The organism is Xenorhabdus lircayensis (genome assembly GCF_016306625.1).
Classification (GTDB): domain Bacteria; phylum Pseudomonadota; class Gammaproteobacteria; order Enterobacterales; family Enterobacteriaceae; genus Xenorhabdus; species Xenorhabdus lircayensis.
Genome location: NZ_JACOII010000033.1, coordinates 1 through 57,671 on the forward strand (window position 1 = coordinate 1; position 57,671 = coordinate 57,671).

Consider the following 57,671-nt stretch of genomic DNA (forward strand, 5'->3'; position numbering starts at 1 on the left):
AACCATTTAATACATGACCTGTTTTTTTGTATGAACCACAGTGTATTTATATGTACTTTTCCAAATATCCTCAGCCAATACTTACGCTACCTCCACCAATAACAATACCGCCACAATCAACGGCATCTCCCGTTCTAGCGGCAGGTTTTCCTTCAATAAACACAGATCCGGAACCTTCAGCTATCATCCGGGAATGTGATGAGTGGGACTCCAGAATATCCCCTTGTCTGGCTATATAGACACCGTCTACCTTAACACTGCTGGCACCGGTAATTACAGGTGTTTCCGGGCAATCACCATGTTTTGTACCCATATCACCGATTCTGATGGCATTTCCCATATTGTTTCTCTCCCGAATTAATTTTAATACATATATTGATTGTTATTACATATTAAGAAGAAATTTATTAGCCCTATACCAACCGGGAGTTTCGTCATCAGTAAGTCTGACTAAAATGGATTCATCAAACTCATCAATATCGAAATTTTCTTCTCTGATCACTTTCTTAAGAATTCCCTCGATAGAACGAGTGTCTGTAATTTTCTCAGAAAGTAGATAATCATAGAAAAAAGCTAAAAATGGCATTGCGTTGACGATACTGATACTTTTTCTTATTTCTGCCAACTCAGATAACAAAATTGAATAAAGTTTTTGTAAATACTTCTCTTTTTGCTTTATCTCTATCAATTCATACTGTTCTTCGCTGATTTTGAAAATTTTATATTTCCCTTTGGCATTATCAGGAAAAGGTTCTCTGATTTTGGCAAAGTCATCCGTGCGTTCTTCTTCAAGATAAAGCGTTGTGATGCGTGAGATTGGCCCCAAAAAGCAATGCACTTCCCAGTCACTTAATACGCCGAGAAAATCCCAGATATTGCGCGGATCATAAAAGCGAAAAAATACCGGCTTTTCCTGCTGCGGAAGCAGCACTTGCAGGTATTTCCTTAAATGCTGGCGAAGGGTTTTCATATCCGCCGGGCTGTGAATAAAAATCCCCCAGGGTGTTTTGCGGCATTCCAGCCAGATTTTGACTTTTTCATCCACCTGTACCAGATAAGGCGCGATTTTAACCAGTTCTGGCTGGAGGGGTTCTCCATAAAGACAGGCGGAAGGCGGGTCATAACGCTCCAGCATCAAAAACAGATCGGCTTCTGCTGCCCCATCAATAATGGCGTAAAGTTTTTCCTGACTCATTCCTGTTTCTCCTTGTCTTCCATCGGGCAGTGAGCGACAAACATCGAACCTTCACTTGCTGCGGCCAACAGGATGGCTGGATTGGCAGGTGCCAGTAAATCACCGGGGCTGCCGCCGGAGTTCAGGTTGATCGCAGCACCTTTGATATCAATGCCGCCGGCGTGAAGCACAACAAAATTTCCACCAACATTCAGAGTAATTTTGCTGCCGCTTTGCAGGGTCAGATCGCCCTGTGCATCCACACTAACCAAGCCCTGAATTTTTTCAGCCAGATCGCCTTTAAGCTGTAATGAGCAGTCGCCGTCAACCTGCTCAATATAGTTGCCGGTGGTTTTGTGCTCCTGCTGACCTTCTACGGTCACTTTGCGGTTATTGGCTATTACCAGTTCATCGTCATGGCCGATGCTGGTCGTACGGTCATAGTTGATTCGTTCTCCCCGTGAATTGAGTACCTGAATGGCGAGATTTTTCTGAGCATGGATAAACACTTCTTCGAGATCTTTCTCATCCTCAAAACGCAATTCGTTAAACCCTTCGCCTTTATGGGTTTTCGAGCGGATCGACATTTGGGTTTTCGCCATCGGCAGGCGATTTGGTGTGATATTAAGGGCGTTGTAGGCTCGACCAACAATGATAGGTTGATCCGGGTCGCCATGAACAAAATCTACCAACACTTCATGCCCAATACGGGGAATGGCAATCATTCCCATTAGTTGTCCAGCCCACGCCTGACTGACCCGTACCCAGCAAGAACTTTGGTCATTGAATTCACCATATCTGTCCCAGTCAAACTGAATACGAACGCGCCCGTATTCGTCACAGAAGATTTCTTCTCCTTCTGGCCCAACAACAGTGGCAATGTGTGGGCCTTCCATTTTGGGTTTTGGGTAAGGTGAAGGGCGGTAAGAATTTTTTCGGGTGGTAAAGGTAAATTGATTAGACAGCCATGTGCCGCTATCGCCGGATTGAGTTTCATCTGCCTGTGGTTGCCGCCCGGAATGAGTAATCTGGATGAGTTGCCATTGGTCGTTGAAAGTTTCTCTGGGGTGATCTGTCAGGTTAAACAATTGCCCCGGCCACATCGCAAAACTGTCACCATGACCATTGCCAAGCTGAGTATCCCGGCGCAGGTATTCCAGACGATACTGGCTTGCCCGTTGGCCTAAATCATCGTCCTTAAAGCGGCTGGGGAAATCGTAATAATGATAGCTGTTCAGGATCCGCTGATTATCAAGATTGCGACCTTCATACCAGAATTCACGGTTCCAGCGGGGGTTCTTGAACGTTCTGTCTTTAGTGGTGATATTGGCAACACCAACACGCTCTGACCAGCTAATTTGGTGAATACAGGTTGTTTCCCCCGTTACATCAGCTTCGGGACGATAAGGGACGGTGATCACCTGATTAAGGGACAGGCAGGAATCGTGAAATACGATGCGTTGCTCGTGCTGCTCCTGATCGAAAACGAAATAGTAAAAAATACCCTCATCAGCCAGTAAGCGTTGAATAAAGGCCAAATCACTTTCATCATACTGAACACAAAATTCCCGTGGTGGATGTTTATAACCCAAAGCAAAGAAAAAACTACGTACACCGTTTTCCCTGAGCAGGCTTTCCACAATATCCACAACGGACTGATTTTGGAAAATCCGGCTATTGACCCGCAATGATGCACGCCATAACGGGGGTTGAAGGGTGATATGGTAGTGACTACTGTGCCGTCCGGTTGAAAGCAGTGAAAAATGGGTTATCATCCCGGTGATTTGGCGTTCAACCTGCCCGTTGCGATGCACGGCAAAAACGGCGTTTCCGTCAAGGACATCGGCAAAGTTAATTTCCGGGGTTTTACAGGTCAGCGTGGCTTCCAGCCGAAAGGGAGAAGATAGTGATTCATGTAGGGAAAAATCGACGACAGCAAAAGTTTGTTCGGGTAAGTTTTCCGTAATCAGTGTAATTCTTAACCCTGAGCGATCAAATAGTTGATTGATTTTATCTATTACCCTGCTCATTTGTGCTCTCCATGATATTTGGGTGTATCAATTTATTGGTTCACTATAACTATATGAATTAAAGAAACATTTCCATTTAGCTGATCTTAATATCTGTTTCATTACTGTCTGTTTGAGTAAGGATTATTTGAGAAAATGATTTTTTAGGTGGTTTATTATAATGCTGTTTATTTAATTCACTATCAGGGAATGGCGCTGGAATTGATTTTATATGCGGGATGTTATTATCCACTTTCATATCACCATCGAATTTTTTAAAAACTTTATTAATTTTATTAAATTCAGTAAAATCATTCCATGTTATTTCAGGTATAAGTCCAGCACTGCGCAGTGCCTTCCAGGTGAAATCAATACAGCTATTCGAAGCTCCATTATAATAAAGGTCAAAATCAGGATTATTTTCATCTTTTGCTAATTCGCCGTATTTTTTTAATTTATTATAGTGTTCTTCTGCAATTTCCATGGTACGGCTATATCGTGGATTCTCATAATGCTTAGTATCATAGATAGTTACCTCTCCTGGGCCTATGATGCCTGATTTAATAGGGGCAAATCCATAGGCATTATTAACTTTACCATCTGAAATTTCATACCACATATGTCCAGCCGCCGATGTTACTCTCTCACCATTTTTAACGTGAGGAGTTCCATTATTATCATTAAGAGGTGTGCCCGGATGCGCTGCATAAATGATAACAATATACCTTTTGTTTAAAGATTCAATTAAAGTCTCTACAAATTCGGGCCTTGCCTGTGGAGGTGCACACGTAGCACATGGTTTCCCTGCAGCATAATTTATGTTTTGATCAGGATAAGCACTGGCATTGATACGTTTTTCTTTATTTTCTTTGGAAAGAGCATTGTCGTTAGCAATCCCTATTAATAACTCTTCCGTCTTGTTTTTTGGCATCATTTTTTAAATCCTTTTATTTTATTGCATGTTGTCGAATATAGATAGAATAACTTAAATCATCCATCTTTAATTCTGACAGATCAGCTAGGACTTCTACTTTCAAGCGATATTGTCCATATTGATATGGGGATCCAAAATCCACTAAGTCAAATAAATTATTACCTGACCACCCAGAAGAAGAAGTTACTTTTGTGTGAGTTTTTTCATATACTATGCTTTCTGTTAAATCATCATTTATTTTATAAATTTTTATATCAAAAATAGGTTTTCCTTTAAGGTCATGTATAGGTCCACTCCCTCTAAATATGTCACTAACATAGAATCCCAAATTAGAACCTCTTCTTTTTTTAATATTCAAACTAATTTGAGGTGATGGAGTATTAGCAGGAATGAGATAGAGAAGTTTAGGTTTGGGTTGAGGAACCTTCCAAAACACCAAATCTACTTTTTCCCCTTTTTCGTACAGCTTAATAGGAGTTTCAACTGAGTAGTAATCACCAACTGTAGTTGGTCTGGGATTTAAGAAAAAGTAAGGATCTTCTGTGGGGGGACGCATCCATTGAATTAGCATTACGATACCCGCCCCCAAAAAAGCAGCTAAAATCAATAACATCGTTTTTTTCACCATATTTGCTCTTTCCATTCATCAGAAGCAAAGAAAATTTAGGATTCCGTGCCACAGTTAAATTAATAGTTACGATCTCATTACCTCTGAGAAGCTAAACCGACTAAAACCTGTTTCCTTAACAATCGCAACGACTTACCGTAAGTACATATACTGAATAAGTATATAACAGAATAATTTATCTATTCAAGTGTAAATAGAGACACCTCAAAAGAATTGTGATTAACTTCGCTTACTAAATAAAATCAATTATCTAATCTAAATTTCACGTAATACAACAGATTAAAAACACACTAACGCGCTACGCTTGTCTTCTCAGGTTTGTCTGGCTAATAAATTAACCAGACAAACCTGAGATGTAGAAAAACACTATGCCAGCCAGAAAAGACATTTCTATAGCATCCCCATTAAAAAAATTAAGGATAAAACGGTTCACCCTGTTCACCTCTAAATATTTTTATTTATATTCATAGTGTTAAATGGTGATGACTCGAAATTAAACTCATCACCACTCTTCACCCAACCGTTCACCTCTAAATCAGAAAAAGGTGAACAGGGATGAAGACTTGTGAATAGTTTAAAAATAACCATTCACCCTATAATACTTTGATATATCTGGTTTAAATTATAAGGTGAATAGTAGTGAACACTTTTTTATATTTTTCTGAAAAATGCAGCAGATAAAGCAGCAACCAGTCATGTTTATGATGAGGCCGAAACCGGCCGATTTTCAGGTCAAATACCCCATTACGGAACCCGATTAAATGGCGCTCTGGTGCGTTCATCATGGGAAGCTGTAATTTCAGGGCATCCACGGCAGAACCAATACCATGCGGTGAGTACGGCATTTTTTCTTCCATAAAAGCTGCCACCATTTCCCGCTGTAAATCGCGGTTACTGACCGGACACCAGACAATACCATCATAGTGATGAACGGTTTCCGAAGCGCCATCCAGTGCCAAATCGCCATTATAACGTGCCAGTAACACTTCTCCGCGCTGACTGGCTCCCATCTGACATAAGGTCAGTTTTGACGATTTGGCATCATTGGGCTGAATGACCGCTTTTTTCGTTATAGGTGCCGGTTGATAAAGCCCCTGAGCAAACGCCAGCTTTGCCGTTTCTACACCGTGTCGTTGGCGGTAGTCGTCCCAATCGGCTTTATGCTCTGTCGGTGGCAATGTGATCCAACCATTCACCGCTAGAGCGGCTTTTTCTGCCGAGATCTTGCCAGTATTCACTTTCAGTTTACCTTTCTTATCCAGTTCACCGGGGTAATGCCAGTCGTTATCGGCGGCAATAATAATTTTCGTATCCGGCAAGCATTCTCTGACTGATTGAGCAACGGAAAACAAATTGCCTTCATCCAGCGCCGCCAGAACAGCGCTTTTGCAGAATTGGTTAACCGTGAGTGCCGTGGCGTAACCTTCGGTAATGATGACCGTATTGGGACGTTCTTCCAGCGCTGATAGAGCAATAAACGCGCCTTTTTTCTGGCTGCCAGTGAGTAATTTTTTCTTACCATCCGGTTTGATGATCTGCGCGCCTGTTATTTTTTTGTCCAGTGTTGCGAGTCGCAACACTGCTGAATTATCAGGCAGTAACCGCTGATTAGGGCAATGCAGCCCTTTTGCAGTCAAATAGGGAGATTGTCCGGCAACTGTCTGCGCCATCAGAGCCGCCACGCTGTCGGCAATCGGTTGTATTGGATAAAGGTTTTCTTTGGCGGGCTTGGGTTCAGGCAGAGGTAATGCCAGTACATCCGCAACAATTTTAGCCGCTTCAGTAATAGAAATTCCTTTGGTTTTTGCTACCAAATCCAGCCCATCACCATAGTTCAGCGTATCACACTGGCGGCAATGCCAGTTGCCGTGATGGTGATCATCGATAAAGTGAAAACGGTCGGTGCCACCGCAGATCGGGCAAGCGCCATGTTTACCTTTTGCCGGGATATCGATACCACACGCAGGCAGCAGATTTTCCCAATGATACATGGCGGATTTTTTCACGGTCTGGATCAGGTCGAGCGGTTTTTGGCTGCGGGTTTTATCTGAAAGTGTAAATTTAGGGTGAGTTTGGGTATGCTGTATATCAGCCATCATCGTTACTCCGTATAACGGTTGTTGGTCAGACGCCTCAGATGTGTTGTCGCACACTGGGGCGTTGCTCTTTTATATTACGTGTCTTATGTCATGTTCTTTTCTGTACTATGCCGCCCGTGATCCTGCGATCCGCTGTGCAATCCAGTTATCAATTTCTGATTCAATAAACGCGATAGAGCGGGAGCCGAGTTTGATTTGTTTCGGGAATTCCCCATCGCTAATCAGCTTGTAAATCCACGCCTTGCTATAACCCGTTCTGCGTTGAACTTCGGGCAAACGAATAAGATTTTCTTTCGGTGCTGTCATTGTCATATTATTTATCTCCTGTTACCGAGTCCTTGAGCGCTCATCGTGGACGTTGTTTGATGACAGGCGGATTATTTAAAAAGCAAGATTAAATGAACAGCGTTAATTGTTTACTCCCTTTGTAAAATTTATCGGTTTATAGGGAGTATCAGCCCTCCAATTGTATGCTGTATGAAAATCAGTCACTGTTGAAGCCTCCAACACAGTCTAAAAAACATCCATCATCCATGTTCTGTATAAAAAAATAACTTTGTTGGCACTGCCAACACAGAATAAAAAATCACCACACATCTTAAGTTGTATGAAAAACAGGCTTTTGTGCCCCGGGCACAGGTGTGTGAAAAATCACCGCATCTTTACGCCCTTTTGTCAAATTTTCCGATCAAGACATTTTCACCGCGTTCCAGCATCTCCATATGATCCGCATACCATTGCAGCATTTCCCTGCGCCCCTCCAGATATTGGGCGTGGTTGTAGGTTCCCCGGATGCTGTTCTTATCAACATGGGCAAGCTGAGTTTCAATCCAAGCCGTGTTATAACCTTGTTCATGCAGGATAGTACTCATGGTATGACGGAAGCCGTGGCCGGTTGCCCTGCCATCATAGCCAATACGTTTTATAACCTGATTAATGGCGGCCTCGCTCATCGTTTTCCCCGCATCATTACGTCCGGGGAAAACGTATTTCCCACGCCCTGTAATAGAGTGCAGTTTGATAAGAATGGCTTTAACCTGATTGGATAGCGGGACGATGTGAGGGCGGCGCATTTTCATTCGCTCAGCAGGTATCTGCCAGATATCCTTATCGAAATCGAATTCAGTCCATTCTGATTCTCTTAATTCGATGGTACGCACACCAGTAAGCATCAGTAAACGTGTCGCGGACTGAGTCACTTCGCTTCCGGTATAGCCCGCCAAGGCGATGAGGAATTCATTCATTTGGTCGGCTAAAAGGTGTGGGAAGTGTTTTTGCTTCGGTGCTTTAAGTGCGCTGGCAAGATCAGTAACGGGATTGAACTCAGCCCGTCCTGTAATAACTGCATAGGTGAAAATTTGCCGACAAGCCTGTCTGGTTTTTTTCAATTTATCCAAAACACCGCGTTGCTCCATTTTTCGGAGCACAGCCAGCATTTCGGCGGGTTTAATCTCGGTAACAGCCCGTTTACCAATATACGGGAAGATATCTTTTTTCAGATATTCCAGAATGTCTTCGGCATACCCTTTTGACCAGTTGGGACGTTTGTGCTCATGCCATTCAATGGCGATGGATTCAAAACTATTGCTGACCGCAAACGCTTTGGCTGCCTTTTCAGCTTTCTTTTCTTCTATCGGATCATGACCATCCGATAGCGTCCGCCGTGCTTCGTTTCTCTTGGTTCTTGCTTCTGCGAGGGAGATATCAGGGTATACCCCTAATGCGAGTAATTTTTCTTTGCCTGCGATCCGGTACTTCAACCGCCAATAGCGAGCGCCATTAGGGTTAACCAATAGGTATAGTCCGCCACCATCTGCAAGTTTATAAGGTTTTTCTTTCGGCTTTGCAGTGTCCACCTGTCGGGCTGTTAGCTTCATCTGGGGGTATCTCACTTCATTGAACCTGAACGTACCCCTAAATATACCCCCATAAGATCGTGGATTTCAACCTACCTGACTGGACTACAGAAGAACGGGAAAAGGCTAACAATGCGTATTTACTGGGGTTTTGTGGACTTGAAAGGACGTTAAGATATGGATGGATGGTACGCCCTACAGGATTCGAACCTGTGACCTACGGCTTAGAAGGCCGTTGCTCTATCCAACTGAGCTAAGGGCGCATTATGGTATGTAGAATAAGAAACATCATTAATGCGTTGATGTAGCACCGGATTATACGGGCATAATGGAATGAGTCAATGGCCTTTTCGCTCATATGTTCATTTTATGGTTACCAATAAAACTGACAGGCGGTTCATGTTCTGACAAAATAGCCCCTATTCCTATACTTGATGATGGAATCTTAAATACATGTCAGCAAAAATTATTGATGGGAAAACGATTGCGCAGACAATCAGAAGCGAAGTTGCAGAAAAAGTCAGGCAGCGTGTGGCTGCTGGAAAACGAGCTCCAGGTCTTGCCGTCGTTTTAGTGGGAGAAAACCCTGCTTCTCAGATTTATGTCGCGAGCAAACGTCGTGCCTGTGAAGAGGTTGGTTTTATGTCCCGCTCTTATGACCTGCCTGATACGACCAGCGAAGCCGAATTACTCTCCCTGATAGATAACCTGAACACCGATACAGAAATCGATGGTATTTTAGTTCAACTTCCCTTACCTGCCGGTATTGATAATGTCAAAGTACTGGAACGTATTCATCCCGATAAAGATGTGGATGGTTTCCATCCCTATAATATCGGTCGCCTGTGCCAACGCGCCCCAAAATTACGCCCTTGTACTCCCCGTGGAATTGTAACGCTGCTTGAACGCTGCAATATCAATACTTATGGGCTAAATGCAGTTATCATCGGTGCTTCCAATATCGTTGGGCGCCCCATGAGCCTTGAGTTGCTGTTGGCAGGCTGTACTACTACGGTAACGCATCGCTTTACCAAAAATTTACGCCAGCATGTTGAACAGGCTGATTTATTGGTCGTTGCTGTCGGTAAGCCGAATTTTATTCCCGGCGAGTGGATTAAACCGGGCGCGATTGTGATTGATGTTGGCATCAATCGGCTGGAAAATGGCAAGGTCATTGGAGATGTGGATTTCGATAACGCCTCCGAACGCGCCAGTTGGATTTCTCCTGTGCCGGGTGGTGTCGGCCCAATGACCGTCGCGACATTGATTCAAAATACCTTGCAGGCTTGCGAGGAATACCATGATGTAAATAGAACTGAAGGATACTGATGGACATTTTTAATTTAGATGGACACCCTTGCGTTGAGCTGTGTGACTTGCTGAAATTCCAAGGATGGTGTGAAAGCGGTGCAGCGGCGAAGACTGTGATTGCAGAAAGCTTAGTTCAAGTCGATGAGCTAGTGGAAACTCGCAAACGCTGCAAAATCGTTGCAGGGAAAATTGTCAGCTTTAATGGCGAATCCGTTCGTGTTGAAGCATAACTCGGTGGGTAAACACTACCGCTAATGCCTTCCAGAAAATCAGCACATTAAATGTATAATGTGCTGATTTTTTTATTTTATAAATAGTAATTAATTATTTTATCAGCCAGTATAAGGTGAATCATAATTATAATAAAATATTATGAAAATAATGAGGGCAGTATTATAGGCAGATATTATCACCATCTCGATTTACAGCGTAATTTAATACAAAAAATCAAGAGAAACCCAATAACCAATCCAAAAATGCAGGGCCAAGAATCAACCCAAAAGAAATATTAAATTGGGAAAATTTAAGTGTAGAACTCCAACAATTACCCAATGGAATTCAATACTTTCTTGATATCCCTAAACATGAATTACCTATAAGACTAAATATTATCGGCCATGTTAACCAACATCACAATATCTATTCTATTGCTCAAAATAGCCGTAATCGTTTAACTCCAAAACAGTTATTTTATAGTATTCAAAAATTGTTAGAAAAATATAATATTAATAGTATAAGGCTTTGTTGTTGCCATCTAGGAAAAACAGGCTTCGCTCAAGAATTTGCCAACCTCACCAATAGGCCTGTTAAAGCCTCAATGGGGCAATTACGTATAACTCAACCTTATTTCGCTAAAAAATACCTAAATAATCGTTCTATAATTGTTAAAAATCCCCAGATAACAATACGAGTAGATCATAATAGACGCCATGATATCGATGTTTCTAACAGTCAATTTATCTGGTTTTATCCGCAAAATATGTGACCTTAACGGTATCTTGATAAACTATCATGCCAGAAATGTTTTGGTTTTCTAATAAGTTGCTATACTGAGAAGCTTACGTACAACTGAAAAGGAGTTAATTATGTTAAGTAATAGAGCTGCAAAAAGGTTGTTGGGTATGTCTTATAAGTTAAGTAATTCTAAACGCAAAGTAACTATTTCTCTTCTTAATCTTGCTTCCAGTGATAACACACATCAAGTACCAGAACATCTAAGTAATTCTTCTTTTGTTGCCATGAAACGAGACACATCTTCTGGAAAAGTCACGTATCATGCGGGAACTGTTTTCTATCCTGAGTATCTAAATATTCAGCGATAAATCTGCCTGTTTTCATTCCGCTCATGTATTACAACTACATGTATTACAATTAAAATTATCGTTGTGAAAACGTAAATGTGATAAAAACTGAACCGCCCACAAAGGGCGGTTCAAAAGTGATTATTTACGACGCCACGTTGTTCCCTGTGAGCCATCTTCCAGCTCAATGCCCATTTCATTTAACTGGTCACGCGCCGTATCGGCCAATGCCCACTCTTTGTTTTTACGGGCATCGTTACGTTGTTTGATTAACGCTTCGATTTGAGCAACATCATCGTCATTCGCCTGTGCTCCCCCCTGCAAGAAGTGTTCTGGATCCTGCTCCAAAAGGCCAAGAACACCTGCCAATTTACGCAGTTCAGCCGCCAGACCATTCGCCGAAGTCATGTCTTCTGCTTTCAGGCGGTTGATCTCACGCACTATGTCAAACAGGACTGAATACGCTTCTGGTGTGTTGAAATCATCGTTCATCGCTTCCGTGAAACGTGCTTCAAACGCCTCTCCACCAGCAGGCAGTGCGGATTTATCTGTACCACGCAGTGAAGTATACAGACGCTCAAGAGCAGTACGCGCTTGTTTCAGGTTCTCTTCCGTGTAATTCAACTGGCTGCGATAGTGACCGGACAGCAAGAAATAACGCACGGTTTCAGCATCGTAATACTCCAACACATCGCGAATGGTAAAGAAGTTGTCCAGTGATTTAGACATCTTCTCTTTATCCACCATGACCATGCCGGAGTGCATCCAGTAATTAACGTAAGGGCCATCATGGGCGCAAGTAGATTGTGCAATCTCATTTTCATGGTGTGGGAACATCAAATCAGAACCACCACCATGAATATCAAAATGATGGCCAAACGCCTTGCCGTTCATGGCAGAACATTCAATATGCCAACCTGGACGACCTGCGCCCCACGGAGATTCCCAGCTAGGCTCTCCTGGCTTGGACATTTTCCACAACACAAAATCCATTGGATTGCGTTTTACATCCGTCACTTCAACACGAGCACCCGCCTGTAACTGTTCTAAATCCTGACGAGAAAGTAGGCCGTAATCAGGATTGGTGTCAATGGAAAACATCACGTCGCCATTAGCTGCAACATAAGCGTGTCCACGCTTAATCAGCTCTTTGGTAATTTCAATGATTTCTGGCATATGTTGTGTTGCACGGGGCTCTGAATTCGGGCGCAGAATATTCAGGGTATCAAAGTCGTTGTGCATTTCTGCCAACATACGTGCGGTCAAATCGTCACAGCTTTCATTATTTTCAATTGCACGTTTGATGATTTTGTCATCCACATCAGTGACGTTGCGGACATACGTCAGATCGTATCCCAGATAACGCAGATAACGAGCAATAACATCAAATGAAACAAACGTTCTGCCGTGACCAATATGACACAAATCATAAATGGTAATGCCACACACGTACATGCCCACTTTTCCTTCATGAATTGGCTTAAATTCTTCTTTTTGACGGCTGAGAGTATTGAAAATTTTTAGCATCAGTGGGTTTTCCGTAAAATTGATGTACGTGTAATAAAGTCAAATGAATTTATTGATTATAGGCTTCTTTATCAGTGATATAAATATACCCTTCACTTTTCAAATTACTGCTTTGTTGACGACAACTTGAAATCCATTGGAGATAAACTAGGGTATAAAAAGCCAGATAAGGTATTTCACCTTGATATGCAATGCTTTGCAAGTACCGCAAGCCGCCTTGTTCTGATACGGCTTCAGGGTACTGACTCAAAATCTCAGATATGATATAACAGCGTTTTTCCGAACCCCTAGAATACAGGGGCAATCAAAACTATTATTAGGATTTCTACTATGGTGACTTTCCACACCAACTTTGGCGATATCGTGATCAACACTTTCGCGGATAAAGCGCCGGTAACTGTTGAGAACTTTTTGAATTACTGCTCTGAAGGTTTTTATGACAATACGATTTTTCATCGTGTTATCAATGGATTCATGATTCAAGGCGGCGGCTTTGAACCTGGTATGAAACAGAAAACAACTCAGGATACTATCAAGAACGAAGCCAATAATGGTCTGAAAAACAGCCGTGGCACTCTCGCAATGGCACGTACCAATGATCCACACTCTGCAACCGCCCAGTTCTTCATTAACGTTGTTGATAACGATTTTCTGAACTTCCGTTCAGAACGTCCAGACGGATGGGGCTATTGCGTATTCGCCGAAGTGGTTGAAGGTATGGACGTGGTTGATAAAATCAAGGGCGTTTCCACTGGCCGCAGCGGTATGCACCAAGATGTACCACATGAAGATGTGATCATTGAACGTGTTACTGTTAGCGAATAGTTAATCGTTATATGAGCACGCTGTTTATTGCAGATTTGCATCTCAGTGAGCAAGAACCGGCAATTACTGCCGGTTTTCTGCGTTTTTTACGTGAGAATGCGATTCATGCTGAGAGTCTTTATATCCTCGGTGATTTTTTTGATTACTGGATTGGTGATGATGATCCCAACCCACTGCACACTAAAATTGCCCAAGCACTCAATGTACTGAAACAAAAAGGTATTCCCTGTTATTTCATTCATGGTAATCGCGATTTTATGCTGGGTTCACGCTTTGCAAGAGAAAGTGGCCTGATCTTATTACCACAGGAAAAAGTGCTGGAGTTGTATGGTAAGCGTATTTTGATCCTGCATGGCGATACACTATGCACAGATGACATCGGTTATCAGCAGTATCGTAAGAGAGTACATACTCCGTGGATACAACGGTTATTCCTACTTCTTCCTTTGTTTATCCGATTGAAAATCGCTGCCAAAATGCGTGCGGGTAGCCAATGCGCCAACAGCCAAAAATCCGAATCAATCATGGATGTCAATCAACAAGCGGTTATCGAACACTTCGAAAGACATCAGACCGATTGGATGATTCACGGACATACTCACCGTCCGGCAATACATGATATTCAAGTTGGTGATAAAACCCTGCATCGCGGTGTGTTAGGAGCATGGCATGATCACGGTTCGATGTTCAAAGTGACAGAAACGTCCATTGAGCTAATATCTTTCCCTTTTTGAGCCTGCTTAACTATTTTGGAAAATCGACGAATCAAACAACGCAAACGTTTTCCTTGCGGAATTCGCGTGATATGATCCCCTGACTTAAACATCATCTTTGTTCTGGTAGACACACCAATACAGGAGCATCTGATTTATGACGGCCAGCCCTGATCCCGTAACAGCTATGACTTCTACAACAGCTATTCCCACTACAACAATGCAACACCACGCCAAAATCGCCATTGTCATGGGTTCAAAAAGTGACTGGGCGACAATGCAACACACCGCTGATATTTTGATCTCTCTTGTCATTCCTTTCCATGTCGAAATTGTTTCGGCACACCGAACGCCCGATAAGCTTTTTCATTTTGCCGAGCAAGCCAAAGAAAATGGGTTTGATGTGATTATCGCTGGTGCAGGTGGTGCGGCACATTTACCGGGGATGTTGGCCGCCAAGACCTTAGTCCCTGTGTTTGGGGTTCCAGTACAAAGTGCTGCGCTTAGTGGTGTTGATAGCCTGTATTCTATCGTCCAAATGCCAAAGGGTATTCCTGTTGGTACGCTGGCTATTGGCAAGGCAGGAGCTGCAAACGCAGCATTACTGGCTGCCCAAGTGTTAGCCTTGCATGATAATGTCCTGTTTCAACGTCTGTCAGATTGGCGCCAAGCACAAACACAGGATGTTTTGGATAATCCTGATCCGCGGGAGGATGCATGAAACCTGTTTGTGTATTGGGGAATGGTCAGTTGGGTCGGATGCTACGTCAGGCGGGTGAGCCATTGGGGATCGCTGTTTACCCCGTAGGGTTAGATGCAGAGCCGGAAGCGGTGCCTTATCAGAGCAGCGTTATCACCGCAGAAATTGAGCGTTGGCCTGAAACCGTATTAACTCGCGAGCTGGCTCATCACAAGGCTTTTATCAATCGCGATATTTTCCCACAACTGGCAGATCGCTTGCCACAAAAACAGCTTATGGATACGTTGGGTTTGGCAACAGCACCGTGGAAACTGCTTTCCGACCCCAGCCAATGGCCACAACTGTTTGCTGAATTGGGGGATTTCATCATCGTTAAACGTCGGACGGGCGGCTACGATGGACGTGGTCAATGGCGTATCCGGCCGGGCGATGAAGCAAACTTACCACCTGAGATTTACGGTGAATGTATCGTAGAACAGGGCATCCCGTTTTCAGGGGAAGTGTCGCTGATTGGCGCCCGTAATGCCCAAGGTGAATCGGTATTTTATACACTCACTCATAATCTGCATCAGGAAGGCATTTTACGTACCAGTATTGCTTTGCCCAATACAAATAAGCAATTGCAGCAACAAGCAGAAAAAATGCTGTCCGCCATCATGGATCACCTGAATTATATCGGTGTGATGGCAATGGAATGCTTTATTGTTGGCGAAAATTTGTTGATCAACGAACTGGCACCACGGGTTCACAATAGCGGTCACTGGACACAGAACGGCGCTTCTATCAGCCAGTTTGAACTTCACTTACGGGCGATTTTGGGCCTGCCCATGCCTCAACCAGAAATATTTGCGCCATCCGTTATGATCAATTTGATCGGTACAGAGATAAACCCTGCATGGCTCAGTTTACCGCTGGTTCGTTTACATTGGTATGAGAAGGAAGTTCACCCAGTACGTAAGGTAGGGCATCTGAATCTAGTTCATTCTGACAATGATATATTGAGAACCGCATTACAAACGTTGATCCCATTATTACCGGAAGAATATCAAAGCGGTCTGGAATGGGCCCAAGATAAATTAAATTGATCGGTTATATTAGATAGCCAGCTCAAGGAAGTGGTAATAATTTAAAACAAACTACCACTTCCCATTCCAACTCTATGGGCAATTATTATGTTTTTGGTAGCGTTCGGGATAGGGTATCCACAATTGTTCTTGTCATTTGATCTATCTCATAATTGAGAAAATCACCTACCTTAACTTTGCTGAAGTTGGTCATCCTTAATGTTTCTGGGATCAGGTTTAAGGCAATCGTCTTGTTTTCTTCTTCAATGCCATTGATGGTTAAACTACAACCTTGAAGTCCGATAAAACCCTTCAAGAAAAAATATTTAATGTTGTCTTGAGGGATCCGGATAACTAACCGATAAGTTTCACCGGTTGCGGTAAATTCCACTACTTCTGCCATCCCCTCTACATGCCCATAAAGACTGTGCCCACCATTTTCTTTATTCATCTGGTGTGAACGTTCAACGTTGACTTCATCTCCAATGGAGAGAAATTTCAATGTCGTGGCATCAGCAGTAAAATCAGAAATATCAAAATACACTCTATCCCCATTAAATTGGGTAACGGTCAGGCATGTGCCATCAATCGCGACGCTGGCTCCAACAGCAACCCAAAAGATAATTAAATATTCCATTCCTATAATTTATCTCGATTTAAAATAATCATCACTCTTTAATTATAAGAATGTATTTCAATACAAAAAACACCTCAAATTCATTATACCAGTGTATCTTACCCCCCTATTTTCACTTTATCTGAGCATCCGAACAACTGGATTAAATTATCACTAATCCACGGTCTAAATTCTGATATTTAATATAACCCTAAATATAAAAACAAATAAATTTAACTCACCAGTGAAATTAAATCCATCATTAACAAATCCCTGGTATTAAAATCAACAATTTTTTAAAAAAAAGCAAAAAATAATGAAGCATCGGCTATTTAATCTGGCTAATGCATCATAAAACATGAATAAAAATAATAATTATTTGACATGAGAGCACAATTAAATAAATGTTACTCTCTTACAGTCAATTACCGATGAGATAACAAGGAGACACTACGTGCCACCGCTAAGGAAACAAGGAATCAACAATGCCTTAAGGTCTATTACCGCAACGACTACTGGTTTATCGGCCATTCCACTCTTCTTTCTTTTCTCAGCACCTGCGCAAGCCGATGGTTTTGTCAATTTTCAATCAATTGATACCAGTCTTTATTTGCAATTCGAAAACAAAGTCGCTCCCCAAAAAACCTTTTCTCCCATTATAGAAGCGTTTGGTGATTACAAGATTGGCGATATGTATGTCTACAGTATTTGGCAAAATTCGCTGCAACATGACTATAAAGGCGATAAAAACACCTATTACTATAAATTTGTGCCAAGACTCAGTGCCAGCAAAATCACGGGGTATGATCTTTCCTATGGCCCATTAAAAGATGTGCTGTTTGCTCAGTGGATTGCTAAAACCGAAAACGTAAAATACGACTATTTCCCCGGTATCAGCCTCGATTGGCAAGTGGATGGATTCAGTTGGTTGCGCACTATCTTTTACTTTGAGAATAATGCAAAAGGAAGCTGGAACGATCAGCGTATCCACATTGATTATGGTATTCCGTTCAGTAATCAATTGGGGGATTTCCGCATTGCAGGCACTTTCGATTATACACTGGGATTACGTGATAACCCTGAGATGATCGATTTCAAACCCGAATTACATTATGACTTGGGGAAAAAATTGGGATATCAACCCGGCCATCTGTGGACAGGGGTTGTCGTGAATCCGGTCAAAAATAAGTACAAAATAAAAGATACACCGTACTACCGCACGAATCAATTTAGCTATGGGGTGTTTATTCGATACAGCTTTTTCTAATAAACACATAAAATAGTGCCGTTTTTAATGGTTTATATCCTTGATGGGGTCACAATGTCCATTCAACACGACAAATTCGGGCGTACTTATCAGTGGCTTTTACTGATACTTTTAGGCATGGTTTATTTTTTATCCACAGCAACAACCTTTACGTCATTGGGTGTTGTCCTACCCAGTATGATTAATGAACTGGGCTGGAGCTGGACTAATGCCGGTTTAGGGTTCACGCTGCTTGGCCTGACTTGCGGGCTATCCAGTTTTCTGCCAACCGTGTTCATTCGCAAGGTTGGCGTTCGCTTCACTCTGTTCATTGGCCTGCTGATTTTTCTGGCCGGTTTCTACAATCTTTATCACACGCACGCTATTTCATCTTATTTTATTGGTACGGCTTTAATTGGCGTCGGTTTTACCTTTTTGGCGACAGTTCCGGGCACTTATGTGATTTCACGCTTATATGAAAAACAGTCCCTTGCTTTTGGCTTCTATTTCACGATCGGTGGACTAGGAGGCGTAATTGGCCCTTGGATCTATTTTCTGGCCACCCGTGTTTGGGGAACATGGCGGATGCACTGGATGATTTCCGCCATTGTGCTCACCATTTTCGTTATCCTGACGATTATTACCCTTCAAGAAGGAAAGCGGGAAATTGCCCATGCCAAAGCGGTGAACCAACAACATAACAACCAAGATACATCCAGCATTTATCGCACCAAGCAGCGCTGGACTGCACATCAAGCACTGCGTACATGGCAATTCTATGTGATTGCAGCCACTTACACCGCGTTTTTATGGTGTGGTATTACGGTCAATAGCTTTGCCGTTGCCCATATTATCGAAAATGGTTTCAGCGAAACCATCGCCGCAGGGTTACTGAGCACGATGGCCTTCATCAATGCGTTTTCCAGATTGGCCGGAGGCGCAGTCGGGGAATGGGTGGATCCGAAAAAATTACTGATTGGCAGCCTGACTATTATCATTATTGGCTTAATTGCGCTGAGTATCGCTTCCTCATGGCCGTTCTTGATTGCGTTCACGCTGTTTGTCGGCATGGGTTACGGAATGACTTTCCTCGCTTCCAGTGTGTTGCTGGCTAACTATTTTGGCCGCAAACCTTATCTGGAACTGTTTTCGATCATGAACTTGATCTCCACGCTGGCCTGTTTGGCTCCCTTTTTTACTGGTGCCATTAAAGATTATTCAGGCAGCTTTACTTCAGCATTCATGATTATTGCTATCCCCGTATTTGTTGTGCTTGTCGTGACATTAATGATGAAACCGCCTACTCAGAAAATGAGAAAGCATTCGGCCGAAAACACTCAATTTACTGAATAGGATAAAAATGAACTAAAACAACGTACAAACAAGGAAATAGTGATGTCAAAGAAAGAGTTCGGTGTATTTCTACCCATCGCCAAAGGTGGGTGGATCATCTCCAAAAACACGCCACCACTGGATTCATCTTATAAACAAAACCGTGAGGCTGCCATTCTGGCTGACCAGATTGGCCTTGATTTCATTATGTCTATGGGTAAATGGAGCGGGTTTGGTGGTGAAACAGATCATTGGGGCAGCTCGCTCGAATCCGTCACGATGATGGCCGGCATTGCTGAAGTCACTCACCACGCAAAACTGATCGCAACTGTTCATGCTGGGTTACACAATCCGGCAGTCACGGCCAAAATGATCGCTACGCTGGATCATATTAGTCGGGGGCGTGCTGGCCTGAATATTGTTTCCGGTTCATTCCGAGATGAGTTTGAGCAAATGGGTGAATGGGATGGCAGCCTGGATCATGACCAGCGCTATGCCATGACTGAAGAGTGGACTCAGCTGATCAAACGACTTTGGTGTGAAAAACAAGTTGATCATGAAGGCACTTACTTTCATTTAAAACAGTGCGTTTCTGAACCTAAGCCTCTTTCATTTCCTCGACCTTACCTAGTTTGTGCAGGCCAGTCCGATCAAGGGCTGCGTTTCAGTGTACGCTATACCGATGTTTGTTTTATCAGTGGTAAGGATGAGGCTGAAACCCGCAACATCAGTTTAACCGCCAAACGTATCGCTGCTGAGTACAATACAACAACCAAAACATTCTGCATGTGTACTGTCATTTGCGCTGAAACAGATGCCTATGCTGAAACTCTCGCCCAATTCTACCGTCAAAGTTTGGATGTAGAAGCCGTCAAAAATATGATGCACAGTTTCGGCGTCGATATGGATGGAAAAAGCAATGCGATGGTTGGGCGCTCCCAAAATGCCTTTATGACCCATACCGCCATCGGTACGCCAGATACTTGCTACAAACAACTGGCAGATTTAATGCGCACTTGTGAATTGGATGGCGTGATGTTGATCTTCCCCGATTATATAAAGGGATTAACGGTTTTTGGTGATCAGATCCTGCCCAAATTAAGAGAAGAATTTGTCGGATAAAATCAAGCCGTCACCTTAAATAATGGGGAGCACCTTGTGCAATGCCTCCCCATTTCGGCTAGGTTTTATTTTACTCTGGCAAACGTCGGTACTGCCCTTTGCCACGCAATAACCGAATTCCCAACCAACCACCACATAATGAAAGCAGTAAGCTACTGATGATGGGAAGCAGAAGCCACATCTGCCATTGTGGTTGCCACGGAAAATCAAAGACCTGAGTCTGCAACAACCAAAGTGCGATTTCTGCACCAAATGCCGCCGCCAAACCCGCCATAAAACCAAGCAACGCAAATTCACTCCACAATGTGCGACGCAGTAGTTTTTTGCTCGCGCCCAATATGCGGTATACCACCAATTCAAGCTGACGCTGGCTCATACCGACCTGAATTTGTGCCAATAACAGCAATCCACCACAAATCATCACCAAAACAACCATGATTTCCAACGCTTTGCTGACTTGCTGCAAAATACCTTGTACCTGCTTAATTATCGAACCAATATCCAACATGCTGATGGTCGGGAAATGGCGATTAATTTCCGTCAGCAGCCGCCCATCGCCTTCATAATGAAAGCTGGTCAGCCACATTCCAGGCTGATTTTCCAACGTCTCTTTAGCAAAGATAAAAATGAAGTTCGGGTTCACACTCTCCCAATCCACTTTACGAATACTGCTTACCGTGGCATGGAACGTTCGAGTATTACCCGTAAATGTCAGTTGATCACCCACGTTAATTTGCAATCGTTCCGCCACTCCCTGTTCCATGGAAACTTCATTCGGCTTCGGCGGCCATGTTCCCTCAATGAGGGTATTAAAAGGTGGCAGGTCTGTTTTCCATGTTAAGTTCAGTTCACGACGCACCGTCGTACTATTGGGGTGTCTTTCATCAGCCCATACAATCGCCGATTGTCCATTCACTTCCGTCAAGCGCGCCAGCACAATTGGATAAAATTCGGTGGGTTTCACCTGATATTTAGCCAGCAAGTCATTAACTTGAGCAGTTTGCGGTTGAGTGATGTTTATCAGGAAATAATTCGGGCTATCGGGCGGCAATTGCTGCTGCCATCGACTCAATAAATCGCCCCTTACCATAACAAGCAAGGCCAATAGCATGAATGACAGAGAAAATGCCGCCAATTGTGTCATGGTTTGAAATGGACGACATAGCAAGCGATTAACTGCCAAACGCAAACTTAACTGACGAAATGTCACGCGGCGCAGCAACCATAAACCGCCCCATCCCAATAGTGCCAACAACAGAGCGACAATCGGCACTCCCGCCAGCAATGACCATAACAGCGGTTTCGTGCCTGCCAGTAATACCAATCCCCCTGTCACAATCAATGCCACCGCAGGCAGGTAGTAACGCAATGGCCAAATAGCCGCAGTTACGTCACTTCTCAATACCCGTGAAGGCTGAGTAGCCATTAATTGACGATAGGGACGAATTCCCACCAGCAAAGCAATACCGAAGAGGGAACCCATCGCCCATACCCACGGCCACATACCCGCTGTCGGTAACATTTTAGGCAACATCCCGGCTAAAATCCGAATCAATGCAGATTCAAAAACCAAGCCTAAAATAGAACCTACTACAATGGCGGCAAACAATATCACCAACCATTGTCCAATAATCCACTGACGCAAAGCCCAGCGCCCTGCTCCCAACGTTTTCAGGATAGCAATCAGATTGTGTCGGCTGCGGCAATAGTGCGCCATGGAAACGGCCATCGCAGCCACAGCAAGCAACAGTGTCAGCAAAGCCGACAACAGTAAAAATTGCTGGGCACGCTCAATAGATTGCGCCAGTACGCTATTATCCTGTTTCAGTGTCAGCCAACGTTGATCAACTTTTAATTGTGGATCAATGAATTGCTGGAATGATTGGATCGCTGTTGGAGAACCCGCGAACATATAGCGATAAGTCAAACGGCTGCCCGGTTGGATCGCCCCCGTTGCCTTAGCATCATCAATGTTGATTAAAATTCGGGGAGAAATCTGGAATGGATTGAAACCGCTATCAGGTTCTTGCAGCAATTCACCACTAATCTTTAACGTGGTATCTCCCACGTCAAGACTATCCCCAACCTTGACTCCCAATAAAGTCAGCAACCGCGGAGCCACCAGCACAGAACCTTTTTCCGGTTTTAATCCTCGTGGGTTGGTTTCCAGTTCTCCATACAACGGATAACGATCATCTACCGCTTTCACTTGAGCTAATTGAGGAATATCTCCCGCATAAGTCATGGTCGAAAATGAGATCTGGCGACTCAATGCCAACCCGTGTTCCTGTGAACTTTTCAACCAATTTTCATCAACGGGGTATGACGCCCTTAAGACGAGATCACCCGCCAGAAAGTCACGGCTTTGGTAATGCACACTCTGATCAATACGATCACTGATACGCCCTAATGCCAGCACACAAGCCACTGCCAATGTCAGAGATAACCAGACAATTAAGAGAGACGGTGTACGCCACTCACGCCAAAACCAGCGCCAAATCATGCTTCCTCCCGCAATTGTCCATCCACCAGACGTAAACGGCGCTGGCAGCGGGCAGCCAGTTGGCTGTCATGAGTTACCAAAATCAAGGTAGTGGCGTAATCATAATTGAGGGAAAATAGTAAATCAGCGATGCGATCACCCGTCTGGCGATCAAGATTGCCCGTTGGTTCATCAGCAAACAGGATTTTTGGACGGGTGCAAAATGCCCGGGCCAACGCCACCCGCTGCTGTTCTCCGCCCGAAAGTTGGGCTGGCATATGTTTCAGGCGTTTTCCCAATCCCAATTGTTCGAGTAATTCAATGGCCTGCTGACGGCTTTGATTTTCCGATTCGCCACGTAACAGTGCCGGAAGCTGGACATTCTCCAATGCATTCAAGGTGGGGATCAACATAAAGGATTGGAAAACAAAACCCACATTTTCTGCTCGCAACTGCGCCCGCTGCTCTTCATTCATGCGACTGATATTCTGCCCCAACAAATGGACGTCCCCCCCGCTGCCATCGTCCAATCCCGCAATAATTCCCAAAAGCGTTGACTTTCCTGATCCTGACTCACCAATCAAAGCAATTGTCTGCGCTGGCTCGACAACCAACTCAACACCTTGCAATATATTAATTACCTGTTCCCCTTGACCGACATGTTTAATGAGATGATGAACTTCAAGAATACTTTCTACAGCCATGTATTTTTCCTTTTATTGTTGGTGCTATGCAGCGCCAGAGCGGCTGCGGCTGATACCCTGCTTATATTGGGTGATAGCCTCAGTGCCGGATACCGCCTGCCCGTTGAGCAGTCATGGCCTGCGCTGGTAGCGAAACAATGGCAACAAGCCGGCAAAAAAACAGCCGTCGTTAACGGCAGTATCAGCGGCAATACCGCAGCACAGGCTCTTGAACGTCTGCCTGAGTTGTTGAAACAGCACAATCCAAAGTGGGTTCTGATAGAGCTTGGCGCGAATGATGGACTGCGTGGTTTTCCTATTCAAAACATAGAACAAGATTTGCAACAGAGCATTACCTTGGTCAAACAAGCCGGTGCACAACCTTTGTTAATGCAAATCCGTATTTCACCCAATTATGGAAAACGCTATACCGAATCCTTTGCGAAAATTTATCCTGCGCTGTCTGAACGCAACCAAATTCCTCTGCTGCCATTTTTCATGGAGCACATTGCTATCAAGCCAGAATGGATGCAAGATGATGGGTTGCATCCCAATCAAGCCGCGCAGCCCTTTATTGCTGATTGGATGTCCAATAAACTGTCGGTATACATCAACCACTCTTAAGTAAAAATATTCATTCATAGTAAATCATTTATTTCCATGAATTGATGCAAATAAACAGGTAAATTTATGCAAAAAGCGATTCTTATTACTGGGTGTTCTAGCGGGATAGGATTAGTCGCAGCCAAAACACTCCATCAACGTGGTTACCGCGTACTCGCAGCTTGCCGTAAACCTGCCGATTTGGTGCATATGCGAGAGCTGGGATTTGAGCCCATTGGATTGGATTTAGATGATAAAGAAAGTGTTGAGCACGCAGCTAAGACTGTGATTGAATTAACCGATGGTCGTTTGTTCGGGCTGTTCAATAATGCCGGATTTGGTGTTTATGGCCCATTGGACAGTATTTCCCGCGAACAGATGGAAAAACAGTTTTCCACCAATTTCTTTGGTACTCATCAACTAACCTGTCTGCTACTGCCAGCCATACGCGCTTATGGCGAAGGGCGGATTGTCCAAACCAGTTCTGTTATGGGATTACTCTCTACACCAGGCCGTGGAGCATACGCAGCCAGTAAATATGCCCTCGAAGCATGGTCAGATACCTTGCGGGGGGAGCTTGCCAAAACAGGTATTAAAGTCAGTCTGATAGAACCTGGCCCAATCAATACACGTTTTACAGAAAATGTGAATCAAACACAGCGGGATCATCCTGTCGAGAACTCAAGCCTTACTCGTCGTTTCACACTTATGCCTGAAGATGTCGTTGCTAAACTGGTTCATGCGCTGGAAAGCCCCAATCCTAAATTACGTTATTCTGTTACATTATTGACTTATGCAGTAAAAGTGATGCGCCGTATACTCCCCGAAAAATGGTTCGATAAAATCGTGCGCTGGCAACACTAATGAACATTGAAAAACGTACAGACGAGTCTTATTTATTCATGTAATCGCCTTACAAAGAACAAGAGAGGAACGCCCATGGAATCCACAGTGAATGCAAACAGTAATACCGCTCATATCATTAATATTGATGAATCGAATATTGCTCAAGTCGTTCAGTACTCACTCACTCAGCTCGTCGTATTCTACTTCTGGTCTTCACAGAATTTACATTGCCATGAATTGGAAGCAACTCTTGATAAAATAGCACATGAATATGCAGGACAATTTGCTCTGGCTAAAGTCAATTGTGACCAATTCTCTCATCTTGCTGCACAGTTTGGCGTACGTGGCTTGCCTACCGTACTGTTTGTGAAAGAGGCTCGTCCCGTCCAGGGTTTTGAAGGCATCCAAACAGATGAAACCATCAGACAGATTTTTTCCCAACTCCTCACTCAAGAGGAAAAATCACCATTAGAGCAAGTGAATGATCTGCTTGCAGAAGGCAATAATCAGGATGCGTTGCCTTTACTGAAAGAAATTCATCAGGAAAATCCTCAAGAAACGGATATTGCCTTATTGTTGGCCCAAGTTAATCTTTCGCTCAATCACCTTGAAGACGCTCAAAAAATATTGGATACCATTCCATCGGAAGAGCAAGACGAACTCTATAATGAGTTACTTGAACACATTAACTCCCAGAAAGAAGCGGCTGATTCACCTGAGATTCGACAACTTCAGCAAGAGCTGGCAACTCAACCAGAAAATGCAGAACTGGCTATTCAACTTGCCTCAAAATTACACGAAGTTGGTCGTAATGAAGAAGCTCTCGAATTGCTGTTCGGTTTTCTGAAAAAAGATCTCGCCGCGGCCGATGGCGCAGTGAAAAAAACGATGATGGATATTATCTTCACACTGGGAACCGGAGATGGGCTAGCATCTAAATACCGTCGTCATGTATACTCTTTACTCTATTAAGTAAAAAACATTTATGTATTTTATAATTGGATAATAAGGGAATTGTTATGGATTTACTCTCTTTTGGTGCTGTACCGATCCTAATCATTATTGCTGTCGTTATCGTCTTTACCTGTGTGAAGACCATTCCGCAAGGCTATCAATCGACCGTTGAACGTTTTGGGCGCTATACCCGCACTTTGACTCCAGGCCTACATATCATCATGCCATTTGTTGATAAGATTGGACGTAGAATCAACATGATGGAGCAGGTACTGGATATCCCATCGCAAGAAGTCATTTCCCGCGATAACGCCAATGTGACCATTGATGCCGTCTGTTTTATTCAGGTTGTCGATCCAGTACGTGCTGCCTATGAAGTCAGTAATCTGGAATTGTCCATCATTAACCTGACCATGACTAACTTCCGTACCGTACTGGGTTCAATGGAACTGGACGAAATGTTGTCTCAGCGTGATTCCATCAACAGCCGCCTGCTGACAATTGTCGATGAAGCCACCAACCCTTGGGGAGTCAAAATCACTCGTATTGAGATCCGCGATGTGCGTCCACCTAAGGAGTTGATCTCTGCGATGAACGCTCAGATGAAGGCGGAACGTACCAAGCGTGCAGATATTCTTGAAGCGGAAGGTATTCGTCAGGCTGCCATTCTGAAAGCAGAAGGGGAAAAACAGTCACAGATCCTGAAAGCAGAAGGTGAACGTCAGTCAGCCTTTCTTCAAGCAGAAGCCCGTGAACGTGCCGCAGAAGCAGAAGCACGTGCAACTAAAATGGTTTCTGATGCCATCGCTGATGGTGATATGCAGGCGATTAACTACTTCATCGCCCAAAGATATACTGATGCCCTCACCAACATTGGTGCAGCAAATAACAGCAAAGTTATCATGATGCCACTGGAGGCCAGCAATTTAATGGGAGCTATCGGTGGTATTGCTGAATTAATTGGCGAAAGTAAGAAGAGCAAACAGGATAAATAGCCATGATTGAACAGATCGCCACCCAGCCGACTTGGTTCTGGCTCTGTTTTGGTGGCCTGCTTTTGATTGCAGAACTGCTGGGGACGGGCGGATATCTGTTGTGGACAGGAACAGCAGCCGTTGTTGTTGCCTTGATCACTTGGATTTTCCCTAATATGAGCTGGGAACTGCAAGGCATTCTGTTTGCTGTTCTGACCTTGGTTTCTGTTATTGCATGGCGTAGTTGGCTACGCCACCGCCCGCGCCAGACTAGTGATAAGATCCTCAATCAGAAAAATCACCAGTTGATTGGGCTTCGCACCCGTTTAATTACGGATACCGAAAACGGTTATGGGCGAGTCAAACTGGCTGATGGCAGTTGGCGCGTTCACTGTGACCACGAACTTCTTGCCAATGCCGAAGTTGAAGTCATCGCCGTTGACGGCATCACGTTGAAGGTGAAACCCATTCCCCCTCAGTCGTGATGCATATAGCAGCCAGATAAGTGCTCAATGATGGGGCAATCTGCCCCATCATCTCCCGGACATACAGCCGACAATGCTAGCAATTTTTCCTTTATCTTTTGCAACTCCACAATCGTCTTTTCTATTTCTGCCACTTTTTGTAGAGTCGCTGTTTTTACATCTGCGCTGTGACGACTGGGATTGCGAAATAAGCGCAATAACTCGCGACATTCCTCCAGCGTAAATCCCACTTCTTTCGCCTGACGCAAGAGTATCAGCTCATCAATGTGCTTTTGCTGGTAATAGCGATAGCCATTATCTCCCCGCTCTGGGGCGGTGATCAGATCTTTTTCTTCATAAAACCGGATCGCCTTGCTCGTTAAACCGGTCTTTTGGGCAATTTCACTAATATTCATAATTTCCCCTTGACCTTCCCCTTGCAGGAAGGTTTAGCCTTAATGATAAGTATATCACTCTGTACCAGGAGATATTGTTATGTCCAAAACTACCATTCTCGCACTTCAAGGTTTAACTTGTATGCATTGTGTCGGCAGAGTCAAAAAAGAACTAGAAAAAATATCCGGTGTTGAACAGACGAATGTGAGTCTGAATTATGCCAAAGTTATCGGTGATGTCTCACCTGATGTATTGATTTCAGCCATTATTGCCGCAGCTTATGAAGCCACCGTTGCCACTCAGCCCGATATTGAATTGCGGCTGTCAGGTTTAAATTGCATGAAATGTGCAAATAAGACACAGAAAGCATTAGAAGCTGTGGAAGATGTTATCGCCACAGAGGTGGATACCCAAACCGCAAAAATCTACGGTAAGGCAGAGAGCGGGGCTTTAATTAATGCCGTCGAACAAGCCGGATATCACGCAGAATTAGCGGTGGGAGTAAATTTCCCAAAAACTGAGCCGCTGACAATACCTGTCCCACAAACACCGGAATCTTTGGCAGCGGCAACACTTTCCTCTTCGGTAAAAACGTCTTTGGTAAAAGAGCCTCAGGCAAAAGCGGCCTCAAGCGAAACGATTCCGATTGAGCACAATAAAAATAATGTTATTGATGATGACAGTGTTCAGTTATTACTGGATGGCATGAGCTGTGCCAGTTGTGTCAGCAAGGTACAAAAAGCACTGCAATCCGTTGATGGAGTAGAGCACGCCAGAGTAAATCTCGCGGAAAGAAGCGCATTGGTCACTGGCAGCGCATCACCAAACGCCTTGGTTGAGGCAGTCATCAAAGCAGGTTATGGCGCTGAAATCATTCAGGACGAAACAGAACGCCGTGAACGCCAACAACAAGTTGCACAGGCTAATATGCGTCGTTTTCGCTGGCAATCTGCCCTTGCCTTAGTGGTTGGTGTGCCGGTCATGATTTGGGGAATGATTGGCGACAATATGATACTCACGCCTTCAAACCACACTATTTGGCTAACCATCGGTCTGGTAACACTTGCCGTAATGATATTCGCAGGCGGTCATTTTTATCGCAATGCGTGGCAAAGTCTGAAAAATGGCAGTGCAACAATGGATACACTGGTAGCACTGGGTACTGGCGTGGCATGGCTTTATTCGATGAGTGTCAATTTATGGCCGGAAATTTTTCCTCCCCAAGCCCGTCATCTCTACTATGAAGCCAGTGCCATGATCATTGGTTTAATCAACCTCGGCCATGCGTTGGAACAACGCGCCCGTCAGCGTTCTTCGAAAGCGCTTGAGCGGTTATTGGACTTAACACCGCCAACAGCACGAGTGATGACTACAGCAGGCGAGAAAACACTACCCTTGGCCGACGTAAAACCCAATATGACCCTACGCCTGACAACGGGAGATCGTGTTCCGGTTGATGGTGAGATTATTCAGGGTACAGTCTGGTTGGATGAGGCCATGTTGACCGGCGAACCCATTCCTCAACAAAAATCAACCGGTGATACCGTTCATGCGGGCACTGTAGTTCAAGATGGAACTGTGTTGTTTAAGGCCAATGCAGTGGGCAGCCAAACGACTCTGGCACGTATTATCAAATTAGTACGTCAGGCACAAAGCAGTAAACCTGAAATCGGCCAACTGGCAGACAAAATATCGTCCATATTCGTGCCTGTTGTCGTTGCCATCGCCCTGATTGCTGGCGCGATCTGGTATTTTATCGGCCCAGCGCCACAAATTATGTATGCGTTAGTTATCATAACCACAGTATTGATTATCGCCTGCCCCTGCGCACTTGGGCTAGCAACCCCCATGTCCATCATTTCTGGGGTAGGACGAGCCGCAGAATTAGGTGTACTGGTACGTGATGCTGATGCCCTGCAACAAGCCAGCCAACTGGATACGATTGTTTTCGACAAAACTGGTACCTTAACAGAAGGTATGCCTCAGGTAACAGAGATCCACACCTTTAACGGCTTCACCGAAGAACAAGTATTCGTATGGGCTGGTGCATTGGAAAGGGGTTCAAATCATCCTCTGGCAAAAGCCATCTTGATGAAAGTTGAAGGACAAAAGTTACCAGAAGTCGAGCAATTCCGCACACTAGCGGGATTGGGAATACGGGGTGAGATTGGAGATACCACCTTACTATTGGGCAACCAAAACTTACTTGAACAAAATCAGATTGAGACAGCAGAATTAAAGCCCTTGGTTGCTGCACAGGCAGAAAAAGGCATAACTCCCGTTATTCTGTCAGTTAATGGGAAGGTCGCTGCTTTGTTTTCCATCCGCGATCCCTTGCGTCAAGATACCGTTTCTGCCCTGCAACGCTTACATCATCAAGGCTATCGCTTAGTTATGTTGACGGGGGATAATCCAGTGACCGCGAATGCCATTGCTAAAGAAGCCAGAATTGATCAAGTGATTGCCGGTGTTTTGCCTGATGGCAAAGCATCAGCCATTCAATCACTCCAGTCGGAAGGGCGGAAAGTGGCGATGATCGGTGATGGCATTAATGATGCGCCCGCATTGGCACAAGCAGATGTAGGTATCGCGATGGGAGGGGGAAGTGATATCGCCATTGAAACTGCGTCTATTACCCTTATGCGTCATAGCTTGCACGGGGTTGCTGATGCGGTTGAATTATCCAAAGGCACACTGCGCAATATGAAACAAAATCTGTTTGGCGCATTCATCTACAATACGTTAGGTATCCCGATTGCAGCAGGTATCTTATATCCTTTCACGGGGACACTACTGAATCCGGTGATTGCTGGCGCAGCAATGGCATTATCCTCAATTACTGTCGTCAGTAATGCCAATCGGTTATTACGCTTCAAGCCTATACCCAATAGAATTAAAGTTGCAGCGCGACAGCAAGGAACTAATCCCCAAGAGCATAGCTAATATGTAACTATAGCTGACTATGTAACTGGGGTGAATGAGCGCAGCCAACAAAACAGCAGCTTGAAAGATGAAGGGTATAAATCCTGAAATAGCATTCAGGAGATTATGCTAGCATACCGATTAATGCCAACCAGTGGAGTATGGAACATGGGAAAATTGATGACATATTTCAGCAATATATTGGGGATAAACTCTCAACGCCATTACCCCTACCCTGCTTTTGACATTAATCTGAAACAAGATAAGCAATTGCACATTGTTGGCAGTATTCATATGGGAACAGAAAACATGTTCCCACTTTCTGAAGTGCTACTGGAACAACTGGAACAATCTGATGCGCTTGTTGTCGAAGCGGATATCACACAGGCAGGCTCCCCTTTCAAAGAACAGCTTCCTGAACAGATTGCGCTATCACAACGTTTATCTCCCGAATATTTTGACTGCTTACAGCATTACTGCCGAGAGATCCAGCATCCTATTGCGCTACTGGATTCACTGCCATCCTGGCAAGTCGCATTGATATTACAGGCCGCCCAAGCCCAATATTTAGGATTACACCCTCAATATGGCACCGATTACCAATTACTGAATAGCGCAAAAAACATCCACAAACCTATTCTCGAATTGGAAGGCACTGATGCGCAGGTTAATTTGCTCACCAACCTGCCAAATGGCGGGCTTTCTCTGTTGGAAGATACGCTTACCCATTGGCACACCAATGCCCGTGCTTTACAGACTATGATTAGCGAGTGGATGAACTACAAGTCCGAGCAACAAAATCAGATGTTGCCGATGACATTCTGCGAAGAGATTTATCAAACCTTAATGGCTGAACGCAATCGTCAATGGAGTGAGCAATTACACAGCTTACCCGCAGGAAAATATCTGGTGGCTGTCGGCGCTTTGCATCTTCACGGCGAGGACAATTTACGACAGATGCTGGTAAATCCACAGGAATAATAACGCATTCACACATCCCGTTTTTACCGGGAAATAGTTACAGAAAAATAGTTACAGGAAGAAAATATGACCCCCGCTATTGTCTTGCTGGAAAAGCAAAAAATTAATTTCAAACTTCATCCTTACGCACATGATGTTAATGAGCATAATTTCGGTGATGAAGTCGTTAAAAAACTCGGTTTAGATGCCAGACAAGTCTTTAAGACACTGCTGGTTTCATTGAATGGCGATCCCAAAAACCTTGCTGTCGCCGTCACGCCTGTTTCTGGGCAACTCGATTTGAAAAAAATTGCCAAAGTTTTCAAGGCGAAGAAAGCGGATATGGCAGATCCCCAGTTAGCACAAAAAGTTACAGGTTATTTAGTTGGCGGCATTAGCCCGCTGGGACAGAAAAAACGTCTCCCGACCATTATTGACAATCAGGCACAAACATTACCAACTCTATTTATTTCTGGTGGCAAGCGTGGATTGGATATTGAATTAGCCCCCTCGGATTTATGCCAACTACTTAGTTGTTCGTTTGCTGATATTGCGAAGCTTTGAAAACAGATTGCAATTCTCATTAAATTTTTTCGAGCCGGCTCTGTTTTCTTTAAAACGGGGCCTTGTGCTATATAAGAATGCCGATATACTTTCCTCACAGCGAAAAAACACTATTTACCATTTTAATTAACTTAATCAACTTAAATAAAAGAGGGATAAAATGGCCACCTCATCATTCTTTCGACAAATTGTTATCACCGATCCAAAAGCAATTAAAATGCTGAAAAAAGCTAATAGAAAACCACGAAAAAGCAATTTTGAAAAAATAGATTTTGAAGCACAGCAAAGAGAGGCAATAGAGATATTAAAACGAAAATTCTCACTCTAGGAAAAGTACTAGCGGTTTTTGGCAATGACAGAACAAAAGAATTTTCATTTTCCTGTCCATCAAACCGTGATGTAGAATAATTTTTTCATTTAAAATCAATTAGATTTGAACAAGCAGATGCAACAAGAACCTACTTAATTTTGGATAGAGAAGGGCTTATTTTGGCTTACTTTTCATTAATATTCAAGGAGCTGTCTACAAAAAACCTTGCCCTTTCAAAGACGAAAATAAAAAAACTTGATGGTATTAGTAAAAATGCAAACTCTTTAAAGGTTTATTTAATTGGTCAGATAGCCAAGAATTTCTCATTAACTAATAATCCAATAAAGCTTAAAGATATTTTACTTTCAATTAATATCACCATTGAAAAAGCACAAGAGTTAATAGGAGGAAGAATCACAGTTTTAGAATGTCAGAACAATCTACAACTTATCGCTTTATATGAAAAGAATGGACTTGAAAAACTGCCAACAGAAGGAGAAAGAAATTCATTAATTACCATGCTACTTAATAAGTAGATTATTATTCAGTTTCAACCATCTCTATTTTAGATTATGCATAGCCACTCCTAGCTCACAGTAAGCAAAAGACCATCTATTTTCCAGATGGTCTTTTTATACAGATAGCTAACAATAATCTATTAATCAGTTGCTATCACTTATGCTCAATTTCACCTTTCGGCTCATAATCAGAAGCGCTCAATGGAGAATGCTTTTCAATATACCCTTTCAACACTTCAGCATCGACGAAACCAGTGTCAACGTAGCCAGGCAAATTATCAACCCGTGGATAACCATCTCCTCCAATCGCATTGAAATTCAGGGTCGCCATACGATAAGTTTTATTTGGATCTAATGGCTTGCCACCAATTTTTACTTCACTGATATTTTTACCATCAACCATGAAGCTAACATTATAGAACTGCCCATAAGCACCGGAGTCTTTTTCCATATTTGCAACGGCCGTCAAATATGGCAAGACTTCGCTACCTTTGAAATCCACATAAACCAGTTGGTTAGCGAATGGATGAACTTTCAGGACATCTTTGTAAGTGATCTCTCCTGGTTCAATAGAATCACGAATGCCACCACCACTCATCACAGCAAAATCAGCGTCAGTTCGCTCCATCTGAGCGGCTAACACAAGGTGTGCCATATTAGTTTGGACGAAGCGTACCTTACTACGATCACCTTCCAGTTTATTATCTACCGAGCCCACTTTAATATTAAGTTGCTGGCTGCCTTTATCCTGATAAGGTGTTAACAATTTGAGCACTGCAGGGTTCTGCTGAATTTCATGCGTATAATAAACACGCTCCGTGCTGCCATCTTCTTTTGTTACTTTTTTCTTTAAATTGATGGGAATCAATTGGTAATGAACTAGCTTGAATTCCCCATTACGGAATTGAAAATCAGCACGACCTACATATTTTCCCCATTCGTGAGCTTGAACAATCCATGTGCCATTTTGGCGATCTGGAGAGCAAGGTGTTCCCGGAACATAATCCACTTGTTTATAGTTCTTATTCTCTACGGACATACAGACCGGATCTTGTGAATGACCACCCACAATCATATTCAAATAATCCGCAGGCAAACTACGCGCCATTTCAACATCTCCTGGCGCATTGGTACCATGATGTTCATCGTCATAGTGCCCCATATGAGTTGCTGCAATAATCACATCCGGCTTTTCGTTTTTTTTCAGCTCTTCAATAACTTTTTTGGCTTCTTCAGCAGGAACACGGAATTCAACATCCGGAAAATTAGCGGGATTGCCCACTTTCACCGTATCATCAGTTGTTAGACCAAGAACCGCAATTTTCACGCCTTGCTTATCAAACATGACATAAGGCTTAAATAGACGCTTGCCCGTGCTGGTTTGGTAAATATTGGCAGATAAAAATGGGAAATTTGCCCATTTTTGCTGCTGATTCAACACATTCAAAGGCTTATCGAACTCATGGTTCCCTAGTGCCATTGCGTCATAACCCACCAGATTCATGCCCTTAAAATCTGGCTCCGCATCTTGCATGTCTGATTCCGGTACGCCTGTGTTAATGTCACCACCAGACAATAACAATACGCTACCTCCTTTCTTAGCCACTTCCTGACGAATGGAGTCTACCACCGTTTTTTGCGCTGCCAAACCATACTCGCCATGATCGTTATGCCAGAAGTGACCATGATGATCGTTAGTATGCAGAATTGTAATATCGTAGGTTTTATCTTTTTCCCAAGCGGTTGCAATTAGCGGTGTCAATGATAGAGAAACAGCAAGGACGCATACTGACGTTTTAAACGAAAATTTCATGGGGTATCTCCATGTTCTTTAAATTTTATTGGTTATATGACCGTGATTAGCGATATGAAAATTTACAAACCATCCCATTAATAGCCTATCTATTCGACGCTAAAGCCTATTAATTATCTGGAATAATGACATGCTGCGCTTACCGCATTTTTCTGATCAGGTTTACATAATTGTGCCATTAAATAATATCTTCTTTCACCTTTTTGGGATAGCCGTCAAATTATATCGATATGCATAAAAATTTTATTAGAAAACTAAGATGTATTAAAGTGTAAAAATTAAACAAAAATACAACACTAACCATCTCCCTACAGTCCACGTTGATAAGCGAATAAACATGAGTGAACAAAGCAACACAAAACCCTTGCCAGCTTCATCACCAAAAACACATCGGACGGTTTTCTCGATTCTCGGTGCCATCAGTTTATCTCATCTGCTGAACGATATGATTCAATCGCTGATTCTGGCGATTTATCCACTGCTGCAATCTGAATTTACCCTGAGTTTTATTCAGGTTGGATTGATAACGCTGACCTATCAGGTAACCGCCTCCCTTCTGCAACCTCTCATCGGCCTATATACAGACAAACATCCGCAACCCTATTCATTACCTATCGGTATGGGTTTTACCTTATCTGGGCTGCTCCTACTGGCCTATGCCGAAAGTTTCCCTGTTATATTAGTAGCTGCCGCGCTAGTTGGAACTGGATCATCCGTTTTTCATCCCGAATCGTCACGAGTCGCCCGAATGGCTTCCGGCGGGCGTCATGGGCTGGCGCAATCCTTATTTCAAGTAGGTGGAAATTTGGGAAGCTCGCTTGGTCCGCTGCTGGCAGCTATTTTCATCGCCCCTTACGGCAAGGGAAATATCGGTTGGTTTTCTCTGGCGGCATTGCTGGCAATCGTGATCCTATTACAAGTCAGTCAATGGTATAAGATGCAGCATCGAGCCACCACGCCACAATCCTTGCGCAGCGTTTCTCTGCCAAGATTGCCTAAAAAAACGGTCATACGTTCTTTTGCCATTCTATTGATGCTGATTTTCTCAAAATACTTTTATCTCACCAGCATCAGTAGCTACTATACCTTTTACCTGATACAGAAATTCGGCTTGTCAGTACAAAACGCTCAGATCCATCTGTTTGTTTTTCTGTTTTCTGTAGCAGCAGGCACTCTAATTGGAGGGCCTATTGGAGATAAAATAGGCCGTAAGTATGTCATATGGGTCTCAATTCTCGGTGTGGCACCTTTTACCCTGTTGTTACCTTATGCATCTTTATTCTGGACAAGCATACTGACGGTCATCATTGGCATCATATTGGCATCTGCATTTTCTGCTATCTTGGTCTATGCCCAAGAACTTATCCCTGGTAAAACAGGCATGATCGCAGGTTTATTCTTTGGTCTAGCCTTTGGTATGGGGGGCATTGGAGCGGCAGTGCTTGGCTATGTCGCAGATAAAACCAGTATAGAATTGGTTTACAAAATTTGCGCCTTCCTACCACTTCTCGGTATTTTTACGCTATTCCTACCAAATATAGAAAAGAAAACTTAAAAAACCAATAAAATCATCAGATAGCTATCATAGCCCTCACGCTATCTTTCTTTGTAAGCAAGCGTAAATAATGACAAGATCTACATAAAATTACATTACAATAGCATTTATGTAGATCATTCGCATTTTCACCTCTCAGTCTATTTTTCAGCAAGTTTATTTTGAATTATTTATAAAATATATTATTACCTCACCTAACCATAAAATTTATTATATTTCTACCTCAGAAGGAGCCTTGATGGAGCATTCGACACCTCTTATCACGACTATTGTTGGCGGTTTTGTTCTCGCCTATCTGCTTGGCATGCTTGCGCAGCGCCTAAAAATCTCACCTCTGGTAGGATACCTTGTAGCAGGAGTACTGGCAGGGCCTTTTACTCCTGGTTTTGTTGCCGATACTTCACTGGCTCCAGAACTTTCAGAAATTGGCGTGATCTTATTGATGTTTGGTGTCGGTCTACATTTTTCACTTAAAGATTTGTTAGCCGTTAAATCAATCGCCATTCCAGGCGCTATTGCTCAGATTGCAGTCGCAACCTTATTGGGAGTCGGATTATCTACGCTACTCGGCTGGGGGCTATTCAGCGGTATCGTATTTGGCCTTTGCCTGTCCACCGCCAGCACGGTAGTATTGCTCAGGGCATTAGAAGAACGACAGCTCATTGATAGCCAAAGAGGACAAATTGCCATTGGCTGGTTAATTGTTGAAGATTTGGCAATGGTTCTGGCATTGGTGTTACTCCCCGCGGCGGCGGGTATTCTGGATAATCAGAATACCAACATTAGTCAACTATTAATCGAACTAGCCGTCACAATTGGCAAAGTTGCGGCCTTTATTTTATTGATGATTTTCGTCGGACGCCGAGTCATTCCCTGGCTACTGGCGAAAACGGCGAGTACAGGCTCCCGTGAGCTATTTACGCTGGCCGTACTTGTCATTGCACTAGGTGTTGCTTACGGTGCAGTAACACTATTTGATGCTTCATTCGCCCTCGGGGCATTCTTTGCCGGTATGGTGCTGAATGAGTCAGAATTGAGCCATCGGGCAGCACAAGATACCTTACCGTTAAGGGATGCGTTTGCGGTTCTTTTCTTCGTCTCTGTTGGAATGTTGTTTGATCCAATCGTTCTGTTACAACAGCCTCTCGCTATTTTAGGAACCCTTGCCATTATTATCATTGGCAAATCATTGGCAGCCTTGCTGTTGGTCAGAGTGTTTGGGCATTCACGACGTACAGCTTTGACCATCTCGGTCAGCCTCGCTCAAATCGGTGAATTCGCCTTTATTCTGGCTGGGCTTGGCGTCACGCTGGGGTTATTAGATGGGGAAGCCCGTAATCTTGTACTGGCTGGAGCCATCATTTCCATTATGTTGAATCCGATTCTATTCAGTTTGCTGGATCGCTATTTGGAAAAAACAGAAACCATTGAAGAACAATTACTCGAAGAAACATTGGAAGAAGAAACCCAAATTCCCGTCAATATCTGTGGTCATGCCATTGTGGTAGGTTATGGTCGAGTTGGTCGTCTACTTTGTCAACATTTACAAGAAAAAAGCTTTCCAGTGGTGGTCATTGAAGACACGCGCTCCCGGTTTGAAGAATTGGGGGAAATGGGTATCAGTGCGGTGATGGGTAACGCAGCCAATAAAGATATCATGGCCCTGGCACGGCTCGATTGTGCTTGTACGTTATTCCTGACGATCCCCAATGGCTACGAATCCGGAGAAATTGTTGCTAATACCAGAGAAATCCGGTCAGATATCGATATTATCGTACGCGCCCATTATGATGACGAAGTTACCTATATTACGGAGCGGGGCAGCAATCACATTATTATTGGTGAACATGAGATAGCGAGAGCGATGGCTGATGCACTTCCTGAATATGAGGCTAGTTGCCCGATAGAGCCACCACCATTACTTTCACCAACAACCCCGTAATCAACAGCATAATTTGCCGATCAAGGAATATCCCCAGCTTATGGGGATATTCCAATAAAATATTAAAGCAATATTTCAACCCACCAGTATCAACGTTCCCAATAAGACTCTTCCAAGCTATCTTCTTTCTCCGGCAACCCTCGGGTTAAGCGTGGAGAATGTTGGCTCAAGACCTGATAACTCACCCTGTTCGCGTACTTACATACCTGCGCCAAAGAGGAGTAAGTCAAACAAGAGCGCATATGTTTGCTGGAGTTAGGTACATTCATACGATGATAACTGTTGGCAGTGATATCATGCAGCAATGCCGATAACGCGCCATCCCCAGCCCCATTAGTATTCATGATTTTTTCAGGGCCCCCCATATAAGGCTCAATATGGGAATAGACTCGCATTGGATTCTGGCAATCCACCTTACGCATCACCCGGCTGAACTCATAACGGTTAAATTCCGCGATCGCACCTGGCAACAAAGGATGCGATGTCTGGCGCTTGTATTCCTCTTCAGTATAACCCGCCATATACAACCCAGCAGGCCCTGCGGTACACAACACCAAATCCACCCAATTAAGCGCCATGTCTGCCGCCAGCAAAGGATCACTGAAGCCTGTCAGTTCATGGGCTTCATCTTCATTCATTGCTACAACTGAAATATTCTCAGCCAGAAAATCACGCCACCATTCAGGATCATCAGCGATGACGTATTTTGTCCCTAATGTCAGCACAACAGGTACATTATGTTTTTTCGCATATTCGATGGCTTTCATTGTTGCTTCCGGCATTGGTTCACCCGATTTACAACGCACCAGATAAGCGGTAATGACCAATGCTGATGCTTCTGCAATAATATGTTCCGGAATGCTTTCTGGGCGGAGTTGATTCATTAAACCCGGGCTGATAGCAAAGGTTCTTTCACCATTTTCCGTCACTAAGGTAAAACAACGACCAATTGAACCATCAACGCCCTGAAGATGATTCAAATCCATACGGCTGGATGTATTGCAAAGATAACAATATGCATAACTTCCTATCTGGATGTTATTGCACATAGTGCCAAGCAGCACAGATTTATCATCAGCCAGAACGGAATAATTGTGTAGAGTATTGCCGATGGTGCCACCCGCGAATTCGTGGCTGATCAGATTATTGTCTGTCAGTTCTTTGTAAAGTGCCTCAGCTACATCATCTTCAATAACTAGCGAATGCCCCTGGCTCAAGTTATAACGCTGGATAAAACTCTCATCGACTTTGGCTTCAATATCTACCAGTGTTTGGTCAATGCCGACAATGTAGGCTCGGTTATTTTCGGTGTCCATCGTCTCTTTGATGGGTTGGAGGAGAGGATCTCTTAAACTGACAGGAAAATAGTGTTTAGATTTACGCTTACCCGGGAATTTCATAATTAATTGCTGTTATAGAGCCAAAATATGCGGCATGTTAGCACAATATGGTGTGACACAATACATGGTATGACACAATACATGGTATGACACAATACATGGTATGACACAATACCAGAGCAAAGCAAAAAACACAGTGGCAGAAATAAAGACAGCCGATGTTATTGCAACATCGGCTGTCTGAAATATCAGCTATCAAAACATCAGCTATAACGCATATTATCTATAAATAATATTAAGCTTCTTGTTTCTGACGACTACGTACCATATGGCGCAACAGAACAAACATGACAGACAAAATGAATCCGATAAAACCAGCACCAACCAGAATCAACAAACGCTTAGGTGAATCTTTTGATGTCGGTTCATAAGGTTCCTGCATAAACTTGAATGGTTTGAAATCAACCTTATCAACGTTCACTCTTTCCAGGTTTTTGATATACAACTGGCGGTTAAGCAGATCGGCATCGATTTTAGTTGGATCGGTAATTTCTTCGGTAATTTGGAGCTTACGTTGCAGCGCATCAGAACCCAACGCAATCGAATAATCCGGGTCATCCTTGATCATAGCCCCACCATTCGATACCGGCCTTTTAATACCCGCAGAGTTAGCAATAGAAATCGCATACTTCAATCGTTCAATATCTACACTACGCATGTTGCCGATACGTGATAAATCGAGCTCGTACAGTTTTTTCGAGTACACCAGTTTCTGATGAACCATATCATTCAGCTCATCTTTCACTTGATCACGAACAACTGAAGAGACAAATTTGATATAACCAGTTAACAGATTGTAAGACTCTTTCGCAGTGCCCGCACTGAAAGAGAGTTTGGACTCATCAACTTCATCGTCTTTCTTGGGTAAAGAAGCAGAGATATTTTTATTGACAACTTGCTCGATCAATCTTCTTTGTTCCTGCTCAGAGCTATCATCACTCTTAGCAAGCAAGGTCTTAAAGTAGTCAGTATTGACCAAATATTCCTCACGCAATACACGCGAGTTATAGTTTTCAATGAAACGATTATACAACAACTCCTCTGTTACTTTCGGCTCAAGATTCAGAACGTGCAATTCCGTTAATGCATTTTTCAATGGCTGAAATTCTTCCAATCCCGGTTTAATCACGGCAGCTGAACTGGTCCATTTCTGTGGTAAAAATGATGCAGAACCGAAACCAATAATTGCAAAAACAAGAGATACTGCAATGATCAAATATTTTGATTGGAAGAGTACTGAGAATAGTTCAAACAAATCAATTTCATCTTCCTGTGCTGGATGATAATAGTTTGAATGCTCTTCATAAAAATCGGGGTGCTTAATAGGTTTATTACTCATTATCTATATTTCCAATCCAAATAATTTTGCTTTTCATTGATATGCAAGCTTTTTCTCCCGCTCACAGTCCTCATTGATTGAAAAACTATATCCTTAAAAATCGTATAACTATCAATACCTGCCATTCACCATGTTAGATAATACCCCATAACAAGCAGCTACGAGTTATTTAATGACATTATTTACCAACTTTTCAAGCAACGAAATGTGTGCCTCATTATCATTAAGTGCGGAGATATATTCAAACTTTTTCCCACCCGCATGCAAAAAGATGTTTTTATTCTGTTGCTTAATTTCTTCCAATGTTTCCAAGCAGTCCGCTGAAAATCCCGGGCATACCACTTGAACATGTTCGACTCCTTGGCCTGGTAATGATGCCATTGTTTTGTCTGTATAAGGAGATAACCACGGTAAGCGTCCAAAACGAGACTGATATGTCATCATAATTTTATCTGCCGGATAGTCCAATGCCTGAATCAACAATTCAGTCGTCGCCTTGCAATCCTGCGGATAAATATCCCCCATAGTTGCCAGACGCTCAGGAATACCGTGATAAGAAAGGATCAGACGATCAGGCTGACCATATTTTTTAAAACTCTGCTTGATGCTTTCCTTTAACGCCGCAATATAGGCAGGATGTGTGGCATAACTACGGATAAAATGCAGGTTAGAAATTGTGCGATATCCCTGCAATATTTTACTGATACTGTCAAATACCGCCGCCGAAGTCGTACTAGAATATTGAGGATAAAGTGGCAGTATGATCAAATCATCAATGCCTTGTTGCAGTAAATTATCTACCGCCTGAGACAAAGAAGGTGAGCCGTATGTCATTCCCAAGACAACAGGGACATCTGCCAACTTTTCATCCAACAACTTCTGCTGACGGCGACCATAAACGAGTAAAGGAGAACCCTCTTCCGTCCAAATTTCTTGGTAAAGCTTAGCAACACGAGAAGAACGAAAAGGAAGAATAAGACCGTATAATATGGGCTTCCAAATAAATGGGGAGATATCAACCACCCTTCTGTCACTCAGAAATTTTGCCAGATAACGCCTTATTGCTGCTGGTGTTGGTGAGTCCGGTGTACCAAGATTTACCAATAGGACACCATGCTTCTTGCTACTCATTCCTCAGTGCTCCATTAAAATGACTGACAACCTAGTATAAAACATGAATGATAGTCACATATAACATTTAATGGAGTGAATTTCTCATAGAGTAGAGTAAACTGCAAAAAAAGTCAGGCGGTGCAAATACCGCCTGTTCTAATAATTCAAGATGTAGCCATTCAAGAATCAGCTAAATCATTCACCCAGAATGCAGGCTAATTCAGCGCTGACTTCAGAGACTTGGCGAGTACCATCAAGTTTGAAGTATTCTGTGTTACCTGCCTGAGCTTCTTTCTGGTAGTAAGAAACCAAAGGTGCAGTTTGTGCGTGGTATTCAACCAGACGTTTACGGACAGTATCTTCCTGATCATCTTTACGGATGGTCAGTTCTTCTCCAGTGGCGTCATCTTTGTTTTCCACTTTTGGTGGGTTGAATTTGATGTGATAAACACGACCCGATGGCGCATGCACACGACGACCAATAATACGTTCAACAATGATTTCATCAGGAACATCAAATTCCAGAACTAAATCAATCTTGATATCGGCTTCTTTCATGGCATCTGCCTGTGGAATGGTACGTGGGAACCCATCCAACAAGAAGCCATTACGGCAGTCATCTTGTTTGATGCGCTCTTTGACCAAGGCAATGACCAACTCATCAGTCACCAGCTTGCCGTCATCCATCAGTTCTTTTGCTTTCAAACCCAACTTTGTGCCAGCTTTTACCGCGGCACGCAGCATGTCACCTGTCGAAATCTGGGGGATCCCATATTTCTCCATGATAAATTGCGCCTGAGTCCCCTTACCGGCGCCTGGCGCGCCCAGCAGAATAATACGCATTGCGTAAATCCCCTTGCTTATTTGCTTTTCGTATTTTTTTAAAGAAAACGAGCCACCTTACCATTTGAATGGGGGATGGCTCAAGAAAACAGGTAAACGTTTTCGCATGATGCAAAAAATAAACCACGCTCCAGTCTCCGCTGAAGCGTGGTTTTTTATCATGGTCTCAACGAGGTTAAGCTTTTTCAGTCAATAATAATTGATTCATTCGACGAATGAATTGGTTTGGATCATCCAATGTGCCACGTTCTGCAAACAGCGCTTGCTCCAACAGTAATTCTATCCAATCAGTAAATTGGACATCATCATGAATATCAGCAGCTTTCTTAACCAGATCGTGTTCTGGATTCAGTTCAAAGTTATAGCTAACTTCTGGCGCAGACTGGCCTGCGGCTGCAAATAGCTTCGCCATTTGGGTGCTCATTTCATTGGCATCAGTTGTTACGATCGCAGGTGTATCTGTCAGACGATGAGTCAATTTTACTTCTTTCACACGCTCACCCAGCAATGTCTTCACGCGTTCAACGAATGGCTCCAGTTTTTTATCCGCTTCTTCCTGTTCAGCCTTGTTTTCATCCGCCAGTTTATCAAGGGATTCATCAGCTTTGCTGACAGACTGGAATGACTTACCATCGAATTCAGTCAGGTAGCTCATCATCCATTCATCGATACGCTCAGACAACAGCAGAACTTCAATGCCTTTCTTGCGGAACAGTTCCAAATGTGGGCTATTCTTCGCCGCAGCGTAGCTATCTGCGGTAATGTAATAAATTTTCTCCTGCCCTTCCGCCATACGGTTGACGTAATCTTCCAGGGAAACTGTTTGTGCCGAATCATCATTGTGAGTTGTGGCAAAGCGCAGTAATTTAGCGATGGCTTCTTTGTTGGTACCATCTTCAGCAGGCCCTTCTTTTAGTACTAAGCCGAACTGCTGCCAGAAAGTTTGATATTTTTCTGCATCGTCTTTTGCCAATTTATCCAGCATCTGCAATACACGTTTAGTCAGCGCATTGCGCAAGTTACGAGTGATTGTGCTGTCTTGCAGAATTTCACGGGAAACGTTCAATGGCAGATCATTGGAATCGATCAGACCACGGACAAAGCGCAGGTAATTAGGCATGAACTGTTCAGCTTCATCCATGATGAATACACGCTGTACATACAGTTTCAGCCCATGTTTATGATCCCGGTTCCACATGTCCCACGGTGCTTGGGAAGGAATATACAACAAGCTAGTGTATTCCTGCTTACCTTCAACGCGGTTGTGACTCCAAATCATAGGGTCGGCAAAATCATGGGAGATATGCTTATAAAACTCTTGGTATTCCTCATCGCTGATTTCTGCTTTACCACGAGTCCACAATGCTTGGGCCTTGTTGATTTTTTCCCATGTGACAGTAACGCTGTCGTCTTCTTCATTTTTAGTCTGGGTTTCAATTTCAACGGGCAAGGCAATGTGATCAGAATACTTGCCGATGATAGAACGCAGGCGCCAATCATTGAGGAATTCACTTTCCCCTTCACGCAAATGCAGAGTAATTTCTGTACCACGCTCTGCTTTATCAATATCAGCAACGGTGTAATCACCTTCGCCCGTTGATTCCCAGAACACACCTTGATCCGCCGCTGCGCCAGCTGCACGGGTACGTACAGTGACTTTATCCGCAACGATGAATGCAGAGTAGAAACCTACACCGAATTGACCAATCAATTGGCTGTCTTTTGCCTGATCAGAACCGATGGATTCAAGAAATGTTTTAGTGCCGGATTTTGCAATCGTTCCCAGATTATCAATCACTTCATCACGGGACATACCGATACCATTATCACTGATGGTGATGGTTTTCTGCTCTGTATCACAAGCCAGACGAACACGCAATTCACCATCATTTTCATACAATTCAGGGGCGGACAATGCACGGAAACGCAATTTGTCAGCAGCATCAGATGCGTTTGAAATCAGTTCACGGAGAAAAATTTCTTTGTTGGAATAGAGAGAGTGGATCATCAACTGCAACAATTGTTTGACTTCAGACTGAAATCCACGGGTTTCCTGATCTTTCATGCTCATTTATTACCTCAATCTAAATCCAGTTCAAATATGTAAAATCGGACGATGGTAATCAAATGGGGATAGATTCGGAGAGTTTCAAGTTAGAGCAACAAGAAGAATGCAAAATTAGTTTGATGAGAGCGCTAATCTGTTATGGATGGCGGCATAATCCGCAGCACCATCCATAAAAGTTGCCATTAGAATTACCCACTGGAATTGGGCGATAAATCACAAAACAGTGATTTTTTGACGGCCAGCCAGCGAGTGAGACAGGGTCGTGCCATCCACCATTTCAAGCTCACCACCCACAGGGACACCGTGAGCAATTCTGCTGGCGGTCACACCATACTGCGAACACATTTCTGCAATATAGTTTGCCGTTGCCTCTCCTTCAACAGTTGGATTCGTTGCCAGAATAATTTCTGATAAGATTTCAGAAGATAATCGTTCTTCTAAACGATCCAAACCAATATCCATTGGCCCAATGCCATCTAGCGGCGATAAGCGCCCCAGTAAGACAAAGTAACGCCCCGCAAACTGACCAGTCTGTTCAATAGCATGAATATCCGCCGGACTTTCCACCACACAGATCTGACCATTATGCTGACGCCGGGGATTGGCGCAAATCATGCACTGTTCCTGTTCAGTGAATGTTCGACAACCCTGACAGTGACCAATTTCAGACATCGCTCGCGTCAGTGCCTGAGCCAATCGCATCCCTCCACTGCGATCTCGCTGCAATAGATGAAATGCCATCCGCTGAGCAGACTTAGGGCCTACGCCGGGCAAACAGCGCAGGGCTTCCATCAGCGATTCAAGAAGAGGGCTGGTTTGCATTAGAATGGCATCTTAAAGCCAGGTGGTAATTGCATTCCGTTGGAAACACCGGCCATTCTCTCTTTCTGGGTTTCTTCAATGCGACGAGCTGCATCATTGAACGCAGCAGCGATCAGATCTTCCAGCATATCTTTGTCATCGTCCATCAGGCTTGGATCGATTTCAACACGGCGGCAGTTATGTGCGCCATTAATAGTGATTTTAACCAGACCTGCACCAGATTCACCCGTGACTTCCAGATTTGCAATTTCTTCCTGCATTTTCTGCATTTTTTCTTGCATCTGCTGGGCCTGTTTCATCAAATTGCCCAAACCACCTTTTCCAAACATAATTCTCTCTCTTCGCTATAGCCACAGCATAAAGACACGCTGCGGCGGTTAAACAGGCCGGATACTTTCTTCATCCAATTCTGCATTGAATAGCTGCTGAAGTGTTTGAATCGTTCTATCCGAGATAATAGATTGGCGTGCTTGTGCCAATTTTTCTTCATAAATGGCTTGTCGCCACTCCAGAGGCGTTTTTACCGCAGGATTATCATCTTCAATGATACTGAGTTCAATAGATTTTCCATGCAATTCACTTAACGCTTCGGTCAATATTTTCTGTGCCGATGCCGAATTAAGATGACGCTGTTTTGAACGTAAATGCAGACAAAGCCGATTTTCATCAATCTGTTCTTTAAACGCATTCAACGCTACCTGTTGAACCAATTTGGGAATATGCAGTTTATCAATTTCTGCAGCCCATGAATCCCTTTGTTTCGACTCAATAGCCAGCTTTTCTGCCAACTCTGCTGTCTTTTCATGCTCAAGCGCCGCTTTTATCGATTTTGGTGTCGTAACCGACTCCTGCTTTTCTTCAACATTCGTTGCCCGCCAGCGATATGCCTCTTTCTTTACCGGTTCAGGCTCCCGTGCTTTAGGGATATAAGATTGAGGCCGCTGTTCGGCCACCGCTACCAATCGATCCAGTGCCGAACTTGCCAGCTTCGCCTTTGCAGGCTCTGCCGGCTCAGACTTTTTTGGCAGAATATTGCCTTGACGAGTTAGCGAATTTCTCGCTTGCAATAATTTCGCAGTTGGGCTGTTCGTCGTGGATTCGGTGCCCATTGATTGGGGCACTCTCTGTTCAGCACGTTCGCCTACCCCATTATTTGGGGCAAACTGAACCGAAGATGGCGGTACAGGTGCTGAACCTATTGGCGTTACGGGGATTTCCACCGCAGGTAATGGCGCTTCTTCAACGACAGTTTTAGGATGGAATGCCAATGCTCGCAATAATGCCATCTCAACCCCCATCCTACGCTCTGGTGCATAAGGGAGTTCTTTGCGTCCCACCAGTAATGCCTGATAATAAAGCTGCAAATCAGTTGGAGAAATCGATCTTGCGAGCAGGCGCAACCGCCCTTCTGTTGAAGAGGGATCACTTTCAGGTTGCTGGGGCAATAACTGGAGCATGGCAATGCGATGCAACAACGATAGCGTTTCGATCAACAAATTTTCCCAGTCCACACCAAGAGATGCAACTTGTTCAACTAAAGCCATCATTTGTTGCCCATCGGCACGAACCAGAGATTCGATCATCGCCAGCGGTTGATCATCATCCAATGTTCCCAGCATCTGGCTGACAATATCCGATGTCAGTTTTCCTCCACCAAGAGCAATAGCCTGATCAGTTAAACTCAGGGCATCACGCATGCTGCCATCCGCAGCACGAGCAAGAAGCTGTCGAGCGCGAACATCACTCTCTATTTGCTCCGCATTAAGAACATGCTCCAATTGGCTGCTGATTTGATTAACATCAAGTGTTTTCAGATGAAATTGCAGACAACGTGAAAGAATAGTCACAGGTAGTTTCTGTGGATCTGTCGTTGCCAAAAGGAATTTCACATGTTCAGGCGGCTCTTCCAATGTCTTCAGCAAGGCATTGAAACTATGACGGGAGAGCATGTGAACTTCGTCAATAAGGTAAACTTTGAAACGGCCTCGGGCAGGCGCATACTGGACATTGTCCAGTAATTCGCGGGTATCTTCTACTTTTGTCCGGGAAGCCGCATCGATCTCAATCAGATCGACAAACCGCCCCTGTTCAATTTCGAGACAGTTCGCACACTGACCACACGGAGTTCTTGTAATACCCTTTTCGCAATTCAGTCCCTTTGCCAGCAGACGTGCAATTGTGGTTTTACCTACACCGCGAGTGCCGGAAAAAAGATAAGCGTGATGGAGGCGCTGGTGCTCAAGACCATTCGCCAGTGCAGTCAGCACATGTTGCTGACCAATCACATCAGAAAATATTTGTGGGCGCCACTTACGGGCAAGTACCTGATAGCTCATGAATACCGAGAAAATTGAACTTGACTGTCTAACATGCTAGCACAGCCTCACCATGAACGGCGAGGCTGATGTATCAATAATGCAAAAATCAGAACAATCAGTGACCAGGGAATTCAATGATCGTGTAGCTATCAACACCTTGTTTTTTCAAGCGTTCAACACCACCTAAATCTGGCAGTCCAATGATGAAGGCTGCTTCGGAAACCTCACCACCCAGACGGCGGATTAGGCGTACCGTCGCTTCAATGGTGCCACCCGTTGCGAGCAGATCATCGATGACCAGAACTTTATCTCTTTCGTTGATGCTGCCTTTATGGATTTCCAGCGTATCAGTACCATATTCCAGATCGTAAGTTTCGCTTAACGTCTCACGCGGTAATTTACCTTTTTTACGGACAGGAACGAAACCAACGCCCAGACGCAGTGCAACAGGAGCACCGAATAAGAAACCACGAGCTTCAGTACCAACAATCTTCGTGATGCCTTTTTCTTGATAATTCGCCACGAGTAGATCTATCGTAGTTTGGTAGGCAAAAGGATTATCCAGCAATGTGGTAATGTCACGAAAAAATATTCCCGCTTTTGGATAATCGGGGATTGTTTCGATACTATCTTTAATTAATTGCAGTTGTTGTGCGTTAGCGGTCATAATCGATGCCAGCCAGTTTATAAAAAATGAAAACGGTAAAATCTATTCAAACTACCGGAAAAAAGCAACTGCAATACAAATTGCAGCCTATATTTTGTTGAATTAGGTCAAGCTTGGCGTCTATCGGATTAGGTATTATTGCTACCAAATACGATAGGTCACTAAATGGGCTTTAACGAGCAGATTATTAATGATAACGGGATGCTGATGGGCATACAAAATTTATTAAGCGCACTTGAAAAACAAATCAGCACCCTGGAAAAAGATCTCGCCTTACTACCCAACACCCCTTTTTCCATCGCCCGCTTTGATCAAACACTATTCCACCATCACAGCAATAAACTCGGTGGATACATGCAAGAAATCAAACAGAATATGGAACAATTAAAATCCTGCGTAAACAATTATCGTATTGAGCAAGTTAAATTCCTTTCTGAACGTTTAGTGGCACAAATCGAAGCTTTGAAGCGCGAAATAGCAACTCAAGCGCTGCGAAAGCAAGAAGATAAATTTGAACGCCGCTCACAAGAACGGGATCTTTACCAACGTCTGGCAGAACATCAAGATTATGAACGCCGTTTAATTGCGATGATCGATGACAGAGAATTACAGTTAAATAAACAAATTACGCTTGCCGATAAGTATAAACTGCAAAAAGAAATCGCTGCTCTGGCGGGAAGATTAGCCCGCTGTCGTCAAGCATTGATGCGCATCGAGAAATCGATAGAAAAACAAGAAAATTCAGATTAGTCACAAAGGGAATGACCAGTTATGGCTCTCGAACAAGCACCACCTGAAGTGCAGCTTGCGGTAGATCTTATTTATCTGCTCGAATGTAATGAAGTTTCCCCTGCCATGGCACTGGCTGCATTAGAGATCGTCAAACACGATTTTCAGGGGAAACTGGAAAAACAGGCTCAACAGCCTGAGGAGTAAGCGGGATTAACGCTTACTCCATCAGATCCTGTTTTTTTAGAAGAAAGCTTAAGGCAGAAATGGCTTGTCTCCAGAAGATTTTCCATCTGGAGGGGGGTTACCACCGTTCAATGGCCTTTGCACCTTTTGCAAGTTATCGCCCTGCCCATTATGTAAATAAACTTCCAACTGGTTAAATGCGATATTGATATCATTTTCTCGACACAACTTATCAATACTGCGGTTAACTTCATCCACAGTACGGCTACGATCGCCCAATTCTCGAACATAGAGCCTCAATTCATGATCCAGAGTACTCGCACCGAAACTCATAAAGTAGACTTGCGGCCCTGGCTCATTCATCACACGAGAATTATCGTTCGCCGCTTTTAACAAAATGTCTTTTACTTTATCGAGATCAGAGCCGTATTCAACACCGACCTTAATGATAATCCGCGTGATGGTATCAGAAAGTGTCCAGTTGATTAGACGTTCCGTCACAAATGCTCGATTGGGGATGATCACTTCTTTGCGGTCAAAATCTGTAATTGTCGTCGCACGAATACGGATCTTACTGACTGAACCAGAGTAAGTGCCGATCGTTATCGTATCTCCAATACGGACAGGGCGTTCGAATAAAATAATTAAACCAGAAACAAAGTTGGCAAAGATCTCCTGTAAACCAAAACCTAAACCGACCGAAAGAGCCGCCGCCAGCCATTGTAATTTATTCCATGAAACACCCAGTGTTCCTAGTGCAGTAATTCCTCCAACCCCAATAATCAGGTAGGTTAGTGTCGTCTTAATGGCATACGAGGAGCCTTGCTGTAACTGCAAACGGGATAGCACCAACACTTCCAGTAACCCCGGCAAGTTTCTCATCATGACCCATGAAATAACTAACATCGCTATCGAAAGCGCTAAATCTTTCAAGGTCACGTATTTCAGAACATTGCCCAATTCTGTTGTGGTGCTGTATTGCCACAGATTGACCCCATCAAGGTAAGAAAATACCGTTACTAAATCAGACCAAATCCAATAAAATGCCCCTAAAAAGATCAAAAACAACACCATGGTGGTCAAGCGCAATGATTGCTGGTTAATGCGATCCAAAGCCATTGGTGGCTCTTCCACTACTTCTCCTTCCGCCCCTTCTTTCGTTAGCGATTGACGACGGGCCACAGCGCGTCGATAGGCAATACGGCGGGCGGCAATTCCCAATCCCCGCAAGCAAGCCTGATAACTGATATGCCAGAGAAACAGTAAATACAGGCTGTAAAGCCAACGTTCTGCCAGACGCAAGGTCGTGTAGAAATAACCTGATACCATCAACACCATCAACACCAACGGCGCAAAGGTCAATGCCGTCACCACGATAGTGCGGATCATGTGTGAGCTTTTTTCACGCCATACATGACGGCAGAATGGAAAGACAAAAAGGAAGATAAAGAACAAACAGATCAATACAGTACACTGACCAATCACATCATCAGACAGCTGCAAAGGATGTTTTACGCCCAATGTTACCCAGAATAAAATAGGCAATAACACAATTGACAGACTCGCAAGATTTTTACGGAATAAAGTACAAACTGCTCTGTCCAGAGAAAAATGCTGTTCTCCGATTCCACCTTTGGCAAGGATTTGGTGGCTGCAACTATACATAATCCAAAATAGCGCCAATTGACAGGAGAAACCCCAAATCAAATCGCCCAAATCATCACCTGATTTCGAATACCAATAACCTATCGCCAGCACAATAAAAGCAAGCGGTAATGTTTTTATCAGTGTCAGTATCAGGGCCAGTGGAGTATGCAATTGGCTATCACGACGGAACTGCCCCACCTCATCAGCAATTTTCTTCAATTGCTCGTTAATGCCTTTGGTTTGCCAACGTAAAAATAAGCCAACCAGTACAAGGGGAATAACGAAATGGACGGAATTTTTCAGCCCCGTGATAAGGCCGCTCAGAGTCAAACGAATATTCAGGTGGCTCAATTCTCCCTGAATCTGCTCAGGCAAAGATTTCAACCAAGCTAAATTCATCGGTTTGTTACTGTTCACCCAAAAGATTTGCTGGACAAGGGTTTGTTCCAGCGATTCGCTCACATCCAGCAATTGCTGCTGATCCATCTGTAAGTTGATAGCGTGAGTAATCTGATTTCCCAATTGATTATTAAGCTGATCCAAAAGCTCACAACGCACTTCCAGAATCTGGTTGATGGCATTATGGATCTCATTCATCATCTCTGCGGATTCATTTTTGATTTTATTGTGCCCATCGCTCAATAAGTTATCAGTATAGTCATTCCCCTGACAAAGCTGATCTCGTTCCTGATTAATTTCAAACTGCTCCAGACGCAAGTCAGCAATTTTCGTCAGTAAATCTTTTGTCAGAACATTCTGCGGTACTTTCAACTGTTCCTGAAACAGAATGCGAGATAGCAATAAGCTGCCTCGTAAAACCTTAACCTGCTCTTTCAGATTACGCTCAGACTGGATGGCTCGATCCAGAAAATTCTTAACAAGAATATTTTTCTGCACAAGTTGATTATTATCACGTGTTGCAGCCACCAGCCGTTCACTGAACTCACGGTTGATATCAATTTCCTTTTGAACTAGTGGGTTATCTTGAATGTGTAAATTTTTTCCGTCCTGAGTTTGCGCTTCTTTGGCTGTTTCTTCAGAAAGGATCAAACGTTTCCCACTCACCACATCTTGAATAAATTGGACATAACATTCCAATTGCTCAATTTGGAACGTCGTATAATCCCGTTGATGCTGTAAAAGTGCTTGTAGCTGAGTATTCGCCTGTAAGGATGCCCTTTGGTAATCATTTTGCTGCATCAAGAAAGACTGTTCTACCTGTAGCAGCTCCATCTGGGTATGACTCGATTCTGGCTGCTCAGTCAGTGCATTATTGAGTTGATTGCGAATTTGCTGCAATCTCTGCACGTTACGGAATAGCACGTTTTGTGCACGTTCCGGTTGCGTTTGTAGCCCAATCAACTGGCTATTGTAGTTAGCAAGATCTTCCTGTGCCCGCTGCAAGCTATTCAGGGTATTGTTCAGTTTCAATTCAAGCTGTTTCAAAGACAGTGTTTCCAGCGCCTGTTTATATTCATTTTCATCCCGCTGAGCGTTATTTTTCCGGTTCTCCAATACAGTCATAACCTGACGTGATTTTTGCGGTGCGTCTTGCAGGTTTTTCTTAAGTAGATCGGAATCCAGCTTCACTTGATCTATTTTGTCAAAGAAAGAGAGCGCTTTTTCCAAATCAGCTATCGAGACTTTTTCCTCAACCGTATGTTCCTTACGTTCTGTCAGGATCTTAAGCTGATTTTGAATATCATTGCGGGTTGGAACATCACTACTGAAAGCAGCATTCGCAGGGGAATAGAGAGATGACAGAAGAAAAAACAGGCTAGCCATCAAGATAAAGCGAAAAAATAATATGTCGGAGAGTTTGCTGCACAAGCCCCCCTTATTGAGCAAAACATCCAAATATCGGTTAACTGAAACCATGAACTCATCTACTCATCATTTGCAGATAATGGAATGATAGCGCTGAATATCAGGAGGTGCTGGCTGTATTTCTGATTTTGCACTTCCTGAAACGCTAATATTAAAATGATAACACTTTGGATGCAGCCAATGTCCACTGCGCCAGTTCGCTCAACGTACCGATTTCCACGCCATCAACCAATGCCAATTCACTAATCCCTCTGGCATCCGTACAAGTTTTGCACAATTTAACTTCGACATTCTGTGCCGTCAAAATTTCCAGCATTTGCTTTAAATTATAGCCTTCTTTGGGTATTTGCCCGGTTAAACCAGCAACTACTGCATCAGACATGAGAAACAATTTCAGTTCGCTATGGGGTTCCTGCTCTTTGAGAGCAATGGATAATCTCAATGCGTTAAAAAGGGATTCATTACCATATGCCGCCCCATTGGCAATGATCAGAATGGATTCCATTGACATTTGCTCCTATATTCAAGATTCATTTTTTTCGCTGCATCGCAAGTGGTGGCTGTGTTTGAGTGTATCGATGAAACTATCCACCAAGTGTGCAGACTGTTCCTGAATATTAAAACTGTCCGGTGAAAATGACCAGTTTTCCAGTAACCCCGTCATCAATGCCCTCAACATGATGGCAGAACGCCTAAGGTCAAGGTCATAGGGTAACTCTCCTGATTGAATGCAAGCCGCCAGCATTTTTTCAATCTTCTTGTAGTCGGAAATACATGTCTCCCGAAGCGCCTCAGCTAGTGAAGACATTTCTCCAACAAACTCACATTTATGGAAAAAAATTTCCATTAATAGGCGGGTTTGGAAATCATCAATCATCATCCTTAACATCGAAATCAATAAAGATCTCAACGCAATGAGTGGATTATTAGGATGTTTTGCTTGATACTCTTTCTCTAGCTCGTCTATTTTGTGTTCTGGCATTTTGCAAACAATAGAAAGTAAATCCGTTTTATTTTTAAAGTGCCAGTAGATTGCTCCACGCGTTACACCGGCTGCAATTGCGATATCAGATAATGAGGTAGCAGAAACGCCACGCTCAGAAAAAGTCTTTATCGCTGCTTCTATGATTTGCTGACGAGTTTGTTGTGCTTGCTGTTTAGTTTTTCGTGCCATTTTCGTGCCATAAACTTTGTTTTTGACTGAGGCTGATTTACATACATTCATGTATGTTTGTACTATAGCACCCTTAATCAATGAAGTAATAATTTCACTCGTTAGATTAAAGAGTCAATATTAAAAAATTGAGGTTTACTTATGCGAAAAAACAGGGGAGTTTTGCCTCTGGCCACATTACTGGTACTTTCAGGCAGTTTCATTCTTTCAGGATGTAATGATAATAAAAATGCACAGCAAGGGGCTGCTGGCCAGCAGGCTCCTGAAGTGGGTATCGTAACGCTGAAAGCAGAACCTCTCACGGTTATCACGGAATTACCGGGCCGTACATCAGCCTATCGTGTTGCGGAGGTTCGGCCCCAAGTCGGCGGCATCGTTCTGAAACGTAACTACAAAGAAGGAAGTGATATTGTTGCCGGAGAGTCGTTATACCAAATAGATCCGGCCACCTATCAGGCAGAATACAGTAAAGCCAAAGCAAATTTAGCCAGATCACAGGCCAATGAGAATGTTTCTCATCTAACCGTTGAACGTTACCAATCCTTGCTGGGTACACAATATGTGAGTAAACAGGAATTTGATAAAGCAAATTCTGATTATGCACAGGCAAAAGCAGATGTTCAGTCCTCTAAGGCCGCGTTGGAAAGTGCCAGAATCAATCTGGCGTATACCAAAGTCACATCCCCTATTTCTGGTCGTGCGGGTAAATCCACCGTCACAGAAGGAGCACTGGTTTCTGCTGGGCAGCCAACAGCGCTGACAACCGTTCAGCAATTAGACCCTATCTATGTTGATATCACCCAATCAAGTGATGACTATCTAAGATTTAAAAACGAAATAGCAAAAGGAACCGTTCAAAAAGAGAGTAACAAAACCAAAGTCCGCCTAATTACTGACACAGGCCAAGAATACAGCCAGGGAGGTTACCTTGAGTTTTCAGACGTTACGGTTGATGAAACAACAGGTTCTATCACTATGCGTGCTGTTTTCCCCAACCCAAATGAAGAATTACTCCCGGGTATGTTTGTCCGCACTAAATTGGAAGAAGGTGTGCGTCAGAATGCGATTTTGATTCCTCAGCAAGCCGTTACCAGAACGCCTCGTGGTCAGGCAACCACACTGATTGCCGATAAAGATAACAAAGTAGAATTGCGTAATATCAATGCTGCTCAGGCAATCGGTAACAAATGGTTGGTGACAGAAGGTCTAAAAGCTGGAGATCGAGTAATCATTACAGGATTACAGAAAATAGCGCCGGGAATAACGGTTCAGCCAGTGGAAACAGACCTGAATGCCAAGCCTACGGCTAATCAAGCTGAGCCTGCAAAAAAGTCTCAATAAGGAGTCGGTGATTCATGCCTAAGTTTTTTATCGAACGGCCAATCTTTGCATGGGTAATTGCGATTATCACCATGTTATCTGGTCTACTGGCACTCATGAAATTACCCGTGGAACAATATCCTGCAATTGCGCCACCCGCCATTTCCATTTCAGCATCTTACCCTGGGGCTGATGCAACAACAGTACAAAATACTGTAACACAGGTTATCGAACAGAACATGAATGGTATCGATAATCTAGTGTATATGTCTTCCAGCAGCGATTCTGCGGGAAGCATGAATATCACACTAACCTTTGAAGCGAACACGAATCCAGATATCGCGCAAGTACAGGTTCAGAACAAACTGCAATTGGCGATGCCATTGTTACCTCAAGAAGTTCAGCAACAAGGTGTCAGTGTTGATAAAACTACCAGCTCATTTTTGATGGTGGCAGGTTTCATCTCTCAAGATGGTTCCATGACTCAGGATGACATCGCCGACTATGTCGGAGCCAATGTCAAAGATTCCTTGAGTCGTGTTACTGGCGTGGGTGAAACAACACTGTTCGGTACACAGTATGCCATGCGTATCTGGCTCAACCCTGACAAATTGATCAACTATAAAATGACCACCACTGATGTAACCAGTGCGATTAGAGCACAAAACAATCAGGTGGCAGCTGGACAGTTAGGGGGAACTCCACCCGTTCCAGGACAGCGTTTAAATGCTTCCATCATCGCGCAAACACGTCTGAATTCTGCGGAAGAATTCGGCAATATTTTGCTGCGCGTGAATCCTGATGGCTCACAAATTCGCTTACATGATGTAGCTATTGTTGAATTGGGCGCTGAAAATTACAGTATCATTGGTCGATTCAATGGCAAACCCGCCGCAGGGGTTGGTATCAAGCTAGCGACAGGTGCCAACGCATTAGATACCTCCAAAGCCGTCAAAGAAGCACTGGCTGAGATGTCTCCTTTCTTCCCACATGGATTGACTGTCGTGTATCCATATGACACCACACCATTCGTTAAAATCTCTATTTTCGAAGTGGTGAAAACATTGGCGGAAGCTATCCTGCTGGTGTTTGTTGTCATGTATCTGTTCCTGCAAAACTTCCGAGCCACATTGATCCCAACAATTGCAGTGCCGGTTGTGTTGCTTGGTACATTTGCCATCCTTGCTGCATTTGGCTATTCCATCAATACATTGACCATGTTTGCCATGGTACTTGCCATCGGCCTACTGGTGGATGATGCCATTGTTGTGGTGGAAAACGTCGAGCGCGTCATGCAGGAAGAAGGACTATCACCGAAGGAAGCCACCAAAAAATCGATGGGGCAGATCCAAGGAGCTCTAGTCGGTATCGCACTGGTACTTTCCGCTGTATTTATACCAATGGCATTCTTCGGAGGTGCGACAGGAGCAATTTACCGTCAGTTCTCAGTCACTATTGTTTCAGCAATGGTACTGTCTGTACTGGTGGCCTTAATCCTGACCCCCGCACTATGTGCAACCATGCTTAAACCTGTTGCCAAAGGCAGCCATGGAACTCGCAAGGGGTTCTTTGGCTGGTTTAACCGCATGTTTGAAAAGAGCACCCATCATTATACCGATAGCGTCGGTCGGATGTTGCGGGGTTCCAGGCGTTACTTAGTGATCTATGTCGTACTGATCGCGGGGATGGCCTGGATGTTTAATCGTCTGCCATCTTCCTTCCTACCTGAAGAAGATCAAGGCGTCTTGCTGGCAATGGTTCAATTACCACCGGGT

General features: G+C 43.7%; 52 protein-coding genes and 1 tRNA gene (1 of these 53 running past the window's edge). 26 read left to right on the forward strand and 27 right to left on the reverse strand.

Annotated features, from left to right (window positions below; all coding sequences use genetic code 11):
- Positions 1-70 precede the first annotated feature (70 nt).
- The 9 genes from H8A87_RS08250 to H8A87_RS08290 all read right to left on the reverse strand — a co-directional run bounded on the left by H8A87_RS08250 (position 71) and on the right by H8A87_RS08290 (position 8,963).
- On the reverse strand, positions 71-340 hold the full coding sequence (locus tag H8A87_RS08250) for a PAAR domain-containing protein (protein WP_198689500.1): 270 nt from the start codon (positions 338-340) through the stop codon (positions 71-73).
- Positions 341-385: 45 nt separating this feature from the next.
- Positions 386-1,195: a DUF4123 domain-containing protein gene (locus H8A87_RS08255; protein ID WP_198689501.1), complete on the reverse strand. Its 810-nt coding sequence runs from the start codon at positions 1,193-1,195 to the stop codon at positions 386-388.
- On the reverse strand, positions 1,192-3,204 hold the full coding sequence (gene tssI / locus H8A87_RS08260; protein WP_198689502.1) for a type VI secretion system Vgr family protein: 2,013 nt from the start codon (positions 3,202-3,204) through the stop codon (positions 1,192-1,194). Before tssI ends, H8A87_RS08255 begins: the two co-directional genes overlap by 4 nt.
- Before the next feature lie 76 nt (positions 3,205-3,280).
- Positions 3,281-4,117, reverse strand: a complete 837-nt coding sequence (locus H8A87_RS08265; RefSeq protein WP_198689503.1) for a hypothetical protein — start codon at positions 4,115-4,117, stop codon at positions 3,281-3,283.
- 13 nt (positions 4,118-4,130) lie between these two features.
- Positions 4,131-4,745, reverse strand: a complete 615-nt coding sequence (locus tag H8A87_RS08270; RefSeq protein ID WP_198689504.1) for a hypothetical protein — start codon at positions 4,743-4,745, stop codon at positions 4,131-4,133.
- 617 nt (positions 4,746-5,362) lie between these two features.
- Positions 5,363-6,844 (reverse strand): toprim domain-containing protein, encoded by a 1,482-nt coding sequence (locus H8A87_RS08275; protein ID WP_232370142.1) that lies wholly within the window; start codon positions 6,842-6,844, stop codon positions 5,363-5,365.
- A 105-nt stretch (positions 6,845-6,949) separates the two neighbouring features.
- Complete coding sequence (locus tag H8A87_RS08280; protein ID WP_012987855.1) at positions 6,950-7,156, reverse strand: helix-turn-helix transcriptional regulator; 207 nt, start codon at positions 7,154-7,156, stop codon at positions 6,950-6,952.
- 350 nt (positions 7,157-7,506) lie between these two features.
- Positions 7,507-8,721, reverse strand: a complete 1,215-nt coding sequence (locus H8A87_RS08285; protein WP_198689505.1) for a tyrosine-type recombinase/integrase — start codon at positions 8,719-8,721, stop codon at positions 7,507-7,509.
- Positions 8,722-8,886: 165 nt separating this feature from the next.
- A tRNA-Arg gene (locus H8A87_RS08290) sits at positions 8,887-8,963 on the reverse strand.
- 190 nt (positions 8,964-9,153) lie between these two features.
- Between H8A87_RS08290 and folD the strand changes: the two genes are divergently transcribed.
- The 3 genes from folD (at position 9,154) to sra (ending at position 11,333) form a co-directional block, all read left to right on the forward strand.
- Entirely contained in the window at positions 9,154-10,029 is an 876-nt protein-coding gene (gene folD / locus H8A87_RS08295; RefSeq protein WP_198689506.1) for a bifunctional methylenetetrahydrofolate dehydrogenase/methenyltetrahydrofolate cyclohydrolase FolD, read from the forward strand.
- Positions 10,029-10,241, forward strand: a complete 213-nt coding sequence (gene ybcJ / locus H8A87_RS08300; RefSeq protein ID WP_198689507.1) for a ribosome-associated protein YbcJ — start codon at positions 10,029-10,031, stop codon at positions 10,239-10,241. The genes folD and ybcJ overlap by 1 nt, the downstream gene beginning before the upstream one ends.
- A gap of 855 nt (positions 10,242-11,096) precedes the next feature.
- Positions 11,097-11,333 (forward strand): stationary-phase-induced ribosome-associated protein, encoded by a 237-nt coding sequence (gene sra, locus H8A87_RS08305; RefSeq protein ID WP_198689508.1) that lies wholly within the window; start codon positions 11,097-11,099, stop codon positions 11,331-11,333.
- Between the two features lie 120 nt (positions 11,334-11,453).
- Here sra and cysS read toward each other — a convergent pair whose 3' ends face one another.
- Positions 11,454-12,839, reverse strand: a complete 1,386-nt coding sequence (gene cysS, locus H8A87_RS08310; RefSeq protein ID WP_198689509.1) for a cysteine--tRNA ligase — start codon at positions 12,837-12,839, stop codon at positions 11,454-11,456.
- A 330-nt stretch (positions 12,840-13,169) separates the two neighbouring features.
- On the opposite strand from cysS, the gene ppiB reads away from it, so the two are divergent.
- The 4 genes from ppiB to purK all read left to right on the forward strand — a co-directional run bounded on the left by ppiB (position 13,170) and on the right by purK (position 16,162).
- Complete coding sequence (gene ppiB / locus H8A87_RS08315) at positions 13,170-13,664, forward strand: peptidylprolyl isomerase B (protein ID WP_198689510.1); 495 nt, start codon at positions 13,170-13,172, stop codon at positions 13,662-13,664.
- An 11-nt stretch (positions 13,665-13,675) separates the two neighbouring features.
- Complete coding sequence (locus tag H8A87_RS08320; RefSeq protein ID WP_198689511.1) at positions 13,676-14,398, forward strand: UDP-2,3-diacylglucosamine diphosphatase; 723 nt, start codon at positions 13,676-13,678, stop codon at positions 14,396-14,398.
- A gap of 166 nt (positions 14,399-14,564) precedes the next feature.
- Complete coding sequence (purE, locus tag H8A87_RS08325) at positions 14,565-15,098, forward strand: 5-(carboxyamino)imidazole ribonucleotide mutase (RefSeq protein ID WP_198689600.1); 534 nt, start codon at positions 14,565-14,567, stop codon at positions 15,096-15,098.
- Positions 15,095-16,162, forward strand: coding sequence for a 5-(carboxyamino)imidazole ribonucleotide synthase (gene purK, locus H8A87_RS08330; RefSeq protein ID WP_198689512.1), 1,068 nt, complete (start codon positions 15,095-15,097; stop codon positions 16,160-16,162). The genes purE and purK overlap by 4 nt, the downstream gene beginning before the upstream one ends.
- A gap of 85 nt (positions 16,163-16,247) precedes the next feature.
- On the opposite strand, the gene H8A87_RS08335 is transcribed toward purK, so the two are convergent.
- A complete protein-coding gene (locus H8A87_RS08335; RefSeq protein WP_198689513.1) occupies positions 16,248-16,778 on the reverse strand; it encodes a riboflavin synthase subunit alpha in 531 nt (176 codons plus the stop codon).
- 433 nt (positions 16,779-17,211) lie between these two features.
- Here H8A87_RS08335 and H8A87_RS08340 point away from each other — a divergent pair, with 433 nt between their 5' ends.
- Genes H8A87_RS08340 through H8A87_RS08350 form a run of 3 tightly spaced genes read left to right on the forward strand, consistent with a single transcriptional unit; the run spans position 17,212 to position 20,457 of the window.
- Positions 17,212-18,024 (forward strand): outer membrane protein OmpK, encoded by an 813-nt coding sequence (locus H8A87_RS08340; protein ID WP_198689514.1) that lies wholly within the window; start codon positions 17,212-17,214, stop codon positions 18,022-18,024.
- A 54-nt stretch (positions 18,025-18,078) separates the two neighbouring features.
- Positions 18,079-19,356, forward strand: a complete 1,278-nt coding sequence (locus H8A87_RS08345) for an MFS transporter (RefSeq protein ID WP_198689515.1) — start codon at positions 18,079-18,081, stop codon at positions 19,354-19,356.
- Between the two features lie 42 nt (positions 19,357-19,398).
- Positions 19,399-20,457 (forward strand): LLM class flavin-dependent oxidoreductase, encoded by a 1,059-nt coding sequence (locus H8A87_RS08350; RefSeq protein WP_198689516.1) that lies wholly within the window; start codon positions 19,399-19,401, stop codon positions 20,455-20,457.
- Between the two features lie 70 nt (positions 20,458-20,527).
- Here the strand turns inward: H8A87_RS08350 and ybbP are convergent, their stop codons facing one another.
- Positions 20,528-22,960 (reverse strand): putative ABC transporter permease subunit YbbP, encoded by a 2,433-nt coding sequence (gene ybbP, locus H8A87_RS08355; protein ID WP_198689517.1) that lies wholly within the window; start codon positions 22,958-22,960, stop codon positions 20,528-20,530.
- Positions 22,957-23,643, reverse strand: coding sequence for a putative ABC transporter ATP-binding protein YbbA (gene ybbA, locus H8A87_RS08360; protein ID WP_198689518.1), 687 nt, complete (start codon positions 23,641-23,643; stop codon positions 22,957-22,959). Before ybbA ends, ybbP begins: the two co-directional genes overlap by 4 nt.
- Here ybbA and tesA point away from each other — a divergent pair.
- The 5 genes from tesA to H8A87_RS08385 all read left to right on the forward strand — a co-directional run bounded on the left by tesA (position 23,614) and on the right by H8A87_RS08385 (position 27,484).
- A complete protein-coding gene (gene tesA, locus H8A87_RS08365) occupies positions 23,614-24,246 on the forward strand; it encodes a multifunctional acyl-CoA thioesterase I/protease I/lysophospholipase L1 (RefSeq protein WP_198689601.1) in 633 nt (210 codons plus the stop codon). The two genes, ybbA and tesA, sit on opposite strands and share 30 nt — an antisense overlap.
- 66 nt (positions 24,247-24,312) lie before the next feature.
- Positions 24,313-25,089, forward strand: coding sequence for an SDR family oxidoreductase (locus H8A87_RS08370; protein ID WP_198689519.1), 777 nt, complete (start codon positions 24,313-24,315; stop codon positions 25,087-25,089).
- A gap of 75 nt (positions 25,090-25,164) precedes the next feature.
- Positions 25,165-26,043: a co-chaperone YbbN gene (locus H8A87_RS08375; RefSeq protein ID WP_198689520.1), complete on the forward strand. Its 879-nt coding sequence runs from the start codon at positions 25,165-25,167 to the stop codon at positions 26,041-26,043.
- A gap of 47 nt (positions 26,044-26,090) precedes the next feature.
- Entirely contained in the window at positions 26,091-27,020 is a 930-nt protein-coding gene (locus H8A87_RS08380) for an SPFH domain-containing protein (RefSeq protein ID WP_198689521.1), read from the forward strand.
- Between the two features lie 2 nt (positions 27,021-27,022).
- Complete coding sequence (locus H8A87_RS08385; protein ID WP_198689522.1) at positions 27,023-27,484, forward strand: NfeD family protein; 462 nt, start codon at positions 27,023-27,025, stop codon at positions 27,482-27,484.
- Here H8A87_RS08385 and cueR read toward each other — a convergent pair.
- Positions 27,475-27,879, reverse strand: coding sequence for a Cu(I)-responsive transcriptional regulator (gene cueR, locus H8A87_RS08390; RefSeq protein ID WP_198689523.1), 405 nt, complete (start codon positions 27,877-27,879; stop codon positions 27,475-27,477). The genes H8A87_RS08385 and cueR overlap by 10 nt on opposite strands.
- Before the next feature lie 79 nt (positions 27,880-27,958).
- Between cueR and copA the strand changes: the two genes are divergently transcribed.
- The 5 genes from copA to H8A87_RS08415 all read left to right on the forward strand — a co-directional run bounded on the left by copA (position 27,959) and on the right by H8A87_RS08415 (position 33,151).
- Positions 27,959-30,802 carry a copper-exporting P-type ATPase CopA gene (gene copA / locus H8A87_RS08395; RefSeq protein ID WP_198689524.1) on the forward strand — a complete coding sequence of 948 codons (2,844 nt, stop codon included), beginning with the start codon at positions 27,959-27,961 and terminating at the stop codon, positions 30,800-30,802.
- A gap of 147 nt (positions 30,803-30,949) precedes the next feature.
- Positions 30,950-31,762, forward strand: coding sequence for a TraB/GumN family protein (locus H8A87_RS08400; protein WP_198689602.1), 813 nt, complete (start codon positions 30,950-30,952; stop codon positions 31,760-31,762).
- A 66-nt stretch (positions 31,763-31,828) separates the two neighbouring features.
- A complete protein-coding gene (gene ybaK, locus H8A87_RS08405) occupies positions 31,829-32,305 on the forward strand; it encodes a Cys-tRNA(Pro)/Cys-tRNA(Cys) deacylase YbaK (protein WP_198689525.1) in 477 nt (158 codons plus the stop codon).
- Between the two features lie 160 nt (positions 32,306-32,465).
- Positions 32,466-32,633, forward strand: a complete 168-nt coding sequence (locus H8A87_RS08410) for a hypothetical protein (protein ID WP_198689526.1) — start codon at positions 32,466-32,468, stop codon at positions 32,631-32,633.
- 140 nt (positions 32,634-32,773) lie between these two features.
- Positions 32,774-33,151, forward strand: coding sequence for an acetyltransferase (locus H8A87_RS08415; RefSeq protein ID WP_232370143.1), 378 nt, complete (start codon positions 32,774-32,776; stop codon positions 33,149-33,151).
- A gap of 136 nt (positions 33,152-33,287) precedes the next feature.
- Here H8A87_RS08415 and ushA read toward each other — a convergent pair whose 3' ends face one another.
- Complete coding sequence (ushA, locus tag H8A87_RS08420) at positions 33,288-34,946, reverse strand: bifunctional UDP-sugar hydrolase/5'-nucleotidase UshA (protein WP_198689527.1); 1,659 nt, start codon at positions 34,944-34,946, stop codon at positions 33,288-33,290.
- 337 nt (positions 34,947-35,283) lie between these two features.
- Here ushA and H8A87_RS08425 point away from each other — a divergent pair, with 337 nt between their 5' ends.
- Together H8A87_RS08425 and ybaL are read left to right on the forward strand one after the other, a co-directional pair.
- Complete coding sequence (locus H8A87_RS08425; protein ID WP_198689528.1) at positions 35,284-36,501, forward strand: MFS transporter; 1,218 nt, start codon at positions 35,284-35,286, stop codon at positions 36,499-36,501.
- Between the two features lie 238 nt (positions 36,502-36,739).
- A complete protein-coding gene (gene ybaL, locus H8A87_RS08430) occupies positions 36,740-38,443 on the forward strand; it encodes a YbaL family putative K(+) efflux transporter (protein ID WP_198689529.1) in 1,704 nt (567 codons plus the stop codon).
- Positions 38,444-38,532: 89 nt separating this feature from the next.
- Here ybaL and H8A87_RS08435 read toward each other — a convergent pair whose 3' ends face one another.
- The 9 genes from H8A87_RS08435 to apt form a co-directional block, all read right to left on the reverse strand.
- Positions 38,533-39,843 carry an inosine/guanosine kinase gene (locus H8A87_RS08435; RefSeq protein ID WP_198689530.1) on the reverse strand — a complete coding sequence of 437 codons (1,311 nt, stop codon included), beginning with the start codon at positions 39,841-39,843 and terminating at the stop codon, positions 38,533-38,535.
- A gap of 235 nt (positions 39,844-40,078) precedes the next feature.
- The gene (gene wzz(fepE) / locus H8A87_RS08440) at positions 40,079-41,182 is read right to left on the reverse strand and encodes an LPS O-antigen length regulator Wzz(fepE) (protein WP_198689531.1); all 1,104 of its coding nucleotides are present in this window, start codon (positions 41,180-41,182) and stop codon (positions 40,079-40,081) included.
- Between the two features lie 165 nt (positions 41,183-41,347).
- On the reverse strand, positions 41,348-42,313 hold the full coding sequence (hemH, locus tag H8A87_RS08445) for a ferrochelatase (RefSeq protein ID WP_198689532.1): 966 nt from the start codon (positions 42,311-42,313) through the stop codon (positions 41,348-41,350).
- A 177-nt stretch (positions 42,314-42,490) separates the two neighbouring features.
- Positions 42,491-43,138 (reverse strand): adenylate kinase, encoded by a 648-nt coding sequence (adk, locus tag H8A87_RS08450; RefSeq protein ID WP_198689533.1) that lies wholly within the window; start codon positions 43,136-43,138, stop codon positions 42,491-42,493.
- Positions 43,139-43,313: 175 nt separating this feature from the next.
- Positions 43,314-45,203: a molecular chaperone HtpG gene (gene htpG, locus H8A87_RS08455; protein WP_198689604.1), complete on the reverse strand. Its 1,890-nt coding sequence runs from the start codon at positions 45,201-45,203 to the stop codon at positions 43,314-43,316.
- 216 nt (positions 45,204-45,419) lie between these two features.
- The gene (gene recR / locus H8A87_RS08460; RefSeq protein ID WP_198689534.1) at positions 45,420-46,028 is read right to left on the reverse strand and encodes a recombination mediator RecR; all 609 of its coding nucleotides are present in this window, start codon (positions 46,026-46,028) and stop codon (positions 45,420-45,422) included.
- Positions 46,028-46,357 carry a YbaB/EbfC family nucleoid-associated protein gene (locus H8A87_RS08465; protein WP_198689535.1) on the reverse strand — a complete coding sequence of 110 codons (330 nt, stop codon included), beginning with the start codon at positions 46,355-46,357 and terminating at the stop codon, positions 46,028-46,030. Before H8A87_RS08465 ends, recR begins: the two co-directional genes overlap by 1 nt.
- 48 nt (positions 46,358-46,405) lie before the next feature.
- Positions 46,406-48,364 (reverse strand): DNA polymerase III subunit gamma/tau, encoded by a 1,959-nt coding sequence (dnaX, locus tag H8A87_RS08470; RefSeq protein ID WP_198689536.1) that lies wholly within the window; start codon positions 48,362-48,364, stop codon positions 46,406-46,408.
- Positions 48,365-48,461: 97 nt separating this feature from the next.
- Entirely contained in the window at positions 48,462-49,013 is a 552-nt protein-coding gene (gene apt / locus H8A87_RS08475) for an adenine phosphoribosyltransferase (RefSeq protein WP_198689537.1), read from the reverse strand.
- A gap of 207 nt (positions 49,014-49,220) precedes the next feature.
- On the opposite strand from apt, the gene priC reads away from it, so the two are divergent.
- Both priC and rsmS read left to right on the forward strand, forming a co-directional pair.
- Positions 49,221-49,763 carry a primosomal replication protein PriC gene (gene priC / locus H8A87_RS08480; protein WP_198689538.1) on the forward strand — a complete coding sequence of 181 codons (543 nt, stop codon included), beginning with the start codon at positions 49,221-49,223 and terminating at the stop codon, positions 49,761-49,763.
- 21 nt (positions 49,764-49,784) lie between these two features.
- A complete protein-coding gene (gene rsmS, locus H8A87_RS08485) occupies positions 49,785-49,949 on the forward strand; it encodes a pleiotropic regulatory protein RsmS (protein WP_198689539.1) in 165 nt (54 codons plus the stop codon).
- 48 nt (positions 49,950-49,997) lie between these two features.
- On the opposite strand, the gene mscK is transcribed toward rsmS, so the two are convergent.
- The 3 genes from mscK to acrR form a co-directional block, all read right to left on the reverse strand.
- On the reverse strand, positions 49,998-53,360 hold the full coding sequence (gene mscK / locus H8A87_RS08490) for a mechanosensitive channel MscK (protein ID WP_232370148.1): 3,363 nt from the start codon (positions 53,358-53,360) through the stop codon (positions 49,998-50,000).
- 193 nt (positions 53,361-53,553) lie between these two features.
- Positions 53,554-53,907 (reverse strand): DsrE/DsrF/TusD sulfur relay family protein, encoded by a 354-nt coding sequence (locus H8A87_RS08495; protein WP_198689541.1) that lies wholly within the window; start codon positions 53,905-53,907, stop codon positions 53,554-53,556.
- Positions 53,908-53,925: 18 nt separating this feature from the next.
- Positions 53,926-54,576: a multidrug efflux transporter transcriptional repressor AcrR gene (acrR, locus tag H8A87_RS08500; RefSeq protein WP_198689542.1), complete on the reverse strand. Its 651-nt coding sequence runs from the start codon at positions 54,574-54,576 to the stop codon at positions 53,926-53,928.
- A 141-nt stretch (positions 54,577-54,717) separates the two neighbouring features.
- On the opposite strand from acrR, the gene H8A87_RS08505 reads away from it, so the two are divergent.
- Both H8A87_RS08505 and H8A87_RS08510 read left to right on the forward strand, forming a co-directional pair.
- Positions 54,718-55,917: an efflux RND transporter periplasmic adaptor subunit gene (locus H8A87_RS08505; protein WP_198689543.1), complete on the forward strand. Its 1,200-nt coding sequence runs from the start codon at positions 54,718-54,720 to the stop codon at positions 55,915-55,917.
- A 14-nt stretch (positions 55,918-55,931) separates the two neighbouring features.
- Positions 55,932-57,671: the 5' portion of an efflux RND transporter permease subunit gene (locus tag H8A87_RS08510; RefSeq protein ID WP_198689544.1), read on the forward strand. It continues 1,410 nt past the right edge of the window; 1,740 of the gene's 3,150 nt are visible here — the first part of the coding sequence; the start codon lies at positions 55,932-55,934; its stop codon lies off the right edge, out of view.

Bases quoted from the DNA above. Each gene is read 5' to 3' on its own strand.
- purK (WP_198689512.1), top strand. From the start codon at position 15,095: ATGAAACCTGTTTGTGTATTGGGGAATGGTCAGTTGGGTCGGATGCTA.
- H8A87_RS08320 (WP_198689511.1), top strand. From the start codon at position 13,676: ATGAGCACGCTGTTTATTGCAGATTTGCATCTCAGTGAGCAAGAACCG.
- H8A87_RS08465 (WP_198689535.1), bottom strand. From the start codon at position 46,357: ATGTTTGGAAAAGGTGGTTTGGGCAATTTGATGAAACAGGCCCAGCAG.
- cysS (WP_198689509.1), bottom strand. From the start codon at position 12,839: ATGCTAAAAATTTTCAATACTCTCAGCCGTCAAAAAGAAGAATTTAAG.
- dnaX (WP_198689536.1), bottom strand. From the start codon at position 48,364: ATGAGCTATCAGGTACTTGCCCGTAAGTGGCGCCCACAAATATTTTCT.
- H8A87_RS08385 (WP_198689522.1), top strand. From the start codon at position 27,023: ATGATTGAACAGATCGCCACCCAGCCGACTTGGTTCTGGCTCTGTTTT.
- recR (WP_198689534.1), bottom strand. From the start codon at position 46,028: ATGCAAACCAGCCCTCTTCTTGAATCGCTGATGGAAGCCCTGCGCTGT.
- H8A87_RS08285 (WP_198689505.1), bottom strand. From the start codon at position 8,721: ATGAAGCTAACAGCCCGACAGGTGGACACTGCAAAGCCGAAAGAAAAA.
- adk (WP_198689533.1), bottom strand. From the start codon at position 43,138: ATGCGTATTATTCTGCTGGGCGCGCCAGGCGCCGGTAAGGGGACTCAG.
- H8A87_RS08370 (WP_198689519.1), top strand. From the start codon at position 24,313: ATGCAAAAAGCGATTCTTATTACTGGGTGTTCTAGCGGGATAGGATTA.
- priC (WP_198689538.1), top strand. From the start codon at position 49,221: ATGGGCATACAAAATTTATTAAGCGCACTTGAAAAACAAATCAGCACC.
- apt (WP_198689537.1), bottom strand. From the start codon at position 49,013: ATGACCGCTAACGCACAACAACTGCAATTAATTAAAGATAGTATCGAA.
- ybaK (WP_198689525.1), top strand. From the start codon at position 31,829: ATGACCCCCGCTATTGTCTTGCTGGAAAAGCAAAAAATTAATTTCAAA.
- H8A87_RS08265 (WP_198689503.1), bottom strand. From the start codon at position 4,117: ATGATGCCAAAAAACAAGACGGAAGAGTTATTAATAGGGATTGCTAAC.
- cueR (WP_198689523.1), bottom strand. From the start codon at position 27,879: ATGAATATTAGTGAAATTGCCCAAAAGACCGGTTTAACGAGCAAGGCG.
- H8A87_RS08380 (WP_198689521.1), top strand. From the start codon at position 26,091: ATGGATTTACTCTCTTTTGGTGCTGTACCGATCCTAATCATTATTGCT.
- H8A87_RS08410 (WP_198689526.1), top strand. From the start codon at position 32,466: ATGGCCACCTCATCATTCTTTCGACAAATTGTTATCACCGATCCAAAA.
- folD (WP_198689506.1), top strand. From the start codon at position 9,154: ATGTCAGCAAAAATTATTGATGGGAAAACGATTGCGCAGACAATCAGA.
- H8A87_RS08375 (WP_198689520.1), top strand. From the start codon at position 25,165: ATGGAATCCACAGTGAATGCAAACAGTAATACCGCTCATATCATTAAT.
- H8A87_RS08270 (WP_198689504.1), bottom strand. From the start codon at position 4,745: ATGGTGAAAAAAACGATGTTATTGATTTTAGCTGCTTTTTTGGGGGCG.
- copA (WP_198689524.1), top strand. From the start codon at position 27,959: ATGTCCAAAACTACCATTCTCGCACTTCAAGGTTTAACTTGTATGCAT.
- H8A87_RS08350 (WP_198689516.1), top strand. From the start codon at position 19,399: ATGTCAAAGAAAGAGTTCGGTGTATTTCTACCCATCGCCAAAGGTGGG.
- H8A87_RS08435 (WP_198689530.1), bottom strand. From the start codon at position 39,843: ATGAAATTCCCGGGTAAGCGTAAATCTAAACACTATTTTCCTGTCAGT.
- ushA (WP_198689527.1), bottom strand. From the start codon at position 34,946: ATGAAATTTTCGTTTAAAACGTCAGTATGCGTCCTTGCTGTTTCTCTA.
- tssI (WP_198689502.1), bottom strand. From the start codon at position 3,204: ATGAGCAGGGTAATAGATAAAATCAATCAACTATTTGATCGCTCAGGG.
- acrR (WP_198689542.1), bottom strand. From the start codon at position 54,576: ATGGCACGAAAAACTAAACAGCAAGCACAACAAACTCGTCAGCAAATC.
- mscK (WP_232370148.1), bottom strand. From the start codon at position 53,360: ATGGCTAGCCTGTTTTTTCTTCTGTCATCTCTCTATTCCCCTGCGAAT.
- purE (WP_198689600.1), top strand. From the start codon at position 14,565: ATGACTTCTACAACAGCTATTCCCACTACAACAATGCAACACCACGCC.
- hemH (WP_198689532.1), bottom strand. From the start codon at position 42,313: ATGAGTAGCAAGAAGCATGGTGTCCTATTGGTAAATCTTGGTACACCG.
- rsmS (WP_198689539.1), top strand. From the start codon at position 49,785: ATGGCTCTCGAACAAGCACCACCTGAAGTGCAGCTTGCGGTAGATCTT.
- H8A87_RS08255 (WP_198689501.1), bottom strand. From the start codon at position 1,195: ATGAGTCAGGAAAAACTTTACGCCATTATTGATGGGGCAGCAGAAGCC.
- ppiB (WP_198689510.1), top strand. From the start codon at position 13,170: ATGGTGACTTTCCACACCAACTTTGGCGATATCGTGATCAACACTTTC.
- ybaL (WP_198689529.1), top strand. From the start codon at position 36,740: ATGGAGCATTCGACACCTCTTATCACGACTATTGTTGGCGGTTTTGTT.
- H8A87_RS08280 (WP_012987855.1), bottom strand. From the start codon at position 7,156: ATGACAATGACAGCACCGAAAGAAAATCTTATTCGTTTGCCCGAAGTT.
- H8A87_RS08345 (WP_198689515.1), top strand. From the start codon at position 18,079: ATGTCCATTCAACACGACAAATTCGGGCGTACTTATCAGTGGCTTTTA.
- ybcJ (WP_198689507.1), top strand. From the start codon at position 10,029: ATGGACATTTTTAATTTAGATGGACACCCTTGCGTTGAGCTGTGTGAC.
- tesA (WP_198689601.1), top strand. From the start codon at position 23,614: ATGAACTTCAAGAATACTTTCTACAGCCATGTATTTTTCCTTTTATTG.
- ybbP (WP_198689517.1), bottom strand. From the start codon at position 22,960: ATGATTTGGCGCTGGTTTTGGCGTGAGTGGCGTACACCGTCTCTCTTA.
- H8A87_RS08335 (WP_198689513.1), bottom strand. From the start codon at position 16,778: ATGGAATATTTAATTATCTTTTGGGTTGCTGTTGGAGCCAGCGTCGCG.
- H8A87_RS08425 (WP_198689528.1), top strand. From the start codon at position 35,284: ATGAGTGAACAAAGCAACACAAAACCCTTGCCAGCTTCATCACCAAAA.
- sra (WP_198689508.1), top strand. From the start codon at position 11,097: ATGTTAAGTAATAGAGCTGCAAAAAGGTTGTTGGGTATGTCTTATAAG.
- H8A87_RS08495 (WP_198689541.1), bottom strand. From the start codon at position 53,907: ATGGAATCCATTCTGATCATTGCCAATGGGGCGGCATATGGTAATGAA.
- H8A87_RS08250 (WP_198689500.1), bottom strand. From the start codon at position 340: ATGGGAAATGCCATCAGAATCGGTGATATGGGTACAAAACATGGTGAT.
- ybbA (WP_198689518.1), bottom strand. From the start codon at position 23,643: ATGGCTGTAGAAAGTATTCTTGAAGTTCATCATCTCATTAAACATGTC.
- H8A87_RS08505 (WP_198689543.1), top strand. From the start codon at position 54,718: ATGCGAAAAAACAGGGGAGTTTTGCCTCTGGCCACATTACTGGTACTT.
- H8A87_RS08275 (WP_232370142.1), bottom strand. From the start codon at position 6,844: ATGATGGCTGATATACAGCATACCCAAACTCACCCTAAATTTACACTT.
- htpG (WP_198689604.1), bottom strand. From the start codon at position 45,203: ATGAAAGATCAGGAAACCCGTGGATTTCAGTCTGAAGTCAAACAATTG.
- H8A87_RS08400 (WP_198689602.1), top strand. From the start codon at position 30,950: ATGGGAAAATTGATGACATATTTCAGCAATATATTGGGGATAAACTCT.